Here is a 57,671-nt window from a genome sequence, read left to right as displayed (position 1 = left end):
GCTACCCGGCATACGCTGTTGGTCATTTTTAATGAACGAATCGATCAAGTCGTGATGTCGAAGCCTATTCTCCGCATCCTCTCCAGATGGCTTCTCTTCTTCCTCTTTCGATAATGACCAAAACATATAATCTGACGATACCGATGGCTGGAACAGGAACGGGGCTTCTTTCTTAGGCTCCGGTTCCTCGTTACGGTTAGAGAGGAATGCGTCTATCAAGGAGAAAGTATCCTCTTTTCGCATATCCGGCTCATGCTCCACACGGGAGTTCAAGCCATATTTATCTCCCTCTATCAGTTGGAACAGCTTTTTCCGATCCGGCAAGAATATCGCCATCTTCTCCAGCTCCGAGGTAAAACTCATATCATTTAATACGGCCAGATTCTTTAGATACAACATCCGTGCCACTTGAAAATACGGGTAATCCTCCACGATTCGTCGCAACTCAAGAAGAGTCCCCTCGGTCAATTCCGAAGGCTCCTCCATCAAACGATATAAATCCTCCGCCCTCATTCTACCAATTGGCAACCGTAGCGTTATAGATTTGGTCTACTATTTCCTCTATGATTTCCTCGCATAATGTTCCCTCTACCTGCTGCGGCATCAAGTTACTGTCGAACTCGCGGTAAGCGGAGAACGACTGCTCAAAATCCTCATCCGGGTTAACCCGGTTGGAGTAACGAACCCGCACCGTGATCGTCAACCTCGTCTGCGAGGCGATAGCATCCTCCTTCACGGCCATTGGAGCGAAATCGTAACCAGTGATCTCACCCTCCAACTCAAGGTCGCCATTGCTCGGAACCAGTTGCAGACGAGTCTGACGGATGTAAATATCCTTCAAATCCTCCGTAAACTGCGGCGCAAGGGTCGGATTCACGTAGGGAGCTTGGTTCGTGAAGTCACGAATCGTAATGGTCTTCACCTTCGTATAATCGATAGAGGCTCCATTAAACTTATAGGAAATAGAGCAAGCCGTAGCCAATACCGTCAAAAATGAGAGTATAAGCCAATTGGCTGCCGACAAACGTATGTTGACAATCTTCTTTAGCATATTTTTATTCCAAATTGTATTCCTTGATTTTTCGATATAACGTACGCTCCGATATCTTCAAGTCGGCCGCCGCGTTCTTCCGTCGCCCGTTATGCTTCTCCAGAGCCTTACGGATCATCTCCTTCTCCACCTCTTCCAAGGATAAAGTCTCCTCTTCCACATCCTCGGCATCTTGGATCGTCGGGTGCATGGCATGAACCGCCGCCGGATGGATCGGATGCGCGTAAGGGGTATCGTCCGCCACCGTTGGCATCGGGATATTCCCTCCCATGATATCATGCACTAATTTCTTTAGCTCGTTCACGTCCTTTTTCATATCGAACAAGACTTGATAAAGGATCTCCCGCTCGCTGTTAAATATCTTTTGATCCGGATCTTGCTTCACCAATACCGGATATTTCTCAACATTTACGTTCGGCAGATAAAGGCGCAGGACATCCGCCGTTATATCCCGTGTCTCCTCGATTACGGAGATACGTTCCGTGATATTTTTCAACTCACGCACGTTACCCGGCCAACGGTAAGAAACCAATAATTGACGGGCCTCATCATCCAAGCGGATCGGCGGCATCCGGTATTTCTCGGCGCAATCACTGGCGAACTTACGAAATAATAAGACGATATCTTCCGGACGCTCCCGCAAGGGAGGCACTTGAATAGGCACCGTATTCAAACGATAGTACAAATCCTCCCGGAATTTACCTTCCGAAACCGCCTGCACTAAATTCACGTTCGTAGCGGCAACGATACGAACGTTCGTCTTCTGTACCTTGGAGGAACCGACCTTGATAAACTCACCCGTCTCCAACACACGAAGCAAGCGTGCTTGCGTAGGAGTTGGCAACTCTCCTACCTCATCCAAGAAGATCGTTCCACCGTCCGCTACCTCGAAATACCCTTTACGGTCGGCCAACGCCCCGGTAAAAGAACCTTTCTCGTGCCCGAAAAGCTCCGAATCTATCGTCCCTTCCGGAATAGCGCCACAGTTTACGGCTATATATTGTCCATGCTTACGCTGACTGTTCTGGTGAATAATTTGCGGGAAAGTCTCCTTTCCGACACCACTCTCTCCTGTAATAAGAACAGATAAGTCGGTTGGCGCTACCTGGAGCGCAACATCGATCGCACGATTTAATCCGGGGTTATTACCAATAATCCCAAAACGCTGTTTTATCTGTTGTACATCAACCTTCATCACTCTTTCACTTTTAAAATCTGTAATTATTTCAGTTACTCTGCCAAAATTACAAATCTTAATTCAAACTACCACTATTGATAACAGATTCTATCGGTCGTTTCTTATTTTTTAGCACCATATGTACGTTTATACAAGAACTCGGCAAGATCCTTGTCTTCCGGGATGGCGGCGATCTCTTCCGGCGAGATAGGCTCACCGATATATACATCCGCTTTCTTTCCACGCTTATTGAAAGCCTCTGTAGGAATACGCAAGGTACGTATTTGCCAGCTGATATTCCCTAGCCAATAGAAAAAATGGGTATTTTGGAAATCAAAATAAACAGGGTATACCGGTGCTTTCGCCTTACGAACTAAGCGGATCACGCTATGCGCCCACGATAAATCCCGTACCTGTTTCTCTTTTTTATTATAAAATGAGATCGCTCCAGCAGGGAAGAAACCCATCGGATGACCTTCTTTCAAGCGTTGCAGGGATAGTCGAACGCCATTGACATTCGCCGGATTCGCCCCTCGCTTGTGGGAATCGGGCACCACGGATATGAAATTATCCTCCATCGCCCCGATCTTGGTCAAGATGCCATTCACCATCACCTTAAAGTCCGGACGGCGGGAAGCGAAAATATCAATCAGCATGATTCCATCCAACGACCCGATCGGATGGTTGGAAACGGTAACAAAAGCCCCTTCCGGCAGATGATCTAAAATCTCCTTATTATGAACCTCATAGCTGAGATCGATAATGGGGTCATGCAATAAAGCGGAAGTAAACTCAGCGCCCCGTAAATGACAATTCCGGGCATGTACCTTATTAACCAGATCCACACGTAAGCACTTTATCAGCAACTTACCTAACCATGTCCCCACTCGCCCCTTGAAGAACGGGGCCATCTCTTGCAAATCGTAAATGTCAACAACACTCTTCTTCATACTTTATCCTAAAAACGAGGCACACATCTTCTCATGTTTCCTCATCACTATCGCTAGTACGATGTTCAACACGATGATCTCGTATAGGTAATAAGCCCAGACCTGTCCCGTTAGTACGATCACAAACATAACCATCGTCCGGCCATTAAAGGTCAACAAGTCTATGTAACGCATTAAATGACGACTCTGTTTACGAAAGTCCACACGGATATTCTCCGGAATATTATCCCCATACTTCGCGTGCAAATTTTGTAACATACTCTGTAAGGTAGGCGTAGCCTTCACTTGCAACATCGTATACCAACGATATAAGAAGTAGAAAAACTTGTTAATGCCATACTTCATCTCCTTATGTTTCGCCTCCACCTGTTCCAAAGACTGAAACTCCGAGCCTTTATCCTTACTGATAAAATAAAGGTGAAGCGTCTTATAATAATCCGTGATATTCGCTTGGACTAAATGAGACAGACCGGATAAGACCGCCAAGGCAAAGAACCAATCCGTACCGTAATCATGAGACAAACGAAGAGCGAATCCGATATAGATCGAAGCGAACCAGATATCCCCGGCGAATCCGTCCAAGATACGCCCGATAGCGGACTTGATCCCTGTAAGACGTGCCAGCTGCCCATCCACGCAGTCGAGGATATTGGCAAATACCAACAATAATATACCGCAGATATTATATGTCAAATTATCGTGATAAAACATAAATCCGACCGCCGCACCCACGAAGATCGAGATAACCGTAATCATATTCGGGGTAATCCCTGTGCCTCGCAACATACGAGCAATACGAAATCCTATCGGACGATAAAAAATTCGGTCTATCTTATTTTCTGTTTCTATCGACTTTAACGATGCTTCGTATTCCTTATCCAACTCGCTCATTTGTTTCTTATTTATACGAGTAACCGCCATCCACAACGACTACCTCGCCATTAAAATAACTATTCTCTATCAACATTTTATAAACTTCCGCCAATTCATCCGGGTCGCAGAACCGTCCCAAAGAGACCTTGTTCTCTATATTCCGACGGATCTCGGCAGGCTTTGTTTTCTGCCATTCCGTATCGACAAAACCGGGAGCCACGGCATTCACACGCAGTTCATAGGGAACTAAGAACTTCACCATGTTTTTGACCAGCGCATGAACAGCACTTTTCGTCACCCCATATGCCAAGGATACCGAATGAGGCTGTATTCCCATCAAGGAACCCGTAAACACGATACTTCCCCCCTTATTAATCCGTCCAACAATCTTCTGTAAAAGGAAGATCGGGAAATGGATATTAGCAAAGAAAACCCGGTCCCAATCCTCGAATGAAAGTTCCTCAAAAGGATCCCGACAGGTCATTCCCGCATTGAACACAAGGCCGTCCAAACGTAGCCTATTCTCCTCCAAGAAAGAATCGATAACCCCGATCGTATTCCGATCCGAGATATCGGCCCGCAGAATAGAAACCTGTATATCGAAACGCCCCACCAACTCGCTACGTACCTCCTCGGCGGTCGCTTGGTCGGAAGCATAAGTCAGTATAAGGTTATATCCGGCCTTTCCTAAACAGGACGCTACCGCCTTTCCTATCCCTTTTGTCCCACCGGTAATTAAAATAAATTTATCCATGAAACTGATCGTTATTTAGCGGCAGATCCTTTCACTGTTTCCGGCTTCGCCTGACGTTGGGTTGTCAGATTCGCCTCATAAGAATCATGTATCGTTTTTTTCAGATTCGAGGAGGAAACCCCCGTTCCGTAAGGGAAATAAAATACCTGAACGCCTAAATCTTTCAGATAGTCGTACTTTCCGAACCAGTCATCACCTACCACGAAAGCGTCGATATTCAGCTTCTTCACGATTTCCGTATGATCCAAGGAATGTTGTGGAATAACGATATCGGGAGTCTTCAACGCCTCGATGATCTGCAAACGTTCATGGAACGGAATGATCGGCTTCGCTTTATAAGAAGAGACCAACTCATCTGTACTAACCCCGACGATCAATATATCCGCCAAACTACGGGCGTAATTGATCATCCTAAGATGATTATAATGGAACATATCAAACGTCCCGGATGTATATACTATCGTTTTGTCTTTAAACATAATCGTAATTTTCGTTTTAAACCGCAAACTTACGCAAACTTTTCCTATCTTAAAAGTTTAAAACCAAAAAGCGTCCCACGCCCCATACAAAAATGTCATGTCAATAACATCCATTCGTTATTAACATGACATTTTATGTATTTATTGAAACTTGTCAGGAAAGATCTACTATAATCCGTCCGTATCGTCGTCTTTCGTCAAATCCAATTTCTCATTATCTCCCCCCCTATCGAAATATTGCTTACGCAACGGGTTGGCGGTAGCCTCCTGATAACGCAACCGGTTCCGGTAGATATCCAACGCCGCATATAAGGCTTGGCGGAACGACTCTTCCGAGGCCACGTTCTGCCCGGCTATGTCATAAGCAGTTCCGTGTGCCGGAGAAGTCCGTACGATCGGCAATCCTGCCGTATAGTTCACCCCGTCATCCATCGCCAACGTCTTGAAAGGAGCGAGCCCTTGATCATGATACATCGCTAAGACACCATCAAATTTATCATACATCTGCGAACCAAAGAAACCGTCAGCCGCATAAGGGCCAAATGACATTACGCCTTTTTTCTCCGCCTCTTGCATTGCCGGTATGATAATCGTCTCCTCTTCCGTACCCAGCAATCCGGCATCACCCGCATGAGGGTTTAAGGAAAGAACCGCGATGCGTGGCTTCACAATACCGAAGTCTTGCTTTAACGACTGATTGAAAATACGCAGCTTATTCACGATATCGCCCACGTTGAGGGAAGACGCAACTTGCGACAATGGAATATGCCCCGTCACCAAAGCGACACGAAGATCATCTTTCATCAAGATCATCAAGGCTTTTTTATCCAAGCCACCGAAGCATTTCTCCAAATACTCAGTATGCCCGGGAAAATGAAAATCCTCGTTCTGGATATTATGTTTATTGATCGGGGCGGTAAGCAGTACATCCACTACTCCCCGCTTCATATCCGTAACCGCCGCTTCCAACGCCTTGAAAGCCGACTCACCGGCAACCGGCGTAGATTTCGACAACTCCACCTTGGTCTCGTCCTCCACGCAGTTAATAATGTTCACCCGGTTTACTCCCGCATCCTCCGCATGTGAAATAATATTCATATTGATAGGAGGAAGCTCCAATGCCTTCCGGTGATAAGCGGCTATCTTGGACGAGCCATAGATAATCGGCGTGCAAAGCTCCGCCATGCGGGTATCGGAAAAGGTCTTTAATATCACCTCATAGCCGATACCATTTATATCTCCGTGGGTGATCCCCACTTTAATCAGTCGTTCTTCCATATATTTTGTTTGTTTATTACTTTTTCTCTTTTGGGATATCCAATGTCTCAGTTACCGGTTCATCAAATTCACCCGGCAAACGTAACGTAAATAAGGCAGCTTCTATTCTACGCATGAAATTACGCTTGTCTGTCTCCGGAGCATACACAAATCCCTCGGCTACAACCACACGATGATTCTTTTCATCCAAGCGGGTGTGGCTTACGAACGGGCCTCCCATCATATCGCCTTGCATTCTCCACAAACCGCGCATCACGCCACAATATTTACCATTTAAGGTTATTGGCGTATACTCCACTCCCGCACGCGTTTCTGTTTGCATATAGGAACCCGGGAACGAACCCGGCAGATTCGCCTTCAATACAGAATCTCGTTTAGCGACCAGATATTCCTCCGTAAACGTATTCGGATCAGTATAAGGGAAAGTATATACGATTAAGTCCATACGGCCTGTGTTAGCGTTATTGGAAGACCAGAAGAAATCTGTCGTATCCTTATAGTACGTGAAGTTTGCCGGAGCGTTTAACATCACGTTCAGGTCGCTTTTCAGGTTATCCATAACCACCATACTATATTCCTTTTGTAATTGCTCTATCGCACGATTCATCTCCACCTTTACGAAGAAGTTGACCAACGCCTTCTCATGGGTCTTTGAATACTCGACGATCGACTCCGTATTAGGAGCTTTCAGCGAAACAACCACCTGTCCTCTAGCCCAGACATTATTCTCGTAGCCTACAGAAACTTTCGTATAAGCGGTGGGATCTATCGTAACCACTAATATATTCCTTACATACCGTAACAGACCTGTAAAATCCTTTGGTTGTACGTAGGTAATCTTCAAAGAAGGCTCGGCTTGCGGCAGTCCGGGCACCGAAGAGGCCAACTCAGACTTTATGGCTTCTCCCGCAGGGCCTTTCCAATCCTTTTGATCCATAACCACGACAACCTCATATGCGAAGCCCGTAGCTTGAGTCATCACAGAACCCGAATTACATGCTCCCATCAAAACAAGAAGCAGCAACATACCGATGAATAAAGAACGTGTTTTCATACCCGTGTGTTTTATATTATACAAATGTAACATTTTTTGCGGTAGAAAGCATTCCACAAGCGGCGAAAATATCCTCCCCTCGTGATGCCCTTATCGTACATACAACTCCTTTGGCGTTTAAGAAATCCCGGAACGCCTCCATTTTAGCGATATCGGAAGTCTCTAAAGACACATTCGGTATCGCATGAAAACGGATCAAGTTTACCCGACAAGGTATTCCACCTAATAAACAACTCAAAGCTTCGGCATGTTTCAAGCTATCGTTCAAATTTTTAAAAACAATGTACTCAAAAGAGACACGTCGTTGATGCGAAAAATCATATTGTTTGATTAAATCGATCACCTCCCTCGCTGGGAATGCCTTTTCAACCGGCATCAAGGAAAGACGTTCCATAGGATAGGGCGAGTGCAGACTTACGGCCAGATGACATTCGCTCTCCTCTAAAAAGCGTTTCAAGCCTTTCGTCACACCGATGGTTGAAACCGTGATACGCTTCGGGCTCCACGCATATCCATACGGGGCCGTGAGTATTTCCAAAACCTTGAAAAGCTCGTCTACGTTATCCAGTGGCTCCCCCATTCCCATGAAAACGATATTCGTCAATGAATCGTTTTCCGGCAAAGACTGGATCTGGTTCAATATCTGGTTCGCTGTCAGGTTTGCCGTGAAGCCTTGTTTTCCCGTCATACAAAACAAGCAATTCATTTTGCATCCGACTTGAGAAGAGACGCAAAGAGTCGCCCGATCATCCGTAGGAATATAAACAGACTCAACAAAACGCCCCGGTCCGGCAGCATATAGATATTTGATCGTACCGTCTTTCGACTTTTGATACTCAGATGGCGGATAAGCCCCGATCTCGAATGAATCCTCTAATAAAGCACGTTTGGCTACCGCTATATTCGTCATCTCCGAAATCCGGGTTATTTTCTTCTTATAAATCCAATCGGCCATTTGCTTAGCCGCATATGCGGGAAGACCCACCTCAGACGCTACACCTTTCAGTTCCTCCAAGGTCATCCCTAATAATTGTCTTTTGTCAACCATTCTATCGATATTTTCTTATTCGCGAAAGTACGAGAAATATTCCACAAAATAAAGATCCCCTGTTTTGTCGTCAAGATATATTTATTTTGACGGCAAAACAGGGGATCTTTTTTATCTTAAGTATAAATACTCTTTATTAATAGAAACGGATACGGTTGTCTTCCACCTTAGCGTTGTTGACCATAGATTGGATAGCTTGGAATCCTACACGATACGCATTCGAAGCATCCAACGCACGGATTTCCTCAGCCTCGTTGAACTCCTTACCATCTTTATTTCTTGCGTATACTTTGAACACATATACACCGTTGTTACCTTTAACCGGAGCACTTACTTGGTCAACTTGAGCCATAGAAACCATAGCGTTCAAGTTCGGTTCGATACCGATACCAGCGATACGGCGAGTACCAAAGTTCACGAACTTCACAGAGTCTACAGAAGAACCCATCGTTTCAGCATATGCCTCAACTGAAGTTAAATTCTTAGCAGCCAATTCCTGAGCGATCTTATCGCCTTTCTTCTGGGCAGCCAATTCAGCTCTCAAAGCCGGAGCGACCATATCAACCGGACGATACCCCTCGGAAATACTTCCTTCTACAGCAGCCACGACAAATTTATCACTACACTCGAAGATCTCAGAGATAGAACCTTTATCGTTCTGGAACGCCCAACGAATTACCGGACGTGAATTCTTGATAGAACCTAACAACTGATCATCTGTAGTAACCGTTGCACCTGAAATCAAGTTATAACCGGCTTCCTTCGCATTCTCCTCCAATTTAGCCATAGAGTTGTTCTTAGATACGAACTGATTCAACTCATTGTAGATGTTGCTATAGGTCTTAGAGCTAGGAGATACAGTCATGTCGATATCTGCGATCTTATATTTTTCAACATTTCCTGTTTTCTCTGTTACTTTTACAAGGTGAGTACCATATAAAGATTTCACAACCGCTACCTCATTCAATGGAGTTGAGAAGACAGCCTTCTTAAAATCATCATTCACACCTCTCAAAGCGGTAACCTCTGTAAACCAACCTAGTTCACCACCATTCTCGGCAGCTTGGTCTGCTGAGTATTTCTTAGCTAATTCAGCGAAATTAGCGCCACCTTTCAACGCCCCCATCAAGCTATCAGCCAAAGCTGTTGTCTCAGCCTCAGATTTACCGGCCAACATGATGTGGCTAACTTTTACTGAGTCCGGAGCGACCGTCTTATCGACTAGCTTAAACATTCTGTATTTGTCATTCTCGAATACAGGACCATAAACAGCGCCAACCTCAGAAGTCGTAGCGAATTGTTTCATCTCAGGATCCAAAGCCTTCTCCGTGAAGAAAGCGTCAACATAAGGAACCTCAGAGTTCTCGTTTACTACATCAGCCACTCTTTCAGACGTAGCTAGCTCCTCTTTCAAGCTCTCGATCTCGGCCTGTGCCTTATCATAATCCTCTTTACTCGGACGGATATCTACGGCGATATATTTAATTACCTTAGATTCTTTTTGTTTATAAAGCTCCTTGCGTTGGTTATACAATTTCTCGATCTCGCTCTTGCTTACCTCAATCGTTGAATCCGGAATCGTAGCATATGATTGCATAGCGTAAATGATATCCGAATTCTCGGCATTATCATTATAAGCTTCCTTAGCGTCCAATGAATTCGCGGAAATAGCCTTACTCAATAATGTCGTATATTTTTGCTCCAAACGTTGACGTTTGATGTTCTTCTCCCAGAACAACCAGAAGTTCTTAGCTTGAATCAGCTGTGCCTGTTGATCTGCCGGATAGCTAGCGATATTATCGGAATCGATTTGTTTCAAGAAATTCAACAAAGCGGCCTTATCAAAAGCACCAGTCTGAGGATTCGTAAACATTTGCATTTGTTGGATCAACGGAGAGATATTCTCACCTTGAACCATATCAAACAATTCTTCCGGACTTACTCCCATACCTAATTTAGCAGTAGCCTCGTCCAACACGACCTCTTGTACCATCGCATCGAATACGGACTGGCGAATCTGTGTCATATATTCCTCGGGCAGGCTGGCTGAACCGGATTGCATCTTATACATCTCGGCCATCTCATCAACGCGACCTTGATAATCTTGAATTTTTACAACCTCTCCATCAATCTCGGCGATCCGTTCCTGTGATTGCCTAAAATAAGTAGAACCAGAGTTTAAAAAGTCTCCAATGATAAAAGCGAACAATGCCAAACCCACCACGAGTACCAGCAGTCCTGCTTTGCTTCTAATTTTTTCCAGCGTAGCCATTTATCTTTATTATTTTTTAAAGTTTATTATTTCACATTTTAAGGGCACAAAGATATGAAAAAAAGGAAATTCCACAGCATATAATCCTTTTTTTTATCAAATCCCTACTTTCATACGTACAAGTTCGATCTTCGTAGCCGTTACTTTGATTATCTTAAACGAATATTTATCGATCTGGACAGTCTCGTTCAATTTCGGGAATTTTTGATAGAAGTGCAAGATAAAACCGGCGATGGTGACATAATCATCCGACTCAGGAAGATCCAACCCGAACATTTCGTTCAAGGTATCAATCTCCATCCTACCCGACAGCAAATACTCATTGTCCGATACTTTTTTAGCCACATGCGACTTCATATCGTGCTCGTCCTCAATCTCTCCGAAAATCTCCTCCACCAAATCCTCAAGTGTCACGATACCCGACGTACCGCCAAACTCATCCACGACAACAGCCAAGCTCTTCTTCTCTTGCATCAGCAGTTTCATCAGTTTATTCGCTGCCATCGTCTCCGGAACGATCGATACGCTACGGATATGCTGGGTCCAATCCTCCGGATTCTTGAAAAGCTCGGAAGAATGGATATATCCGATAATGTTGTCAATATTCTCGTTATACACCAATATTTTCGAAAGTCCTGTCTCGATAAACTTAGAACGCAATTCCTCCATCGTAGCCGACGTATCACAGGCTACGATCTCCGTCCGGGGCACGATACAATCCCTCAAACGGACATTCGAGAAGTCTAAGGCATTCTGGAAAATCTTAACCTCCGTATCCATATCCGAATTTTGAGGTGCATCTTCCAGACTTTGCTGTATAAAATAATCCAAGTCTACCTTGCCTAATGCCTGAGGTGAACTTTTCAAGTTCTTCACGCCCCCTAACTTCAAAATCAAAAAAGATAGCAGGGAAGAGAACTTGGAGACCGGATACAGGATGATATATATAATAAATAATGGTATCGCAAATATATTGAGTGATAAATTAGGATTCAACTTAAATATGGTCTTGGGAATAAACTCCCCGGCAAACAAGATCAAGATCGTAGATATCACGGATTGGATAAAAACGATCAATGCCTCATTCGCAACCACCTTGGCTATAAACGGCTCCAATACGATTGCCATCTGAAGACCATAAACGACCAACGCAATATTATTTCCTACCAACATGGTAGAGATAAACAAATTTGGATTACGATAGAAAATACCCAGTATCTTACTGGATAGACTACGTTCCTTCTTATCCAGCTCGAAACGAAGCTTATTGGAGGAGATAAAAGCGATCTCCATCCCGGAAAAGAATGCGGAAAATGCGAGGGAAATTAAAATATAAGTCAGCGTCCCCACCTTAATTACTTTTTATTGAATCTATTTGTGACACATCTCCCCGGGCACTATCCCCCTGAACTGTCCGTGTCGTATCGGCCAGAGCATCGCTCACCGGGAAAATACCTTGTGAGTTAAATATCTTATACTGAGTCATATCTTGGTTCGACTCAAAGCCTATGCCTGTTATGATCTTATCTTCTTGCTCGATACGCATAAACTTATCAGAATAAACCTTCTCCTGCTTCTGGTCCCAGAACAATTGGGAAGTCTCAAAATGCTCCCCTTGCAGACTTTCCACCTCTACATTACCGATCAGCTCCCAAAGCCCTTTTTTATCATAATAATAGGCTGTATCCGCCTTAATACTCGCTTCTGTCTGGAATAAGGTATCGAACTTCTCCACGTAGATCCCCTCGGGGAAATACCAATGGGGTTCCGCCGCCTTCCCGTAAATCTGCCACTCTTTCGCTTTCAAGCGATATCTCGTGATACCAGAATCGGAGATCAAGGATGACACATCCGTAGCCTTCATCGTATAAGTCTTGTCCGGATCAAACTCAACATCAACCACCTCCTTATGTTCCTTACTGCAAGAGGCAGAAAACAAAAGAAGCATAACAACCACCACGAAGGTAGTTGTTATGCCCATATTTTCCGTTTTACAATGAAAACGATTTCCTATCATAATTACCGAATCGTTGTACGCTCTCCGATCCAACCACCGACAGTGAAAGGTTTGCCCTTCTCCAAATCCGGGTGCATGAAGATCTCCTCCGTAGAAGGAAGGTGAGCACGATAAGATGATATCAAAGTATTAGCCTCTTCAGCAACACTCGGATCTACCTGTTTCGCTTTCTCAAATTTATCGATAGCGGCATTATAAGCAGCTCTTGCCAACACTCCATCATTCGGGAAGACAGATTTAGAAGTAGCGGCATACATCTTGCCGATCAATAAATAAGCATTACCATAGTTTGGATTTACCTCCAAAGCTTTCTGGCAATATTGTCTAGCCTTCGAATAAGCATTTTGCTCAAACAGCAACAATGCGATCATATAATAATCATCAGCTTTTGAAGTCGCGTCCGTTTCTAAATTCGCGGCCTCATCAAAGTATTTAATAGCCGTATCATAATCCTTTATCTTAACGGCTTTCTTTCCTAGCCCAACAGCTGCCTCGGCACTAGGTTCTTGACGATAAGCATAGTCTGATGCCAAAAAGTAAGCCTCGATTTCTTGGCAACCTGTTCTTCTCAACAAAGATATAGTCTCTTTCAAATAAGGTAAGTTATCCTTATTCTCCTCGATCTTAGCAGCATACAAATTCTGCAAAGTCTCGCAATCGGCAGCACCACTATTTGCAAAGGCATTATCAACACCACTCTTATATGCGGTCAAGGCATTCACTTCTTTTTGATTGTTTGCAGCCTGCGCAGCTTTTAACTGAGCATCCAAGCCAGCAGAAACCTTCAAATAATCTTGAATATACTGCTCTTTGAAGTTCGGATCGTTAAGCATTTTCTTCATAGAAGAGAAACTAAACAAGGAGAGACCTAGAGCCTCCGTATCAGCACCTTTCTCATCAACGATCTCCTTCAACCAAGTATAGGCCTGATTATAGTCGGCATTATCGCCTGTTTGCGCTAAATAATCTTGCACTTTTCGAGCAACGATCCAGTCTTTTCCATACCGGCGATCATTTCCAAAATATTTCACACGCTTGTCGTAAACCCCCATCAAATCATCAATAAGAGCATTCTTCTTAGCGGGATCTTTCTCTTGGGCGATCTTCCAGCCCATAATTTTCACACCGTACAAATAGATATCTTTTGTAGCGGCAGGACACTCATCGTACACGATCTTCCAGAAATCATAGGCATCTTTGAAGTTTCCGGCTTTCGCGTAAGGAACGAACAAGCTGATATTGGTAATACAACGCACGCTATCCTCACCGGAACCGAACTGTGTACCATTATCTACTCCTTTCTGCGCATAAGCACCCAATGTACCCATAGTACATCCAAGCGCTAGTAATAAAACTTTGATCTTCATATCTCTTTCTATTAAAGTTAGCTATAAATTTATATTCCTTCAAAAAAGTATCATACTCATTAGACCCTTTCGGCCATTCCCGGTTTAATCCACTTTTCGTTTAAAAAACCATAATTCGTTAAATGTATAGTTCACCGTAAACCGGAAATACTGCTCATCAATCATTGTACGTAATTCCGGACGGATCTTCACGTATTCAAATGACAGGTTCACTAATGAACGGTTATCGATCAATGGAAGCCCAAAACCGATACTCGCCCCATATTCATTATAACCATGTCCTTTATAACCATTCTCCTCGGAGCGACTGACTCTTAAGTACGAATTGCTATAATGAAAACCGGCACGGTATCTGATACGTCCCAGATAATTACGATTATCATAACGAGGAATAAATTCGGCACCAGCCGCTACACGTGTACGATTCTTGAATTGACCTTTCTCGTTATCAAAATAAGCGTTCGCCCAGTCCTCATATAAGAAGTCCGCAGCTAACGTCAACCGGTTCTCCTTCACATAAGAGATACCCGCTCCATAAGAGTTTGGCATATCAAACCGATAATTCTTAATTGTATCGTTCCTTGTATATCCGGATGTAGCCGAAGAACCGACAAGTTGAGTATCATACACAGTCGTATTCAGCTTTTTCCCAGGAGAATAAACGAAACCTACCGTGACATGCTCCGTCTTGCTCAAAGGATGCGTATATTGAATACCAAAATCTAACTTTAAATCACGAATCTCATAACGTTGGTTTCTATACACATCGTCCGCCCCTGTCGAACTCGGGAAAATCAAGTTGCGGGAATGTGTTATATTTCCAAATAAAAATCCGGCGTTCAAACCAATGGAAAGACGCTTCTTCCAAATATCATAGGAGAGCCCTAAATAGGCATCGCTTAAGCCACCTTCGCCACTAAAGCTTTCTCCCCAACTTAAACCGCCCTCAGTACGGCTCTCGCCGAAATCATATCCTACATATGAATAAGGTAATAAACCAATACTCATCGCTAAACGCCGGGTGATCGGAAATTGCATAGCGATATACTCCACGTTTCCATTCATCTGTCGTTGCTTATTCGTACCGTCATAGAACCAAGACACCTGACCGGACGCACCAAAATCAAAAAGGAATGTCAACGAATCCATACAACTATAAGATGCTGGATTTAATGGATTTATCTGTTTAGAGGACCTTAATCCATAACCGACTCCACCCATCGCCCTTCCGGCACCAAAAGATCGATCCGCCAACTCTCCATATCCAAATCGCGTATAAGGCGAGTTCGTGTTATTTTGAGCCCACAATGGCAATTGTGTAAAGATAAGAATACTTATTATTACTACCTTATTAATTTTCAACATTATACTCTAAGATTCTGTTTAATCCTGTCAACACTAAATTAATGTCTGCAAAGATGGAGTTTTTTAGCCGTCTTTCAAAATAAAACGAATGACCGCCTGTTAAAAAAACCAAAAGATCCGGATATTTTACTTTCAGCTCGTCAATATATCCGTCCATCTCGTAAACAATCCCATTCACCACACCCGCTTGGATAGCCGTTTCCGTACTTCTCCCGATAAGCGGTATATCATCCTCTTCCGTTACCAAAGGCAGTTTCTTCGTAAAATGGTTCAACGCTCGAAAACGGGTTGTCATCCCCGGAGAGATATTCCCTCCCAGAAAGATACCCGGCGCTTCTATCACCTCATACGTGATAGCGGTACCGGCATCGATAACCAGCAGATTTTTTCCCGGCCGCAAATAATTCGCCCCCACGACAGCGGCCAAACGGTCCTTGCCTAGCGTTTTCGGCGTCCCATATTCCACCTTGATCGGTAAAGCTACGTGTTCATCCAGAAAGACAAAACGCTGAAGCTTATTTTTTAGATAAGCGATCAACTCATCGTCCGTATCTATCACCGTCGATAAAATGCCTTGCGTAAAAGCGTACTTCTCAAAAAGAGCAGCGACCACAGATACACCGAATTGCTTGTATACAAAAGAAGCCTCTATATGCCCATTTTTATACACAGCGACCTTTGATGACGTGTTACCTTGTTCTATAATAAGATTCACTTCTCTGATATTTTCCGCAAAGAAAAACAAAAATGATGAAATAACACGCAAAAACATCGTATAACCTCTAAAATTCTTCTTGAACAAAAAGGATCGCATCTCTGTTTGAAGAAAAATCTAAATAAAAAACAAGTTATGAATTACGGGATTAGTGTCTTATTCAGGGCGATTCCATTGCTAATGGCCCTCTTTTGTTTCGGTTATGGATTTTTTGTCTTTAACTATGGAGTGGACTCCAGCAGATTCGTCGCCGGACCTGTCGTATTCTCTCTTGGCTTTATTTGTATAGCCTTGTTCGCTACGGCAGCGACCATTATTCGTCAAATTATCCATACATATAATAATGTAGCCAGATTCGCCTTGCCTATCCTTGGATATCTCTCGGCAACCATCACTTTTCTGGCGGGCTTTATCTTACTCATGTCCTCACCGGCGCCAGCAGACTTTGTCGCGGGCCATGTCATTTGCGGGGTGGGCCTTATAACCGCATGCGTAGCAACAACGGCTACCGCCTCTACCCGATTCACCTTAATACAAATGAACGCCAAAAGCGACGATCCCAGAATACCAGACAAAGCGTTCAACTTTTGGCAGGGGGTATTCTTGATCCTTGTAGCATCATTTATATCCATAGTCGCATGGATTTGGGCTTACCGGTTGCTAGCGCATAGCGACGAGCATTCCCAATACTTTGTCGCCGGGCATGTGATGGCCGGACTAGCATGTATTTGCAGCAGCTTAATCGCTTTAGTCGCCACGATCGCCCGACAAATAAGAAACACATATTCCCGATTGGAAAAAAGGCTATGGCACCGTTTTGTCATCCTGATGGGATCTATCAGTCTGATATGGGGCCTCTTCGTATTAGGAGATAGCGACCCGGCTAATGCCTCAACCGGATATATCATGATCGGCCTTGGATTAGTTTGCTATAGTATCTCCAGCAAGGTGATCTTGCTGTCTAAAATATGGAGGGAAGAATTCAAGCTTGCCAACCGGATTCCATTAATTCCCATATTCACGGCTTTATTCTGCCTTTTCCTCTCCGCTTTCCTTTTCGAGATGGCGGCCGAGCATAGTTATTATGCCATTCCCGCACGGGTATTGGCCGGACTGGGAGCGATCTGCTTTACGTTGTTCTCCATCGTCAGCATATTGGAAAGCGGAACCTCTTCCAAGTAAACTGTTTTTTCATCGTGATGAAAATACTTTTTCTTCACGGTGAAAATACTTTTTCTTCATGATGAAAATATTTTTTCCTCACAATGAAAAAATCAACATTCTTTGATAAACCATCGGCCACAACACATAAAACATTCTTTAACACTACCAAAAGCATAAGGTTTTCAATTCTTTATAAACAATTATCATCCCAAGAGTAAGAAAACGCTTGCAAAGTAAAAAATAATATCTACTTTTGCACCCGGGTAAGTCCTACACGGCATGCTCCCTCGGAATCCCCCAGGGCTTGACCGCAGCAAGGGTACTTGGTCGTAGCGGCGCGATGTAGTAAGCTTACCCACCTGCCTCTTTAGCTCAGTTGGCCAGAGCACGTGATTTGTAATCTCGGGGTCGTTGGTTCGAATCCGACAAGAGGCTCAGATAAGACACATCTTAAAGAAGGAAGCTTATAAGTAGGCTTCCTTTTTCGCATTTTAGGCATAATATAGTTGCGCATTTGCATTAATATATTAATTTTGCTGATAAGAATTCAAAACTGCAGCATCATGGAAGAGAATAAGAATTTACTTTTAAAAGGCGCTATGACTTATGGTTTGGCCATGGGTATATATTGGGTAGTGAAATACATCTTTTTCATCTTCAGCGTTTCCGTCCCCTCCTTAAGTCTTGTCTATTGGCTATTGACGCTCGCCGTCCCTTTCATCGCCTACTACATGACGAAAAGATATCGGCACGACATCGGTGGAAGGATCAGTTTCTTTCATGCATGGAGATTCGGCACGATGTTGTATTTTTTCGCCGCATTGATCGTCTCGCTTGAATACTTTGTCTTTTATCAGTTCATCGCCCCGCCTGATTTCGTGGCAAATGCGATCGGGCAATTAACGACTGTACTAAAGGATAGCCAAGTCAGCTCGGAGATGATCGACTCGCTCAGCAAGATTCGTATCTCGCCAATCCACATGGCCATACAAGGAATATTTAATAACGTATTTTACGGCATCATACTTTCTATACCGGTAGCGGCTCTCTTGTGCAGGAACAATTCGACAGGTTCCATCACTGAAAACCGCTAAAAAGTTAATTACAGACAAATAATGGACATATCAGTTGTTATCCCGTTGTATAACGAAGCCGAGTCTTTACCCGAGTTATTCTCGTGGATAGAGCGGGTGATGAAAGAACATAATTATACCTATGAAGTCATTTTCGTGAATGACGGCAGTACGGATAATTCTTGGGAAGTGATCGAGGAGTTGAAGCAACGTTCTCCACACGTCCGGGGAATCAAGTTCCGTCGCAACTACGGTAAGTCGCCGGGATTGCATTGCGGATTCCAACGGGCTAAAGGTGACGTGGTCATTACCATGGACGCCGATCTGCAGGACAGCCCGGATGAGATACCCGAACTTTACCGGATGATCACCGAAGACGGGTACGATCTGGTATCCGGCTGGAAAAAGAAAAGATATGACCCGTTGTCTAAGACGATCCCCACGAAATTATTCAACGCAACAGCTCGTAAATTCTCGGGAATAAAGAACTTACACGATTTCAATTGCGGATTGAAAGCGTATAAGAATGTTGTCATTAAAAATATAGAGGTGTATAACGATATGCACCGTTACATACCTTATTTAGCTAAGATTGCCGGATTTCACAAGATTGGCGAGAAAGTAGTGAAACATCAAGCCCGCAAGTACGGAACTACTAAATTCGGGTTGGATCGCTTCGTGAACGGTTATCTTGATTTGATCACGCTTTGGTTTACTTCCAAATTCGGAAAGAAACCGATGCACTTCTTCGGTTTATGGGGAAGCGCTATGTTCTTCATTGGTTTTATCGCTCTAGTAATCGTACTCAGCATGAAATTGATCTCGATGTACTCTGGAGATCTAAGACCTTTGGTTACAAGTTCCCCTTATTTCTATATTTCATTGACAGCGATGATTCTGGGAACCCAGATGTTCCTAGCGGGCTTTATCGGGGAGTTGATTTCCCGCAATTCTCCGAATCGCAATAACTATAAAATAGAGGATGAGATATGAGTTTCCTAGAATTAGCGAGAAAACGTTGTTCTATCCGAAAGTATGCCCCCAAAAACGTAGAGCAAGAAAAGATTGATTATATCCTAGAAGCAGCTCGTTTGGCCCCTTCGGCGGTAAATTATCAACCTTGGTATTTTGTATGGGTTCAAAGTGCGGAAGGAAAAGCTAAATTACAAGAATGCTATCCCCGGGAATGGTTCAAGCAAGCGCCTTATTACTTGATCGTTTGCGGAGATCATCAGCAATCTTGGAAACGGGGCGATCATAAGGATCATATGGATATCGATACGGCTATCGCCACGGAACACATTTGTTTAGCCGCTGCCGAACAAGGATTGGGTACTTGTTGGGTTTGCAATTTCGACACGGAGCTTTGCCGTAAACATTTTAAAATTCCGGAAACGATCGAGCCTGTTGTACTGATACCGTTCGGCTATCCTTCCGACCCGGCATTATTCGATGAGACTCCAAAGAAACGTAAGCCCATAGAAGAAATTATTAAACGGGAATCATTCTAGTATGTTATACATTGAAGTTCTGCTACTAGCGATCGGCTTATCCATGGATAGCCTAGCAGTATCAGTTACCGGCGGCGCAGTTCTTAAGAACAAAGTACGGGGGGGGCGATATACAAAAAAACAGCGCCCCCGCCGGTAATATTATTAAGATAGCGAGCGTGCTCGGTATATTCCAAGCCGGAATGACCGTGATTGGTTATACGATGGGATTAGGATTCGAAAAATACATTTGCGCCTTCGATCATTGGATCGCATTTACCCTCTTGCTTTACTTAGGTGGAAAAATGATATACGATAGCACGAAGGAAGAGGAGGAAGACGGGAAATTCGATCCTCTATGTAACCGGACATTATGCGGATTGGGAATAGCGACAAGTATCGATGCCCTCGCCGTAGGAATCTCTCTGGCGATCTTAAAATCACCGCTCTTGCTGCAAGCCTCGACTATCGGTGTTGTCACCTTCGCTATCTCTGCCTTCGGCGTCTATTTCGGTAACCGATTCGGCAAGAGAATCGACTTGAAGCTGGACCTCATCGGAGGTTTAATCTTAATCGGTATCGGTACAAAGATTTTGATAGAGCATGTATTCTTTAGCTAGGGATACCTTATTGAATAAATAACCTTATACATTAATTAATAGACATGAAAAGCCAGCAATTACGAAAACTAGCGCCGGAGCTGGATTCACTCCGGCTAGGCAGCGGTTGGAAAATCGACGAATTGAGTAAACCGCAAATCATTGTAGAAAGCAGTTACGGACATAGCCATCCGGGAAGCGCCCATCTGGATAAATTGGTGGACGAGGCCGGAATCGGTATAAAGGAAAAGGGGGGACGTGCCGCAAACTACTTCGTCACTGATATTTGTGATGGAGAGGCGCAGGGACACGATGGTATGAACTACTCATTAGTCTCCCGTGATATCATGGCCGCCATGATGGAGATTCATGTAAAAGCGACTCCTTTCGACGCTGGTGTCTTTATAGCCAGTTGCGACAAATCCGTCCCTGCGCATTTGATGGCGATAGCCCGGCTAGATATGCCTGCTATATTCATGCCCGGTGGTATAATGAAAGCCGGTCCCAACCTACTCACGTTAGAACAAATCGGTACCTATAGCGCCCAATACGAGCGAAAAGAAATAACGGAAGAACAATTCATGGTTTATAAGCGTGACGCATGTCCGGATTGTGGAGCTTGCTCTTTCATGGGTACCGCCTCTACGATGCAAGTAATGGCAGAAGCGCTTGGCATCGCTTTACCGGGCTCCGCCTTGATCCCCGCCCATTTACCCGAGTTAAAAGAAACCGCCCGTAAAGCCGGAGAACATGCACTCGGACTAGCGAAAGAAGAGTTAAAACCCTCCGATATCATGACGATACAAGCGTTTGAAAATGCGATCATGGTACATGCCGCCATAGCGGGTTCCAGCAACAGCCTGCTTCATCTTCCAGCTATCGCCCACGAACTGGGAATCCAGTTATCACCGGATTTGTTCGACAAGATACATCGTAAGATCCCCTACCTTTTAAATATACGTCCCAGCGGTTTTTGGCCCGGCGAATATTTCTGGTATGCGGGAGGCGTACCGGCGATCATGGAAGAAATCAAAGAATTCCTCCATCTCGACGTCATGACTGTTACCGGCAAAACATTGGAAGAAAACTTAAAAGATTTACAACTCAACGGCTTCTATGAGAATTGCCATAAATATCTTCCTGCCCTAGGAGTAAAGGTTGGCGATATTATCAAACCTCTTCATACACCGATCAAGGCACAAGGAGCCATCGCTATATTGAAAGGAAATTTAGCGCCCGAAGGGGCAGTCGTAAAACATTCGGCGATTTCACCCCGCTTGATGCAAGTCACCCTGAAAGCGAGGGTATTCGATTGTGAGGAGAACGCTATTGAGGCGGTATTACAAAAGAAAATCCATCCGGGAGAAGCGGTATTTATCCGTTATGAAGGACCGAAAGGAAGTGGAATGCCAGAAATGTTTTATACGACAGAAGCGATCGCCTCCGATCCTGAGTTGGTAGAGACCATCGCATTGATCACCGACGGTCGTTTCTCCGGAGCGACCCGAGGCCCGGCGATCGGACATGTATCCCCGGAGGCTTCCGAGGGGGGACCAATCGCCTTGGTCGAAAACGATGACTTGATCCGTATCGATATTCCAGCGAGAACATTGGATATAATCGGTACCGACAGTATTGAGAGAAGCGTGGAAGAGATAGAAAAGATCCTATCCGAAAGGCGTGCACATTGGATAAAACCAGAGTCACAATATAAAAAAGGAATCCTTGATATTTATACACACAATAGCGTCTCCCCCATGAAAGGGGCATATATGGAATTTTTTATGTAAGTTCGCGACATAAAATTTCATAATGATGCGCAAGAATATTACCATATTAGTCAGCCTGTTGATCTTATCGCATACGGCTTGCTCGGACAAGGGCCAATATTTCGAAGAGAGTGGTTCTGTTTTTCATACAAGTTACCACATCAAATACAAGGCCAAGCAAATCCTAACCGATAAGATCGACAGCGAGCTGCAACGTTTTAACCTCTCCTTAAATCCTTTCAACCCCAACTCCACGATCGCGAAAGTCAATAATAACGAGGATGTGGAGGTAGACGAATGGTTTACCGAAGTATTCAATAAGGCGGAAGAAATCTCCCAAAAATCAGGAGGAGCTTTTGATATTACTTGTGCTCCATTAATTAATCTATGGGGATTCGGATTCAGTAAGATGGATAGCGTAACCCCGCAGATGATCGATAGCATAAAGGCTTTCGTCGGTTATCAAAAAGTGAGATTGGAAGGAAAGAAAATCATCAAAGAAGATCCCCGGATTCTATTGAATTGTTCGTCCATCGCAAAAGGTTATGCTTGCGATGTTATCGCCCGCCTGCTGGAAAAGGAAGGCGTAAAGAACTACATGGTAGAAATAGGTGGTGAGGTCACCATGAAAGGCGTAAATCAACAAGGTGACTGTTGGCGAGTCGGCATCAACAAGCCGGAAATAGGGACAAGTGGCGTAACAAATGATGTTGAAGAGATCGTACAATTATGCCAAAAAGGAGGTGTGGCTACTTCTGGTGACTACCGAAACTTCTACATCAAGGATGGTAAGAAATATGCCCATACGATCAATCCGGCGACCGGTTATCCCGCTGGACAAAATATTCTTAGCGCGACAATCGTGGCGGAAGATTGTATGACAGCAGACGCTTACGCTACGACTTTCATGGTTTTGGGAGTCGAGAAAGCGAAGCTACTGGCACAATCTATCCCCCAAATAGAGTATTTCATTATTTATGCGGACAACAACGGACAACAGAAAGTCACCTACTCAAAAGGTATGTTGGAATACCTTCCTAACAGAAAAACATTGGCTATCCTCGAAAATCCTTAAGTTCCTACATGAAGCGTTATCTAAATCAACTTGAATGCAAAATACTGAGAGCCGGAGATTCCCTGTTTAATACCACAACCACGGATAACCTATTAATCTTCGTATTTTCGGGAAAACTTATTATTTACAGCCAAGAAGGGACACATATAGCGGAAGTGGCAAAAGATCATTTCATGCTACTTGCGCAAAACACCAATCATAAGGTTATAGCCTCAGCCCCTACCCGCCTTATCTTAATACATGCGGGCAGTCTATCCGACATGATCATAAATGACCCGGAATGGAATGTGGAGAAACCGGTCGTCTTACCGATTCCCCCAGCCTTAGCGCACACATTAAATCAGATAGAATATTATATGAAGGATAAATACTTTACCTTGAATTGAGATTAAAAATGTTTCAATTCCTGATAAAGCTTTTGCACAGGTAATCCCATCACGTTATAAAAGCTACCATTGATAGCCTCTACCCCGATATAACCGATCCACTCCTGAATGCCATACCCTCCCGCTTTATCATAAGGTTTATATTTATCCAAATAATAATTAATCTCTTCATCACCCAATTTTGCGAAACAAACCGCAGATTCGACGGAAAAGCCTACATTTTTGTCCTTCGTCATGATACAAACGCCGGTTATTACCTGATGTACATGATCCGACAAAGCATGAAGCATAGCATAAGCTTCCTCCCGGTTCGCAGGCTTCCCCATAACCCCGTCAAACGTCCAAACGATCGTATCTGCCGTGATTAGCAATTCATCATCCGCCATAGTCGATTTATAGGCCTCCGCTTTCGAACGGGCAATATATAAAGGGATCTCCATGGAGTCAATAGAATCCGGGTAAGACTCGTCAATATCCGGAATTATCCTCACCTCGAAGTCGATATCCAGACCAGATAACAAATTCCGTCGTCTCGGAGAATTAGAGGCTAAGACGATCTTGTACTTTTTTAAATTCTCTAACATAACCTATTCGATTAAGCGTTACACATTCACCAAAATTTTACCACCCAAAAGCCTCCTCGCCGAACCAGTGTCCTTGCGCCCGCATCGTTTGCTCGATCACGTCCCTAGCTACGCCTTCGCCACCTCGCCGGGAGGATATATATTTCGCTATCTCCTTGATCTCCGGAGCCGCATCCGCAGGTGCCACCGGCAATCCGACTCGCGTCATTACCTCATAATCAGGAATATCATCACCCGCATACATGATTTGCTCAGGAGACAAGCCCGTTTTTTCCATGAAATCCTTAAAGTCATGCACCTTTACAGCGCTACGCATATAAATATGTTGTATTCCCAAACGAGAAAAGCGAATCTGTACGGCTTCCGTATATCCACCCGTAATTATAGCGACCTCATAACCTTTCTTCACGGCTAATTGCAAGGCATAGCCATCCTTGATATTGACAGTACGCATCGGATCGCCATTCGGGTGAAGCGGAATCACATCGCAGGATAGCACCCCGTCTACATCAAAGACAAAAGCCTTTATTTTTCTCAAATCATAGTTTATACTACTCATGTCGAGCCTCCTTATGTATACTTCGGCTAATCAGCTCATATAAATTTCGCATATCCGGATCTTTAAGCATAGCCATATGTTTGTTTATCACATTCTCGTCATATCGTATAGCTGGTCCCGTTTGGGCTCGCGCCGGCGACATTACATGTACCTTAGCGGCTGTCTCGTCTATCAAAGGTAGCAAGACCTCTCCCGGTATTTGCTGTTCTTCCAAGATCTTTTCAGCTAGCGCATACATATGATTCGTAAAATTACAAGCGAAAACCGCCGCTAAATGTAAGTTCTTTCGCTTCTCGGAGGAGAGGAAACGGACATCACTGGAGAGCGCCCTAGCCACCTCTCCCAGCACCTTCTCATCTTCAGACGAGTTCGCCTCTAAAAAGAACGGTATTTTCTTGAAATCCACCTCCCTACTCTTACTAAACGTTTGTAACGGATAAACCACCCCATATCTAGCCGTAAGACCTTCAAATACAGAGATTGGCATACTCCCTGCCGTATGCACCCACAAACCGTTATTCGGTTTTACACGGGCGATAACATCTTGGAGCACGGCATCTTTCAAAGAGAAAACATACAAGTCGGCATCTTCCACAATATCTTCCGGGACAACAGTCCACCCACATCCCAATTCATCGGCTAAAATCTTAGCATGCTCACTTGTGTGACTATACACTTGCCCGATACTCATTCCGGACTTACGCATTTCCAACGAAAGCCGGGTAGCTAAGTTTCCAGCACCAACAAATACGACTCTCATTCTTCCGCCTCTTTATTTTCTTCCGGAAGAGAGAACTTTCCTATATGTATCTTCTCCCATTGTAAATGGGATTCATCAAAAGGCTTACGAACCTGATCCTTATAACCGATACCAATGATAGACAAGACATCCAATTGATAAGGGATATCCAGCAACGAACGAACATAATTATTCGAATCCGCCTCGTCCTCTGTTACCCGGTTCCGGATCTGACACCAGCAACTGCCCAATCCCAAATCCTCCGCTTGCAATTGCATATAAATAGAAGCGACCGAAGCGTCCTCGATCCAAACATCGCTTTCCATCACATTCGCCAAGACAACCACGGCCAAGGCACAACCCTCCAGAAAAGCAGAACCATTTTTCTTACACCCGGCAAGTTTCTTCAACATTTCCTTATCTTCCACGACCACGAACTGCCAAGGATTACTACGTTTTGAGGCCGGAGCCATCAACGCCGCTTTCAAGATCAGTTCTACCTGCTCGGGTGAAAGTAGTTGTTCGGTAAACTTACGTGTACTTCTTCTATTTTGTATAAGTGTTGCAAAACTCTCCATTTTTTTCGTTCTTTGTACTCTTTTAATATTAAGATTCGCAAATATAAATATAATTTTTTGCACCCATATATACGTATCGTTCTTTTTTCTCGTTAGTATTTTTATAATTGAACAATAGATTATGAAGATTCGTGCGATAGCCGCGCTGCTATTTATACTTATTTCCGTGAGAGCCTTTGGCGAAGGCCGCATAAAAATCACTGGTTATGTCCGTGACGCCGACGGTAACCCTCTGGAATTAGTGAATGTCCGGGTTAAGAACACGTTGATCGGCTCCATGACCAACGAGAAGGGATATTATTCCTTTTCCATATCGCCGGGAGACTCTATCTCCATTATTTACTCCTGTCTGGGATATAATAAAGCCGAGCGTATCATTCCCTCGGCACAAGCCGACATGCGCCTGAACGTACAGATGAACAATACCTCATTTGATTTAGGGGAAGTATCCGTTACTGCCATCCGCAAGCAGACCACGACCATGGAGTCCTTAAATGCGGACAGAATTAAATTATTGCCCGATCCCTCCGGAGGTAGTATAGAGAGCTTGGTCGTTACGTTTGCCGGCGTATCGTCCAATAACGAGCTAAGTTCCCAGTATTCCGTACGTGGAGGTAGTTATGATGAAAATATCGTTTATGTGAATGGGATCGAGGTATTCCGTCCGCTTCTGATTCGCTCGGGACAACAAGAGGGCCTTAGTTTTATCAATCCGGACCTGACGGAGGCGGTCAATTTCGCCGCCGGTGGCTTCGAGGCTCGTTACGGAGACAAGATGAGTTCCGTGCTGGATATTACCTATAAAAAGCCTAAGATATTCGAAGGCTCGGCTTCCGCGAGCTTGTTGGGAGCGAATGCTTATGTAGGCAGTTCTATCGGTAAATTTACCCAAGTAACGGGTTTCCGCTTTAAAAGCGGTCGGTCTATTTTGGGTACCATGGATACAGACGCTGAATACGACCCTAAATTTATCGATCTGCAAACTTACATCACGTACCAATTGGCCCCTAAATGGGAAATCAATTTCTTAGGAAACCTCGCTAACAATAATTATAAATTCACCCCTTATAGCCGGGAAACCTCTTTCGGTACAGCCGAGCATCCCAAGAACTTCAAAGTCTATTTCGACGGAAGGGAAAGAGACCGTTTCCAAACCTTATTCGGTGCGCTTACATTGAAACACAACCCCAATGAGAACACAGAGTTGGGACTTCAAGCCTCCGCTTTCAAAAGCAAGGAAGAAGAGGGATACGATATCGCCGGAGAATATTGGCTGAGCGAGAACGGAGCGGAAAATCCGAATGACGACGCGTCAGCCGCCATGTCCGTAGGCCGTTATCACGAGCACGCACGAAACCGTTTGAACTCCACCGTCATGAATGTCGGGCACTATGGGATGGCCCGCCTTTTAAACAATACGTTGAAATGGGGAGCCACGGTACAAATGGAGAAAATCAATGATAAGATCAGTGAATGGGAAAAAAGGGATTCCTCAGGTTATTCTTTGCCCCAAACCGGTAATAACGTAAGTGTATATTCGAACCTCTTTTCTGATAATCAGATAGAAAGCACACGCTTTTCCGCTTATGCGCAAGACGCATTCAAATTCAGGACCAAGCAAGGTCTGTTCACGTTAGTCGCAGGGGTTAGAGGTAGTTATTGGACTTATAATAAGGAGTTCCTTTTCAGTCCCCGTGCCTCATTGGGCTTTATCCCGAACTTCGACCAAGACTTGACGCTCCGTTTCGCCACCGGACTGTATTATCAATCGCCCTTCTACAAGGAATTACGTAGAGTAGACAAAGATAAGAACGGCAATAATATCACGGTATTGAACAAAGATCTAAAGTCACAACGCTCCATCCATTTCATATTGGGAGGAGATTATACGTTCCGTGCCGTAGACCGGAATTTCAAGGTGACCGCCGAGATGTACTATAAAAAGCTGGACAATCTGAATCCCTACACCGTAGATAACGTCAAGATCCGCTATTACGGTGAGAACTGCGCCAAAGGTTACGCCATGGGACTCGATGTCAAATTCTTCGGAGAATTCGTACCGGGTACCGACTCATGGATCAGCTTCTCCTTGATGAAAGCCCAGCAAACCATCCGGGAAACAACGACCGTTCCTATGGCCAATAGCCAAGGCTACAACATCTCACTCTTCTTCCAAGATTATTTCCCGGGCTATAAACGAGTCAAGCTAAATCTGAAAGGAGTTCTATCCGGAGGACTTCCCCAGACAATCCCGGGCAAAGGATACGAAGCCGGCTATTTCCGTACGCCCGCCTACAAACGTGTAGATATCGGCCTCTCCTATCAATTGGCAGGAGGCACGGACGCTATCATGGACAGGGGCTTCTTCCGCCATTTGAAAAACATTTGGCTAGGTCTGGATGTATTTAACATATTAGACATCAAAAACGTTAGTTCCTACTATTGGATAACAGATGTATATAATGTCCAATACGCAGTTCCAAACTATCTGACCGGACGTCAATTGAACGTTCGTCTGATTGTCGATTTTTAATAAAATGTATCTTTAAACACATTTACTGGGAGATAAAAACAAAAAATTATTTCCTCATTCATAAAAAGTAGTGTACATTTGCACACAATAGAAACAAACATTTACTAAATCTTTAAATTATTATTGACATGGAACTTACACATATCGAACATTTAGGTATCGCAGTGAAGAGTATCGAGGCTTGTTTACCCTATTATGAAGGCGTTCTTGGATTAAAATGCTACAATATCGAAGTAGTAGCAGACCAAAAAGTAAAAACCGCATTTTTCAAGGTAGGACAGACTAAGATTGAATTACTAGAGCCGACCAGCGAAGATAGCACGATCGCGAAATTTATCGAGAAAAAAGGTGAAGGTATCCACCATATCGCATTCGCTGTACCTGATGTACAGGCTGCTTTGAACGAGGCTGAGGAAAAAGGCGTTAAATTAATCGATAAAGCTCCCCGTGGTGGCGCGGAAGGCTTGAACATCGCTTTCCTTCACCCGAAATCAACTTGCAGCGTATTGACAGAGCTTTGCATGCCGGGCAACAAATAATTAATCCGTTCATTTCTAACAACAAATCAAAATACAATGAGTAACCAGCTTGAAAAAGTAAAAGAGCTCATCGCACTTCGTGAGCAAGCTCGCTTGGGTGGAGGAGAGAAAAGAATCGAATCACAGCACAAAAAAGGCAAATATACCGCTCGTGAGCGTATCGCCATGTTGCTTGACGAAGGTAGTTTCGAGGAATTCGACATGTTTGTTCAACACCGTTGTACAAACTTCGGTATCGAGAAAACTAAATATTTAGGCGATGGTATCGTAACAGGTTATGGTACGATCGACGGACGTTTGGTATATATCTTCGCTCAAGATTTCACCGTATTCGGTGGAGCCTTGTCTGAGGCTTTGGCTATGAAGATCTGTAAAGTAATGGATCAAGCCATGAAGATGGGCGCTCCCGTTATCGGTTTGAACGACTCCGGTGGAGCTCGTATCCAAGAAGGTGTAAACGCCTTGGCAGGATACGCAGAGATTTTCCAACGTAACATCTTGGCTTCCGGTGTTGTTCCCCAGATTTCCGGTATCTTCGGCCCTTGCGCCGGTGGAGCCGTTTATTCTCCGGCTTTGACAGACTTCAACATCATGACACGTGGTACCAGCTATATGTTCTTGACTGGTCCGAAAGTCGTAAAAACCGTAACAGGTGAGGATGTAACCCAAGAGCAGTTGGGTGGAGCCAGCGTACACACTACCAAATCGGGTGTAGCCCATTTCGCTGTCGATACAGAAGAAGATGGTTTGCAATTGATTCGTAAATTGCTCAGTTTCTTACCTCAGAACAACTTAGAGGAAACGCCGTTAGTTGAGTGCAAAGACCCGATCGATCGTCTGGATGATGTATTGAACGATATCATTCCCGATAACGCCAACCAATCTTACGATATGTATGAGGTTATCGGTACAATCGTCGATAACAACGAGTTCCTAGAGGTCCATGCGGACTACGCTAAGAATATCATCGTAGGTTTCGCTCGTTTCAACGGACAATCCGTCGGTATCGTAGCTAACCAGCCGAAGGTTATGGCAGGATGCTTGGATAGCAACGCATCTCGTAAAGCAGGTCGCTTCGTTCGTTTCTGCGACGCTTTCAATATTCCTTTGGTAACATTGGTTGACGTTCCGGGATTCCTTCCGGGTACAGGTCAGGAATACAACGGTGTAATCCTTCACGGCGCTAAATTGCTTTACGCTTATGGTGAGGCTACCGTTCCTAAGATTACCGTTACATTGCGTAAGTCTTACGGTGGAGCTTATTGCGTGATGAGTTCTAAACATTTACGTGGTGATATGAATTACGCATGGCCGACAGCCGAGATCGCCGTTATGGGCCCGAGCGGTGCCGTAGAGGTTATCTTCGCCAAGGAAGTAGCAGCCGCTGAAGATCCGAAAGCATGCGCAGCAGAGAAAGAAGCTGAATATAAGAAAGCATTCGCTAATCCTTATAACGCAGCTCAATACGGTTATATCGACGATGTTATCGAACCGCGTAACACTCGTTTCCGTATTATTCGTGCTTTGCAGCAATTGCAGACTAAGAAGTTAAGCAATCCTGCTAAGAAACATGATAACCTGCCTCTATAATCCGTAAAACAGGAGATGAATATGATAAATAAGAAAATAGGGGTATTGCTACTGTTCGCTTTGCTCATTTCATTCGGGGCAAAGGCACAGCGCGCAACCTCCATGCGTATTAATGAAGTATTGGTTATCAACGAGGATAACTTCGTTGATGACTATGGCAAACGTCATGGCTGGATTGAGTTGTTCAACACTTCGGCCGGAACGGTAAATATCGCGGGATGTTATTTGACAGACGACAAAAACAATCCCATGAAATATCCGATCCCAAAGGGAGACGTATTGACTCAGATCCAACCCCGCCAGCACACACTATTTTGGGCTGACGGACAGCCGGGCAGAGGTACATTCCACGTTAACTTCGTATTAGATCCCTCTAAGGAGAATTATATAGCTCTGTATGATGCAGATGGTAAAACATTGATCGACGAAGTTACGATCCCTGCCGGACAAATGGCTGATATCAGTTACGGTAGAGTGATCGATGGTAAAGATGAATGGGCACAGCTGAAGAAAGTTACTCCCAGTACGAATAACCTAACATTGGATTCTAATGAGAAAATCGATAATTTCAAACAGAATGACTCTTTAGGTATCGGTATGACCATTACCGCTATGGCTGTAGTGTTCTTGGGATTATTTTTGTTATACATCATCTTTAAGCAGATCGGTAGATTGTCTATATCCGCGAGCAAACGTAACGCTCAAAAAGCTGCGGGAACAACAAGTGTATCGGTTGACGCCGGACAAGAGTCTGGTGAGATCTTTGCCGCTATCGCTACTGCTTTGTACGAGATGAGTGATGACAATCATGACATCGAGCACACGGTTCTTACGATCCACAAGGTACAAAGGACTTATTCTCCTTGGAGTTCAAAACTCTACGGTTTGCGTCAAACCCCACATAAGTAATTATCTAAAAACGAACAAAGAATGAAAAGTTTTAAATATACCATTAACGGTAACGTATATAAAGTACACATCAATTCTGTAGTGGATGACATCGCAGATGTTGAAGTAAATGGTACACCTTATCAAGTAAAATTAGAGAAACCGGCGAAGAAACAAATGGTTACATTGAAACGTCCGGCTCAAGCACCGACAACAGCAAGTGGCGACCCTGTAGTTACTCGTCCGGCAGCCTCTACTACACAAGGTGCTGTTAAGACTCCGCTGCCAGGTGTTATCTTGCAGGTTAAGTGCAACGTAGGTGATACCGTGAAGAGAGGTCAAACATTGATTATCCTTGAGGCTATGAAGATGGAGAACAACATCAACGCAGACCGTGACGGTAAGATTATAGAAATTAAAGTACACAAGGGAGACTCTGTGCTAGAAGGTGCTGATCTCGTAGTAATCGGATAAGACTATGCAAGAGAGCTTTTTAACATTCTTAGGTGAGAACTTACAACTGTTCCTTACCTATACAGGTGTATACAACGCTACTCCGGGACATCTCATCATGATTCTGGTAGGTCTGTTGTTTATATTCCTGGCGATTAAATATGAGTTTGAACCGATGCTTTTGATCCCTATCGGATTTGGTATCTTGATCGGTAATATCCCTTTCAAGGACGCAGGTCTTCAGGTAGGTATTTATGAGCAAGGGTCTGTACTGAACATCCTCTATCAGGGTGTGACCTCTGGATGGTATCCGCCATTGATCTTCCTCGGTATCGGGGCCATGACCGACTTCTCCGCATTGATCTCCAATCCTAAGTTGATGTTGATCGGTGCAGCGGCTCAGTTCGGTATCTTTGGTGCTTATACGATTGCTCTTCAAATGGGATTTGAGCCGAACCAAGCAGGTGCTATCGGTATTATCGGTGGTGCTGACGGTCCGACGGCTATCTTCCTGTCTTCTAAGTTAGCGCCAAACTTAATGGGTGCGATCGCGGTATCCGCTTACTCATACATGGCGTTGGTTCCTATTATCCAACCGCCGTTCATGAGATTGCTTACGACTAAGAAAGAGCGTTTGATCCGTATGAAACCGCCGAGAGCCGTTTCTTCCACGGAAAAAATTATCTTCCCGATCGTTGGTTTGTTGCTTACTTGCTTCTTGGTTCCGTCCGGTTTACCATTGTTAGGTATGCTATTCTTCGGAAACTTATTGAAAGAAAGTGGCGTGACTCGTCGTTTGGCAGAGACTGCTCGTGGTCCGCTGATCGATACAATCACGATCTTATTGGGTATCACGGTAGGTGCTTCTACCCAAGCTACACAGTTCTTGACATTGAACTCTATCAAGATCTTCGGTCTAGGTGCGTTATCATTCGTGATCGCTACTTGCGCCGGTGTATTGTTCGTTAAGTTATTCAATTTAATATTGAAAGACGGCAATAAGATCAATCCGCTTATCGGTAACGCCGGTGTATCCGCCGTTCCTGACTCAGCTCGTATCTCACAAGTTGTAGGTTTGGAATATGACCCGACCAACTACTTGTTGATGCACGCTATGGGTCCGAACGTAGCAGGTGTAATCGGTTCCGCTGTAGCTGCCGGTATCTTGCTAGGATTCCTTGGTTAATAAAAACAACTATCTATATTAAAAAAGGCGAGGTCCGAAAGGATCCCGCCTTTTTATGTTATTGTTCTCAGTTAGCTTGCTCTATAGGAACCGGACTAATCTCCGTACTCGTATCCTCCACCAACGTTGTCCCGAGGAACAACCAGATCATCAAAAGGATTATAGCGACAACCACACCAAATACCAATAGCGTATTCACACTTTTCTTTCTCATGTCTTTAACTGATTTATTCATTTTAGAATAAACAGCCGGAACATGAATTTGGTTGTGTACCCTTACTCTTATTTGTTTTTCCCTAACGCCTCGTTCAGCACTTTGTTCTTAGCGATCGTTGCTTGGAATTCTTTCAAATAGAAAGGCTCAAAATAAGCCACATTCTCAAAACGGCCATCATCATATGCTTTCTGCGACAAGGATACCATATTTACAGCTAATGGATAGATACCATCTATAAAACAGGCGTTCGGAGAAGTGATTACCGTCTCACATTTAGCGGCACCGTCTCCAAAGAAACAAACCTTACCGTTCTCTAAAAAAGAAGCATACGAATCAGCATCTACGATATCAGCAGTCGTGGCACGTATCGTGTTGAGATGGGAATCATAAATCGAAGAGTAGACTTCCATACGACGGGCATCCAACATAGCGCAATACAAGCAATCGGCCTCCTCCTTATTTTTCTGAATAGCGGCAGACGCTAAAATATCCAGCGTATGAATACCGATCAAAGGAATACCATACCCAAAGCATAATCCTTTAGCCACAGACACCCCGATGCGTAACCCCGTATAAGATCCGGGTCCGCTACTTACCGCCACAGCATCCAGTTTTATCCCTTTCGACTTCGCGGCTTCTAATGCCTCTTCCATATAAACGCCCAATAACGCCGCATGAGACGGCCCCTCGAAGGAAGCCTTCTCAAAGACCACCTCCTCCCCTTCCGACAGGGCTACTGAACATACGGAAGTGGATGTCTCGATATTTAAGATCAATGACATAATAATTAACTATTAACAATTGATAATTGAACGAACAAACAATCTCAATCCTTCAATCTGATTAGGCTGCGAAGGTATACAAAAATTCATTATACTATCAAGGCAGCCCTATGAGAAACATCTATTTATGAGAAAATAAACATCAAATCTAAAAGGAAACCACTATCTTTGCGCAAACTTTTGAGAAAAATGATACAATCAATGACTGGGTTCGGTAAGGTTACTGCCGAGCTCCCTTCAAAAAAAGTAACCGTAGAGATAAAGGCTTTAAACAGTAAGCAATTGGATTTGTCCACCCGTATCCCTTCCATATACAAGGATAAGGAAATGGAGCTTCGGAGCCTGTTACTTCAATCTTTGGAGCGGGGAAAAGTTGAGTTCAATATCTTTATAGAATATATAGGCAAAGATACTCCTACACAGATCAATCTTGCCGCCGTAGAGAATTATTACAACCAAATCAAGGAGATCGCAGAGAAACTGAATATCAGCGTTCCGAACGATTGGTTCCAGACCTTGCTCCGGATGCCGGACGCAATCAAGTCTGAGACCGTAGAACCGGACGAATTCGAATGGGAGGTGGTTTTAGAAACGGTAAAGGACGCTATCAAGTACCTGTGTGATTTCCGTATCCAAGAAGGAGCCATGCTTCAAAAGCTTTTTGAGCAAAAGATAGCCAATATCGCCACTCTGTTGAAAGAAGTGGAGAAATACGAGGGGGAACGTATCGAGAAGATCAAGGCTCGTATCATGGATAACCTGCAAAAGATAGCCGAGAAGGACTACGACAAGAATCGTTTCGAGCAGGAGATGATCTATTACATAGAGAAGCTGGATGTCAACGAGGAAAAGAACCGTCTGGACAACCACTTGAAATATTTTATCTCAACCATGGAATCCGGTCACGGCCAAGGCAAGAAGCTCGGTTTTATCGCTCAGGAAATGGGGCGTGAGATCAATACGCTCGGATCAAAGAGCAACCACGCCGAGATGCAGAAGATCGTGGTCCAGATGAAAGACGAGTTGGAACAAATCAAGGAACAGGTACTAAACGTATTATAATAAGATTAACGAGAATGGCTGGCAAATTAATTATCTTCTCCGCACCCTCGGGTTCCGGAAAATCAACCATTATTAATTATCTTTTGAAACAAGATTTACACCTTCGTTTCTCCATCTCGGCTACCAGCCGGGCTCCGCGGGGAACCGAGAAGAATGGTGTGGAATATTATTTCCTTACGCCGGAAGAGTTCCGCAGTCGTATCGCTAATGGAGACTTCTTGGAATATGAGGAGGTGTATACCGATAAATATTACGGTACGTTAAAAAGCGAGGTAGAGCGTATCTTGAATGAAGGGGACAACGTGATTTTCGATGTGGATGTGGTAGGCGGATGCAATATCAAGAAATTCTATGGAGACCGTGCCCTGTCTGTCTTTATCCAACCTCCTTGCATCGACGACCTACGGAAGCGATTGGAAGGACGGGGAACAGACAGCCCGGAAGTTATCGAAAGCCGTATCGCCAAGGCTGAGTATGAATTAGGGTTCACGGGACAGTTTGATAAGGTTGTCGTAAACGATGATCTGGAGACTGCCCAAAAAGACGCGTTGAAGATCATTCGTGAGTTCTTAAACAAATAGTCTATGCCTAATATATTCAAGAATACCCGTTTTATGATGGGGCTTTCTATCGTTTGTGGGATAGCGAGCCTCGTATTAGGTGGTATCAGCCTGTATTATAAGGAGTATATCATCGGGGGTGCCCTGATATTTAATATATTCATTTGTTTTATCAACTATAAGGGTTGGCAAAAGAAGGGGTAAGTATAAATCGGATGAGACTCAAGACCGGCATCTACAGTGGATCGTTCAATCCCATTCACATAGGCCATCTCGCCTTGGCGAACTGGCTATGTGAGTTCGAGGGACTGAATGAGGTGTGGTTCGTGGTCACGCCTCATAATCCGCTGAAGAAAAAGGATGACTTGCTAGATGACTCACTACGGTTGGAAATGGTCCAAGCCGCCATTGACGGATATCCGAAATTCAAGGTCTGCGATATTGAGTTCCACCTGCCGAAACCTTCTTATTCCATTGATACCTTGCGAGCCTTATCCAGCAACTATCCGGATAGGGACTTTTATTTTATCATGGGAGCCGATAACTGGCAGCTTTTTCCCCGATGGAAAGAATATGAAAAAATACTCCAAAACTACAAACTGCTGATTTATCCCCGCCTAGGATTCGATATCTCGATCCCAACCATTTATCCGAACGTGAAAAAGGTAGACGCTCCCTTGATGGAAATCTCCTCCACATTTATCCGTAACGCTTACCAAACCGGCAAGGATATCCGTTTCTTCCTGCCGGAAGGAGTGCGGCCTTATTTCGGGTCAGTAGCAAATCAGTGACATACCTGCGATAGAAGATATACTTACTTGGGCTATGAAGTATATATCCTATGCCACTTGAAGTATATATTCTTCAAGAAGGGAAGTTATACCGTGATTATTTACAGCTTTGCCATCTTAGGGCAATCTGCCAAAATTCCCATTAAAACATGTTTTACAGCACAGCCGTTAAAGATGATCCCCGTAACATCAAAACAGGCTCACCCGATAATCTTTTTGGAGTATCCAAATATATAATTTGAGCCTTGTCAAGTGAATAACTAATGGCTTGTCAAGTGAATAACTAACGGTTAGGGGTAGCCGTTAGTTATTCACTTGGGAAGTGATTAGTTATTCATTTGGGAGGCTTTGTGCCTATGGCTTACGCTATTACATAAAATACTATTACATAACAAATTACATCAATACAACAAGTCATTTCTCGAACAAATTAAACATGGGACAGAACAATCGAGTTCGCATAGCTAACTTATATACATATCTCCACTAATTTTCTACTGTACCAATAGAAAGACAATATACATTAAACAACAATAAAAAAGACATAATATACCCCATGTTTGATATTTTTTAATTTTCTTTGTAAATATCAAAGCATTACACATCTATTAACTTTTTAAATCTTTCAAATTATGGACAAACTCAAAAAACTGACAAAAGTCGTACTAAACCAACAAGGTAAAGTTCTTCCAAAAGAGCAAATGATGAAAATCTTAGGGGGAGGAAGTGCGTATTGCCACTGCTGGAACAGTTCTAATGCCATTGATGCCTCTAACTGTTCTCAATGTCAAGATAAATGCAATGGTCTTGGAGGAGTACAAAACTGCAATACCGTAGGAGGTTAACAACAAAAGAAAGGGTTGGCTTTAGCAGAGGTCACCTCCTACCGCCAACCCCTTGTTTCTTAAAACAATATACAACCATGATCTATCTTTTCTTTTTAATCCCCCTTTTACTTATCAGTTGTAACCAGGATCGAGTGAAAGATAATAGTAAGAACGAAATAATCGAGTACTTCATTCCACTCTCACATCGGGTAGAAAAAGATGTGAATGAAGTATTTGAGGAATATTGGTATGTCCCCTTGGAAACAAGGGATGACGCATTGATAGAAGAACTTTACAATATCAAGAACATTGTTATCTATCAAGAAGATATCTACATAGGCTCGGGAAATCAATTAATCATATGGGATAAATATGGAAAAATCAAACGCTATTTATATAAAAAGGGAGAAGATCCTCAATCGTACTTCTTCTTAGGAAATTTTACAATATGGCCTAATGGAGATATTTTGATTTCTTCTGCGAACGATATTACGACTTATTCTAATTCGTTCAAATTTATTCGCAAATGGGCAGATCATGAAAATATAGGATATATAGAGGCTATCACCCAATTTAATGACAGCTCATACATTATAAAAAACATGCCTATACAGGGGCAGTCGCGTTACAGGATAATCAACCCAAAGAGCGGAAATCTTATCAACTCGTATGATTCCATAGAAAAAGCGAACAAATATATCAGCTCATACACAAATTCGTTCGAACGTTTTGAGGGGCATATCCTCTCTCATGGCTATCAAGGCAATGAGATACTTGAGTGTACAATGGATAGCACTAAAATTCGATATCGAATAAATATCGACAATAAAATTCCTCCAGCGGGATTTTGGGCACAAGACGGAAAGGATTATGTGCAAATAGTAATGGAGGAGACAGAGAAAGGATACATCGGGCATATCCCGGATTACGTGGAATCAAAGGAAACAATATTACTCTCCTTCAAGGGAAAAAGGGATGACCTGAACGGAATAGCCTTAATCGACAAAAAAGACGGGAACGCAAGAGTTTTAGAGAACATCAAGTTCGATGACAACTTCCGGTGGTTGCCCAAACAGTTCTTCTCGTTAGATGAGGGCTGGTGCGCCATGCTGATGTATCCGGAAGACGTTTTGAAGAAGGAAGAGTTCGCAAGGCGTTTCCCCGGACTGGACGAGGAGAGTAACCCGGTGTTGTTCATTGGTAAACTAAGGTAATCATTAAAGACCTAAAGCAATGGAACATGACAATCTATTCATCCAAATTTTAGAAATCTTATCGATAAAGCACACGGAAGATTTTACCATAAGATTCTACGAGAGCCATCCACACAAAAACAATCTGTTTGGACTGTCCGAGATGCTACGTTATTATAATATAGAGAATGTAGCGGCCGAAATTCAAAAAACACAAGAAAACTTATCCTCATTGGATGTACCCTTTGTGGCTTACGTAGATCATGAGTTTGTATTGGTGCGACATGTTTCTACCGAGGCAATCATCTATTCATGGCGAGGTAAAAACATCACATTATCTATCCCGGTATTCTTGGAACGATGGTCAGGAATCGTCCTTCTTTTCGAATCCACCGATGAATCTATTGAACCGGATTATAAAGAGCATAGAAAGGAATACTTACGACAGCGGATAGTAATCGCATGTTTCGTTTCATTACTTCTATCATTAATAGGGTGTGCCCTTATCACCAACAGAGGAATGGAGATAGGAATCTGGGGGTTATGGGGTGTTAATGTGATCGGAGCATCTTTCTGCGGTATCCTGCTTTCTCGAGAGATCTTAGGCTCGGATAAATATGTCAACAAAATTTGTTCCCTGTTTTTGAAATCCAGTGATTGCAACGGGACATTGGATTCCCAAGCATCTCATTTCTTGGGGATCAGTTGGAGTGTCTTCGGCTTAGGATATTTTCTTTCCGCAATATTGTTTATCGCCTTGTTGCCCCAATATGTTATATATGCAGAGACTCTGAATATAATCGCATTACCTTATACAGCGTGGAGCGTATGGTACCAAAAATTTAGGGTAAAACAATGGTGCGCTTTATGTTTATCTGTACAAGCTACCGTATGGATCACCTTTCTTATCTCTCTATTTGCGATAGGCATGGATTTCAATCAATGGGATTTATTTGATTTCACTACCATTGGATGCGTGTATGGGCTCGTCATTCTATCGCTCCATTTTACTGTTACATTATACGTAAAAGAAAAGCAAATCCAACGAAGCAACAATAAACTTAGCAGCATAAAACTGAATGCCTCTGTATTTAAGAGCTTATTAAACGAACAGCCTCAATATGACATTGATAAAAATATAGGAATATTATTGGGAAATACGGATGCCAAGGAATGGATTACCATTATCTCGAATCCACATTGTGCCCCTTGCGCAAGGTTACATCCCCAAATAGAAGAGTTACTTAAAGAATATAAAGAGGAGATTTGCATACAAATCGTCTTGACCTCTTTTAGCAAGGAATTAGAACCTAGCGCTATGCTACTAACCTCCATGTATCTACTAAATAAGGAATCAGATTATTTACGATTCCTGTCCGACTGGTATACAAAAGAGCGTCATAAAAGAGAAGGTTGCTATAAGAGATACAAGTTAAATCTAAATGACAAAGAAATGTTAGCCAACATACAAGCACAAAACGAATGGGTTAAACGCAATACGATAAGTTCCACTCCTACAATTCTGATAAATGGTTATTTATTGCCGGAAGAATATGAGTTAAAGGATATGTCGTATTTAATAAATTAAGTACTATGAATAAATTAGCATCACAAATAGATTCGCTAAATAAGCATTTGATAGGCTCATTACATACAAGCTACCCTTTCGGATTGGCTCATGGCAAAATGGGATTACTCATCTATTTATACCATTTGTATGATTATACGCAAGAAGCTATTTATAAAGAGAAGGCTGAGAGATTGCTGGACGATCTCTTGGAAAACGCTCTCTCTAAAAACGCAGAACTTACCGTGGAGGAAGGTTTATGCGGAGTTGCGTTAGGATTGGATTATATTGTAAAAAAGCAATTTGTAGACGGTGATATTAATGATTTACTAAGTGGTATCGATGATTTGCTATTCAAGAAGCTGGTTTTCGGAAATATGGAATCTAGGTATTCCCTGTCTCAACTCATCCATTTCTTATATTACATTTATAAAAGGCTGGAAATCCAGACAAACGATAATGAGCGTTTCCCTTTCGAGGGCTTAGCAATCAAGTTAGTTAATCAATTGGCCGATTTGATAGACGCCTCCTTTTTCGAGGAATCCTATACGTTTTCCATTTACCAATATCACGTACCGATATTGATGAAAACCCTGTCCTGTCTTATACAATATGATTTTTACAAGGATCGGATACAAAAGGTTCTGGAACAACTATCTCTGTATATGTTCTCCCATTTGCCTCATCTGCATTTAAACCGACTATATCTGTTATGGGGCATGCTACCTTTACGGGATTGTTCGCCGGATTGGCAAAGATATGTGGACGAACTAAGAAAATCAATCAACCTAGACATAATATATAATAGAGAGATCAAAGGCAGGGATATCTATATCAGCAATGGATACGCTTCTCTATATTTCTTGTTGGAGGGATTAAACAAGGACTTTCCTAAATACACTATTCCTTTCAATCCGCACTTAATTTACGATCGGATCATCTCGTCTGACGCTTGGGATGCCCTAATGGAGAACGAATACTACTATAATATACACCGAGGATTGCTGAATGGTTTCCCCGGTACGGTGTTGGCATTGTTAAACATTAAGCAAAGATATTTATGCGAATAGACTTGACAGATACAACATTTATTATTCCCGTACGGATCGATTCCATGATCCGTTTGGAGAACCTGTTGATGTCCGTGGACTCAATAGTACGTTATTTCCGGACACGCATCTTAATTCTGGAGGCCTCATCATACCAAAATGAGATTATCCCCTCGTTAATAAAAGATGATACGGTGAAGTACACTTTCCTCGTGGATAAAGATCCTGTATTCTACAAGACCAAATACTTGAATATCCTCGCAAAGCAGGTTGATACTCCACTTGTTTGTATTTGGGACGCAGATGTGATACTGGACCACCTTCAAATATTGGATGCGGTGAAACAGCTTAGAACTAGGACTTCTGATGTCGCTTATCCATATGATGGTAATTTTTTAGATACGTCAGATATATTGAGGGAACATTATTGGCTCCATCGTGACTTAGATTTCCTAAAAAAAAATCAAGCAAAGATGAACTCTTTGTACACAGTAGAGGGAGTGATAGGCGCAGTCGGGGGAGCGGTCTTCGCCCAAACGGAAAAATACCTGCAAGCGGGTATGGAGAATGAGGATTTCTATGGCTGGGGCTTGGAGGACGGAGAAAGACATTACCGTTGGTTGAGTTTTGGCTACCGGATTTATCGGAGTGAGGGCTGTTTATTCCATTTGTCTCATCCCCGGGATCAAAATGGGATGTTCCGTTCAAGGATACATAGCGAAAAAGCGATGCATGATATGAATGAAGTAGTAAACTATTCCAAAGAGGAACTTCGAGAAAAGTTCAACCTTGGATTCAAAATAGAGAATTGTATTTAGTGATGAAAGATAAAATTATTGGGTCTTAAGTTCATTGGCCTACAAACCTAAGATACTTCACCAAGGATCCTAAGATACTTTACCGATGAACCTAAGATACTTTATCCATGAACAAACAAGATCGGTGACCTCAACCTTTTACCACATAAGTCAGCATAAATCAGAAATATTTTGTACTTTTGCGCCGTATTATACAAAATAATAGCATAATGAATCTATTAGAACTGAGTGAACAGGAAATAATAAGACGTAATAGCATGGAGCAGTTGCGTCAGATGGGGATAGAGCCTTATCCCGCAGCTGAGTATGTAACGAACGCATTTTCCAAAGAAATAAAAGAGACATTCAAAGACGACGCTGAGCCACGCCCGGTAAGTATCGCCGGCCGTATCATGAGCCGTCGTATCATGGGTAAGGCTTCCTTCATGGAATTGCAGGATTCCGAGGGCAGAATACAGGTCTATATCTCCCGTGACGATATTTGTCCGGATGAGAATAAGGACACCTACAATGTCGTTTTCAAGAAATTACTGGATATCGGTGATTTCGTCGGGATCAAGGGATTCGTTTTCCGTACTCAGATGGGAGAAATTTCCGTTCATGCTCAAGAATTGACAGTTTTGTCTAAATCACTTCGTCCGCTACCGGTCGTTAAATATAAGGACGGTGTCGCTTACGACGGTTTTAATGACCCGGAGCTTCGCTACCGTCAACGTTACGTGGATTTGGTAGTAAACGATGGCGTAAAAGATATTTTCATGAAACGTGCGGCTATCATCAAGACCATGCGTACCGCTTTGGATGAGGCCGGATATACGGAGGTAGAGACTCCGATCCTGCAATCTATCGCCGGAGGAGCTAGCGCACGTCCGTTCACGACACATCATAACTCCTTGGACATCGATTTATATTTACGTATCGCTACCGAGTTGTATTTGAAACGATTGATCGTCGGTGGATTCGAGGGTGTATACGAGATCGGTAAGAATTTCCGTAACGAGGGTATGGACCGTACGCACAACCCGGAGTTCACTTGTATGGAACTTTATGTCCAATACAAAGACTATAACTGGATGATGAGCTTCACTGAGAAGCTGTTGGAGCGTATCTGTATCGCCGTGAACGGTACGAGCGAGAGCACGATCGACGGTAAGACAATCAGCTTCAAGGCTCCTTTCCGCCGTTTGCCGATCTTGGAGGCGATCAAGGAAAAGACGGGTTACGACTTGGAAGGTAAGAGCGAGGACGAGATCCGTACGATCTGCAAGGAATTGAAGATGGAGATCGACGATACGATGGGTAAAGGTAAATTGATCGACGAGATCTTCGGGGAGTTCTGCGAGGGTACGTTTATCCAGCCGACCTTCATCATCGACTATCCGGTTGAGATGAGCCCGCTGACTAAGATGCACCGTAGCAAACCGGGATTGACCGAACGCTTCGAGTTGATGGTAAACGGGAAGGAATTGGCGAACGCTTATAGCGAGCTAAACGATCCGATCGACCAAGAAGAACGTTTCAAGGAGCAATTACGCTTGAGCGAGAAAGGGGACGACGAGGCGATGTTCATCGATCAAGATTTCTTACGCGCCCTTCAATTCGGTATGCCTCCTACGTCGGGTATCGGTATCGGTATCGACCGTCTGGTTATGTTGATGACCGGACAGACAACGATCCAAGAGGTATTGCTTTTCCCGCAAATGCGTCCGGAGAAAACCGCAAAGAAAGATAACGCCGACAAATACGTAGCCTTGGGTATTTCCGAGGAGTGGGTTCCCGCTTTGCAGAAAGCCGGCTACCTGACGGTTGACACGCTGAAAGAAGCGAACGCCAACAAATTAAGACAAGAGCTTTGTGAGCTTAATAAAAAATATAAGTTAGAACTGCAAAATCCTACGATCCAAGAAATAGAAGCTTGGATAGCCAATGTAGGAGAATAAAAGCGTGATACGATGGATTTGCCCGGAAAAATCGCGATAATGGGAGGTGGTAGCTGGGCTACCGCCTTAGCCAAGATCGTACTTTCAACTCAAGATAGTATCAACTGGTACATGCGTAGGCCCGATCGTATCGAGGAGTTCAAGCAGTTGGGACACAACCCGTGTTACCTCACCGCCGTGAAATTCGACACGAACAAGATAAACTTCTATTCCAATATCAACCAAGCGATCAAGGACTCGGATACCTTGATCTTCGCTACGCCTTCCCCTTTCTTGAAACAACATTTGAAGAAGGTGAAGACCTCTTTGAAAGATAAGTTTATCATCTCGGCGATCAAGGGTATCGTACCGGATGAGAATATGTTGATTACGGATTACTTCGCGGAGTATTACAAGGTTCCGACAGAAAATATAGCAGTTATCGGTGGTCCCTGTCATGCGGAAGAGATCGCTCTGGAGCGGCTCTCGTACATTACGTTGGCTTGTTCCGACATCGAGAAGGTCCGTACGATATCCCCCGTTTTCAAGAATCAATACTTAAAGAATTCCTTCTGTAAGGATGTGACCGGTATCGAATACGCCGCCGTACTGAAGAACGTGTACGCTATCGCCGCCGGTATTTGCCATGGGATGAAATATGGCGATAACTTCCAAGCCGTATTTATCTCGAACGCTATTGAGGAGATGCGTAATTTCGTGGACGCCGTACACGGGCTGGAGCGGGATATCACCGACTCCGTCTACCTTGGCGATTTGCTGGTTACCGCTTATTCCCGGTTCAGCCGTAACCGTACTTTCGGAACCATGATCGGTAAAGGATATTCCGTGAAGACAGCGCAGCTGGAGATGGAAATGATCGCCGAGGGATATTATGGAACCAAGTGTATGCGTGAGATCAATGAGAAATATAAAGTGAACATGCCGATACTGGACGCAGTTTATGATATATTGTACGAGAAGAAATCGCCAACAACGGTCATTCGTCAATTAACGGAAACGTTTAAATAAAATAGCATATGAAAAACATCAGTTTAAACATCGACAAGGCTCTGGGCACTGTCTCCAAGGAACAGGTTTACGCTCAAGAGGCCAAGGCAATGGAATGTATTGCCACATTACATAACGGTAACGGAGCAGGTAACGACTTTTTGGGTTGGTTGCATCTCCCCTCTTCTATCACGGACACAGAGTTGGCCGACATCGAGAATACGGCGAACGTGCTTCGTTCTAAATGTGAAGTGGTCGTAGCCATTGGTATCGGTGGTAGCTATTTGGGTACCAAAGCGGTAGTAGAAGCGTTAAACAACAGCTTCGACTGGTTGCAAAACGACCGCAAAAACCCGGTTATGTTATACGCCGGACACAATATCGGAGAGGATTATCTTTATGAATTAAGCGAAGTTTTGAAAGGTAAGCAATTCGGTATTATCAATATCTCCAAGTCTGGTACGACTACAGAGCCGGCTTTGGCTTTCCGTATCTTGAAGAAACAATTGGAAGATGCTGTTGGCAAGGAAGAGGCTAAACATCGTATCGTAGCTATCACGGACGCTAAGAGAGGAGCTTTGCGTACCTTGGCGGATCAAGAAGGTTACAAGACTTTCATCATCCCTGATAACGTAGGTGGACGTTTCTCTGTTTTAACTCCGGTAGGTTTGCTTCCGATCGCCGTGGCAGGTATCAGCATCCGCGACTTGGTTGCTGGAGCTGTTTCCATGGAAAAAGCTACAGACGCGAGCGTTCCTTTCGCTGATAATATGGCCGCTATCTATGCCGCTACTCGTAACGAGTTGTATAAGAGCGGTAAAAAGATTGAGATCTTGGCTAACTTCCATCCGAAATTGCATTATATCGCAGAATGGTGGAAACAACTTTATGGAGAGAGCGAAGGTAAAGACGGTAAAGGTATTTTCCCCGCATCTGTAGATTTGACAACCGATTTGCATTCCATGGGTCAATGGATTCAAGACGGTGAGCGTACGATTTTCGAAACGGTTATCTCCGTGGAAGCTACAGATCATAGCGTATTGGTTCCTACAGACGAGGCTGATTTGGATGGATTGAACTTCTTGGCAGGCAAGCATGTAGACGAGGTAAACAAGATGGCTGAGTTAGGTACTCAGTTAGCTCACGTAGATGGTGGCGTTCCTAATATCAAGGTAACTATGCCGGAAGTAAGTGCGTTCTATATTGGTCAGTTGTTCTATTTCTTCGAGAAAGCTTGTGGCATCAGTGGTTATATGTTGGGCGTTAACCCATTCAATCAACCGGGTGTCGAGGCTTATAAGAAGAATATGTTCGCCCTGTTGAATAAGCCGGGATACGAGAAAGAAAGCGAAGCTATCAAAGCACGTTTATAATACGATTTATCCCATAAAAAAACGGTTTTCTCATCACGAGGAAACCGTTTTTTCGTTTGAATAGTTTTTTATTACTCATTTAATTCTTTAAGTAAATCGCTCCCGGCCTTGAATTTGACCGAGACACGTGGAGTAATCATTACTTCCTCCCCTGTTTTCGGATTACGTGCCAATCGCTCGGATTGTTGCCAAGGTACAAAAGATCCAAATCCTTTCATGGAAATAGATTCTCCTTCCCGTATTCCTTTCGCCACAACAGTCGGTAACGCATTCACTACGGTTCTAACAACATTTTTCGGCAATCCTGTTTCTTCCACAAGAGATTGTACTAATTCTCCTCTATTCATACTAGATAATAAATATACCATTCTTCACCAGAAAAGAGTCCGGTGAGAACTTAGTTGTTTAATCATTGCAAATATATGAATATTTGGGGAATATCAAAATATCATATATTAAAAATCAATGTATACAGAAATATTATATACCTAAATGTAGGTATAATTGAACCCCTTTCAGATAGACAAGTGAGACTTTGGTAGAAATATAATTAATAAGAAATAGTATACAGTATTATGATATCACTTATTCATAGCAAGTTATAGCCTTTGAAAATTCGTTATTAATGCGCTTACTAGAGTTCTCACCGAACTACGTCATAATTTATTGATTAATTATCTCAACGAAATAAATTTATATCCCTTATTTTTCAATACATCTATCAACTCATCCAGATAATTATAGAATTTATCAATCCGGTTAGGGTGTACATGTAGGTGGATCAAAAGTAAGCACCCATTTAAACCATTTTTGTTTCATAAAATGAAATTCCATTATATATCATATTTATTTAATCTCAAGAAGCTTTCCTCCCATTTCTGTTAATTCCGATTTATTACGTACCTTTGTATTGGTTTTTAAGAAGGTAATAACATGATTCAAGAAGCGATTATCCGATATCTGCGTAAACACAGGCAGGAATCCCTTTCTCCCAAAGCTGTTCTTTTCGATATGGATGGTGTATTATATGACTCTATGCGTTTTCATGCACGGGCATGGCATGAGGTAGCGACCCTCCATCAGCTAACTTCTCGGCCGGAAGACTTTTATATGTTCGAAGGACGTACTGGGGAAAGCACGATCAACGAGCTATACCAACGCACTTTCCAACGAGACGCTACCGCCGAGGAGAAGCAAACGATCTATAAAGAGAAAGCGGATCTATTCAATACCTATAATGACGGTGCCCCCATGATCGGCGCCGCAGAGGTTCTAAAAGAAGTGGAAGCATCCGGACTGCAACGATTGGTTGTCACCGGTTCCGGCCAACATAGCTTGATCGATAAGCTAAACCATACCTATCCGGGACATTTCAACCGAGAGAAAATGGTTACGGCTTTCGACGTGAAATATGGCAAGCCACACCCCGAACCTTATTTAATGGGACTTCAAAAAGCGCATGCGAAGCCTAATGAAACTTTTGTGGTAGAGAACGCTCCCATGGGAGTAGAAGCTGCCGTGGCAGCCAATATCTTTACGATAGCCGTAAACACCGGACCTCTCCCCGATCAAGTTTTATTAGATGCCGGAGCGGATTTACTATATCCGGATATGGAAAACTTAGCTAAAGATTGGAAACAAATCATCGAGCTTGCGAAATCCACCCGATTGAACGAGTATTCCAAATAAGCGAACATAAAAAAAGAGGCTACCCGATAATGAAGTAGCCTCTTCTTTTTTATCATCGAACGGATTATTTCACATAATCAGCCTTATTCAAGAAATCATAGCTTTGCTGAACGCTGGCAACCGGATCATTGTTAGTATATTGTTCCACTTCAACATACCAATCCTTTACGTTATTAGCGTACATTTGATCGAAGATAGGCTTGAAATCCATCTTACCGCTTGCGCCGATCTCTTTCTCATCCTTGATATGGATAGCCTTGAACTGGCTCGGACGGTTCTTCAAGTAAGCGACAGGATCACCGCCACCCATCATTACCCAGTATACATCCATCTCGAAGAATACGTGGTTCGGGCTTACGTTATCCAACAGATAATCATAAATCAACTGATCGTCAATCTTACGGAACTCGAAGTCATGGTTATGATAACCGAATGCGATACTAGCGGCAGCGGTCTTATAACCAACCGTGTTGAAATAATCACAGTACATCTTCAAGTCATCCAATGTAGTCTTATCGTTAACCGGCATCCACGGTTGAACCATATATTTAACGCCTAACTCATTATGAGCATCGATCGCTTGATCCCACCAACTCATAACCTCGGCTTCTTTTTCTTTCGTAAAGGCCTGTCCAAGGTGAGCGCTCGTGCACTTCATACCTAGGTCATTCACCATTTTCTTAAATTCAGCGGGAGCTAAACCGTAAATCTTACCGTTATCATAGCTTGCTGTCTCCAGATTCTTATAACCCATCTTAGCGGCGGTTTCCAAGACTTTCTGGATACCTTCTTCTTTTACAAGGTCTCTTAAAGAATACAATTGAAGCCCTATATATTTAGAAGACTCCGATGCTGTAGCGGCAGCTTGTCCTGATTTACCGCCACAAGAAGATAATAACTGCGGGGCTACCAACCCACCCGCAAGCATCAAAGAGGCTTGCTTCAAAAAATTACGTCTGTTCTGCATAGTACTATTAATTAAGTTTGATTGAGAATTTTTACAAAAGTAAGACTATATTCTTAGGTTTATATCTTTATGGAAGTTAAAATCTTCAAAAAGGACATTGTATTTTAATTTTCGTTATCTTTGGAGGATATATTATTACTTAAATCATTTATATCATGAAAAAATTATCAATTCTAGCGATGGGCCTTCTCTTTGTCCTGACCACAGCCTGTAGTGTTTCTGGCAGTGGCACCTTATTCGATGGCAAAGATAGTAACAAATGGAAAATGACAGGCGATGTCTCCGTTCAAGACGACATAATGACCTTGAAAGGTACGGATGCGCTGGTCGTACTGAAAAACGGCAAATACAAAAACTTCGATCTGACCCTTGATTTACGTACTACCCCGGGAGGCAAAGGCGCCGTCTGGTTCCATACGGACCCGAACTTGAAGAAAGGATATCGTATCGCTATCAATAATGACCGGGCTGATAAGGTTTGGTGGAAAATGACAGGAAGTCTTGTTTCCGTGAGGAATTTGACCAAAAGCTTCGTAAAAGAAGATCAATGGTTCAAGATGGATATCCGGGTTGCCGGACAAGAGATCGATGTAAATATAAACGGCGAACCGGTTGTAGAGTATATCCAACCGACCGCACCGTATCGTACGGACGCTAACACCTATGCCTTATTATCGGAAGGGACATTTGGCATAGAGAGTGATGGTAGCGGTGAGATCCAGATCAAGAACATCACCGTGAACGTAATTGATGAATCCACGATCGATATCAACGCACAATTGGCGGAAGCTAACGATGAGCAAAATGACGAGATCATAAAATTACATCAATCGGATTTCCCTGTATTGGATTACCACGTGCATTTAAAAGGTGGATTAACCAAGGAAGTTGCCGCTAAGCAATCCCGCAAGACCGGTATCAATTATACGATCGCACCGAACTGCGGCATCGGTTTCCCGATCACGAACGACCAACAAGTCATGGATTACCTAAATGAGATGCGCTCACAGCCTTTCATCCTTGGTATGCAAGCGGAAGGACGCGAATGGATAACCACATTCTCTCCCGAGACTCTTAAAGAATTCGACTATGTGTTTACGGACGCTTTGACGTTCAAGGACAATAAAGGTCGCCGTACCCGCCTATGGATTCCGGAAGAGACTTGGATCGAGAATGAGGAGCAATATATGGACATGATCGTAGATCGTATCTGCTCCGTATTGGAAGAGCCGGTAGATATCTATGTAAATCCTTGTTTCTTGCCATCTCCGATGGATAAGCGTTTTGACGAGTTCTGGACGGAGGCCCGCATGAAGCGTTTCGTCGAGGCATTGGCTAAAAGCGGAAAAGCTTTAGAGATCAACGAACTATACAACATTCCAAATAAAGCGATCATTATGAAGGCGAAAGCCGCCGGCGTTAAATTCACGTTTGGAAGTAACAACGTGACACCAAACGTCAGCGATCTGTCTTACAGTATCCGCATGATGAAAGAATGTGGCCTGACGGCTGAGGATATGTATAAACCGAAAGTTAAAATCTAATCACACATTTACCCTCACCCTAATCCCCCGTTTAGGGACACCCTAAATGAGCGATTAGGGTAGACCTAAACGAGGGATTATTCTCTCTCTCGCAACATCCGTCGCATCTTCATATACCGATATTGCTTAATAATCATCTTGCGGCTACGTATGATCTGATAACGGTAAATGATACAAGACAAGATGAAATATACGCCCGCTTGAATCCATAATACCCGATATTCATGCGCCACCTCATGCAAGGAAGCGCCTGCCGTATTGATACGAATAAATCCCTGGATACCCGGAGTAGAAGGAAACAAATAACCCACCACTTTCCAAAACGGAGGAATAGCCGCCTCCGGCCAAGAGACACCCGAGATAAATAACAAGATGACAGACGTGAAAACGAATACCAACATGGGCGACTCACGACTCGTCATAAATCCAGATAGCGTCATAGACATAAAAATACAGGCAAACAGGTAAGGCAGTAAAAACAACAAAATAGTCAGTGGCTCACCAACCTGAGGTAAGGAGAATAACTTAGGGACAATAGCCAATACCCAGATGCAAACCACCACATACAGCAAAAGATAAGTCAGCGACTTGCCGAACACGATACGCAAAGTTCCATTAAAATGCCGGCAAATAGGCACCAGACTATGAAAGCGGTTCTTTTCCCGGGCCGTTCCTCCCAACATTCCGATACCCAATATCAAGGTCTGTTGCAATACCAAGATCAAGATAGCCGGTACCAAGAAACTGGCAAAGCCATTCTGGGAATTAAACAACGCTACCGATTCATACGGGATCGGGTCTACCGTGATCTGGTCCATCTTATCCGTAGACGACGGATTATTATGCATCCGAAGTTCCTTACCCATATCCAATGACACCTCTGTCGTCGCCAAAAGGAAAGCCTTATAAAACAATAAGGCGCTCATATCGCAATACAACGAGACGGTTGTCTGTCGCCCTTCATGCAGGTCCTTACTATAATCCGGGGGAAAGAGCAAAATTCCATAGGCCTTCTTCTCATCCAACATCTTCTTTGCTTCCGCCATATCCGGACAAACACCCACTACTTCCACATCTGGCGTGGCGTTAACCCGTCTGGTAAACTCACGACTCAAATAGGAATCACTTTGGTCTACCACCACCATCTTCGCCTCGTGTACTACCTCGTTATTATATATAAATGAATAAAGCAGCGGATATACGAAAGGCACCAAGAAAAAGAAAATCATGACCCCCGCATCTTTAAACACGTTTCTCAATTCATCCTTCCAAATATAAAACGTATCCAGAAGACCTTCCTTTATGATATATCGTAAACGATGTTCTCTTTTCATCACATACAGTTTTTACGGTAGATATTTGAAATCCAACAACGCCCTCTTCAAGTTCCGCCCGATAAGGAACGGCAAGATCAGAAATCCCAACAACCAAGCGTACTCGCCCAACGTATAGAATAGCGCCCGCCCGTTCAAGGCTTGATCGACATAAATCAAGAAATAATGCCGCAAAGGGAACAAACGAGCCAACGCTTGCAACGTAGGGTCCATACCTTGTACCGGAAACGAGAATCCGACAATGGAGAACGAGATCATTCCGAACAGGCTGGCGAAGCTAAGCCCTAAACGGGGAGTCGGTAATACGCCGATCATAAATACGCCTACCGCCTGAGAGGATATAATCAGCAAAAACATCGCCAAAAGCATCGGAAACCAACCGCTATTTAACGGGAAAGAATTAAATCCATATAACACCGCACAATACATAAAGCCTACGACCGTAAAAATAGCCGTCTGCGGCAATAACTTTCCCAACAAACTAACTGCGATAGAACTCCCTCCCATATCCAACCATTTACGGGATGTGGAATATTTAATTTCCGTACCGATACTGAATACTGTCACTAGAAATACCATCAACTGAATGATACCCGGCAAAACCGTATTATTCAAATATACCGAATAATTCAACCACGGATTGCCGATCGGATGCGTATCGATCACGATCGGTTGTAGCTGTCCCATGATCTGCGCTTCGGTATACCCTTTAGCTTGTCCGGTCTGTAAACCCACAGCGGCCCCCGCCAATACCGACATCGTTTTCATATCCCGAAACAGCAAGGAAGCGGCGATCAAATAGGTAGCATTCGTATAGAAAGACAACCGGGGCTGCTTTCCAGATGTGGCGTCCACGGCGAAACCGGATGGAATGTAAAAAATTCCATATACATTCCCTTTCTGCATTTCCTGACGAGCCTCGGTAAACGACATGGTTTTCATATACACCTCTGTCTGCTCAAAGGCATCCAACTGGCGAATCAAATTGCGTGAGGTAGCGGAGTTATCCATATCCACCACTGCTATCGGCAGATCGGTCGGCAATCCCTCATGCATCAACGATACAAAGAAAATGACACAGATAGCCGGAGCGATCAGCATACAAAAGAAGTAAATCGGTTGAGCCACCAGCCGATGCACCTCACGCTTCGCGATAAGCCAGATTCTATGCAAACTTTCTTTATAGGTCATACGATCTCTTTCCCTTTTTTCTTTAAGATCACGGACATTCCCGGACGAAGATCAGCGACTTTCTCCAACGGACGAGCACGCACCTCGAAAGTCTTCGAGTCATATTGTCCATTCGTCTTTGTCGCTTTCCATGCGGCATACGAGCCCATATCCTTCATATAATAGACTTTCAACTTCACCGGTAGGTCCCCCAACGCCGGTATAAAAGCATTTACTTCCGAGCCAATCTTGATATCTTTCAACAGATCCTCACGAATACTGAAAGTTACCCATACATCATTTAAATCAGAGATATTCATGATCGGAGCGCCTGTACCAACCAACTCACCGACTTCCGGGAACCGTTCTGAAACCTCCCCGTCAATCGGAGCCACCAAAGCGCTCTCGCCCACATACGACTCCACTTCGGCGATAGCACCTTCCGCACGTTGGACCATAGCGGCAGCGGCAGCCTTATCTTCCTTACGGGCACCTTCTTTTGCCATCTCATATTGAGAACGGGCAGCCTTCTCTGTCGCTACCATAGCGTTATAATTAGCCTCCACCTCGTCTCTTTTTTGAGCGGACATCACCCCTTTCTCGTATAAATTCTGAATACGATCGAAAGATTTCTTAGCGATAGTTAATCCAGCTTGCGCCTTTTGCCACATCTCATAAGCGGCCGTGATTTCCTGTTCACGGGCTCCTTTAATCGCTTTAGCGTTCTGCGCCTCCGCTGCCGCACGAGCCGCCTCCGCTTGTTTCAGCTTCGCCATAACCTCGGGCGTATCTAAAAAGACCAAAGTATCTCCGGCTTTTACCTGATCGCCTTCGCCAAAACGATAAGAAGCGATACGTCCGGGAACCTTACCGGAGATACGAACTTGGGTGGCCTCGGCCTGCCCCATTATAATATCGTCAGGCGGTGTAAGCAGGAAGAAACCCGCCAAGGCTACCAATCCGATCACGACCAATACCGTGATAAAAGCTAACATCATGTTACTGATAGAAAACTTCTTGTTCTCGTTCATCTCTGTGTATATTTTTATTTGTTATTACTCTTATTCATTTGCGGACAGTTTACCCAAAGCCTTGCTTAGATAAACTTCTGTTAATTTCACCTCGATTTGAGCATCAATCAAACTAGAGCGAGCAGAAACCCATGCTGTCTGCGCCTCCATTAAGTTCAAAGCCGGGATAACCCCTTCCTCAAAACCGAAATTCGCACGCCGCAAATTCTCTTCCGCATTTTCCATATTACGGGAAGAAGCGATCAACTTTTTGCCCGCTTCATTCACTTTATAAACGGATTGATTTACCTGCAACTCGATCTTTTCACGAGCATCCTGCCATTCCAGTGTTTTTATGCGCGTTTCCGCTTTCGCCGAGTTACGCCTATAAGTGCCTTCCCACCAACCGGACAAGGGTACCTTTACCATAACTCCGACATTAAACATACCGGCGAAATCATTTTTAAAACCATTAAAAACATTCGGATTCGTGACGAAGTAATTCGCCGCTAAAGCGACATTAGGCAACATCTCTGCCAAAGCAATACGTTCTTTTCGCTTATAGATTTTCGTTGCCAGATCCAAACTTCTCAGTTCATTACGATTCATGAAAGCCTCATTCAGATCGGCCGAGGCTTGTGTTGTCTCTACCGGAAAATTATCCAGCTTCTCGTCTGCAAGCGATAAATCCTCCTCTAAAGACAGACCACAAATTTGCGCTAAAAGCATTCGGGTTAAAGCCAGACCATTCTCAACCTTAGTCTGAGCCATCTCCGCCTCATTCAGTTTCACCTTGACAGAAAGACCATCGGCCTCGGTAGCGACTCCCTCATAGATCATAGCGGTCACATCACTATCCATCTTACGGAGCAAATCCACATAAGCGTCCGCCAATTTCTTCTTATTCACCAAAGATATGACCTGCCAATAGGTTTCGTCAGTCTTATAAATCAAGTCCTGCAACTGTAAATTATTCATTGACTCCGCTAATTGCTTGGCAAACTTAGTGATTTGGTTATAATTAACGATCTTCCCACCCATGAATACAGGCTGTACCAACGATACATTACCCACCCAGATATTCTGCACATCCAAATGTTGCATATCGTTCACCCCACTCATCAAATGTTGGATCATCGGTAATTGGGCCAAGCCACCTAAAGAAGAGCTCAAGGATGAGGACAAAGCGCCCATGTCCAGTAAGTTTATATCCTTCTGGTTCCACATATAGGCACCGTTTGCCGATAATTGAGGAAAATACTTGGTAAAAGCGGCTTTCTTCTCGTTATCCGCCATCTTGATCTTTTCGCCAGAGATTTGTAGCTCCTTATTGTTCTGGATCGCCAGATTCCGGCACTCTTCCAATGTCAACATTCGCTGAGCGTGCATACAGCTCACCGTGACTACAAATGTTAATAGTAAGATAGTTCGTTTCATCTTTATATCGTTTTAACCTACCTATATAATGCCATCATATTCCCTATGTGACAAAAATATAAAAACCCGCACAAAAGTATAGGTTTAAAGCGAATATAAAATTGAACTAATTCAATAAAGGATACGTTTCTTCAACTTACAATACCAAGAATCACTAACCCCCATATATTGAGCTATATATTTATCAGGGACCCGGCTTACGATCCATTGGTGGTTCGTATAAAGATATTTCAGGAATTCTTCCGCCTTACAGGTTTGACGGACAGCGAACATTGAATAGAGCTTGGAAATAATCATCAGCATCACATTCTGATAACAGGTAGCGAAAGCTGGATATCCCAACGACAAACGTTCGATATCCGTCCGGGAAAAACAGAGCAATTCACCATCCTCGATAGCTTTCACCTCAAACTCGGAAGGGACTTGTGTAAAATAACCTATTGTAGAAACAAAAGGGTACATACTATCCGAGGAGAAACCGGTTACGCATTCATTCCCATTCTCATTAATATATTGATTGATAAAAAGCCCTTTATTAATAAAATAGGCATCTTGGCACAACTCGCCCGTACGAATCAAATAATCCCCTTTCCGGATTGTCACACCTCGAGTACAACTTTCCAAATCCTTTAGGAAAGATTCATCTCGAGACAGAATCTCCGGAATAAAACTTAGGAACTTCTCAAAGTCGGGAGATAATTTCATAGTTAATCATCCAAGGTAAATCTCTTCTGTCCGATCAAATTACCGTCAGAGAAAATATCCACACGGTAAGTACCCGGAGATAAGAATTCCTCGATATTCCAATACATGGTCACTGCCACCTCCTCACCTTCATATTCTATCATTTTCTTCATAGAATAATTGATTTCCTTTCCTTCAAAAGCGAATACATCCGCACGGCTTTTCACCAATATATCGTCATCCGGTTTCATGATCCGTACATATACCATCTTTTCGCCGACAGGAGCGGTAATGTTCTTCGCTATCTTGAAAGTCACGACGAATTGCTGCATCTTCTTAATACGCTTAGCGAGTTTACCTCGAGAGTTCACAGGAGTCACGTTAATATCCGTCGCATCCAAACGACTAGCTAACGTTACTCTTTCCGTCAATTTCTCTTTTTCCTTTTTCAAGGTAGCAGCTTGTGAAGTAGCCCTCTGATATTTCTGAACAGCCTCTTTCTTTTCAACCTTCAATTGCTCATTCTCACGATTCAAGGAATCGATTTGGACAACATAGTTACGCATGATTTTACGTAAGGTATCCAATTCCTTTTTCAAGCGAGCTATTTCCTTCGCATTCGTAGCCTTCACCGTACGCAATTCTTCCAATAAACGTTGTACCTTTGCTTGCTCCGTAGATAATAGGGCAACAAGGGAATCATTGCCTACGCTAAACTTATAACCTTCATATTGAAGAGACAATTCATTATATTCATCCTCCAAAGATTCTTTCTCAAGATCAAAGGTTTCCACCAAATCAGTCATTTGCTGCTTTTGATGATAAATATAATAACCGGCACCAGCAATAATCAGTACCAATACTATAACTGCTACGATAAGTAGCGAAAGTTTATTTACTTCTTTATTCTCTTTCTTTTCAGTATCCATATGAGGTTCTTAGCTATTACAAAAGCACAAAATTACAATTTCTTATCCATCCGAACAACAAAGTACACCTAAAAATAGAAAAAGGCAGAGAGGATATATACCAAAAAAAGGAGTCACCCCTTACGGACTGACTCCT

General features: G+C 43.4%; 58 protein-coding genes and 1 tRNA gene (1 of these 59 running past the window's edge). 29 read left to right on the top strand and 30 right to left on the bottom strand.

The genetic code is table 11. The annotated features are described in order from the left end of the window. The 16 genes from QVP94_RS14465 to QVP94_RS14390 form a co-directional block, all read right to left on the bottom strand. A protein-coding gene (locus tag QVP94_RS14465) for a DUF8458 domain-containing protein (protein WP_022192884.1) crosses the window boundary here: on the bottom strand, positions 1 to 513 show its 5' portion. 255 nt of this gene lie to the left of the window's left edge; the window shows 513 of its 768 coding nt (coding positions 1-513); its start codon is at positions 511 to 513; its stop codon lies off the left edge, out of view. 1 nt (position 514) lies between these two features. Then, positions 515 to 1,051 carry an LptE family protein gene (locus tag QVP94_RS14460; protein ID WP_005861582.1) on the bottom strand — a complete coding sequence of 179 codons (537 nt, stop codon included), beginning with the start codon at positions 1,049 to 1,051 and terminating at the stop codon, positions 515 to 517. 4 nt (positions 1,052 to 1,055) lie between these two features. Then, positions 1,056 to 2,246: a sigma-54 interaction domain-containing protein gene (locus tag QVP94_RS14455; protein ID WP_005865833.1), complete on the bottom strand. Its 1,191-nt coding sequence runs from the start codon at positions 2,244 to 2,246 to the stop codon at positions 1,056 to 1,058. A gap of 104 nt (positions 2,247 to 2,350) precedes the next feature. Continuing rightward, positions 2,351 to 3,178, bottom strand: coding sequence for a lysophospholipid acyltransferase family protein (locus tag QVP94_RS14450; protein WP_005861578.1), 828 nt, complete (start codon positions 3,176 to 3,178; stop codon positions 2,351 to 2,353). Between the two features lie 3 nt (positions 3,179 to 3,181). Next, positions 3,182 to 4,069, bottom strand: coding sequence for a CDP-alcohol phosphatidyltransferase family protein (locus QVP94_RS14445; protein ID WP_005861576.1), 888 nt, complete (start codon positions 4,067 to 4,069; stop codon positions 3,182 to 3,184). Positions 4,070 to 4,076: 7 nt separating this feature from the next. Beyond that, positions 4,077 to 4,805, bottom strand: coding sequence for an SDR family NAD(P)-dependent oxidoreductase (locus QVP94_RS14440; protein ID WP_005861574.1), 729 nt, complete (start codon positions 4,803 to 4,805; stop codon positions 4,077 to 4,079). A gap of 11 nt (positions 4,806 to 4,816) precedes the next feature. After that, entirely contained in the window at positions 4,817 to 5,284 is a 468-nt protein-coding gene (locus QVP94_RS14435) for an FAD synthase family protein (protein WP_005861572.1), read from the bottom strand. Between the two features lie 168 nt (positions 5,285 to 5,452). Then, entirely contained in the window at positions 5,453 to 6,562 is a 1,110-nt protein-coding gene (gene pdxA / locus QVP94_RS14430; protein ID WP_022192883.1) for a 4-hydroxythreonine-4-phosphate dehydrogenase PdxA, read from the bottom strand. Positions 6,563 to 6,578: 16 nt separating this feature from the next. After that, positions 6,579 to 7,616, bottom strand: coding sequence for a DUF4837 family protein (locus tag QVP94_RS14425; RefSeq protein WP_005861568.1), 1,038 nt, complete (start codon positions 7,614 to 7,616; stop codon positions 6,579 to 6,581). Positions 7,617 to 7,632: 16 nt separating this feature from the next. After that, positions 7,633 to 8,664 (bottom strand): dual-specificity RNA methyltransferase RlmN, encoded by a 1,032-nt coding sequence (gene rlmN, locus QVP94_RS14420; RefSeq protein WP_005861566.1) that lies wholly within the window; start codon positions 8,662 to 8,664, stop codon positions 7,633 to 7,635. A gap of 136 nt (positions 8,665 to 8,800) precedes the next feature. Continuing rightward, positions 8,801 to 10,936: a peptidylprolyl isomerase gene (locus QVP94_RS14415; protein ID WP_005861564.1), complete on the bottom strand. Its 2,136-nt coding sequence runs from the start codon at positions 10,934 to 10,936 to the stop codon at positions 8,801 to 8,803. 96 nt (positions 10,937 to 11,032) lie between these two features. After that, on the bottom strand, positions 11,033 to 12,286 hold the full coding sequence (locus tag QVP94_RS14410) for a hemolysin family protein (protein WP_005861562.1): 1,254 nt from the start codon (positions 12,284 to 12,286) through the stop codon (positions 11,033 to 11,035). A 1-nt stretch (position 12,287) separates the two neighbouring features. Continuing rightward, positions 12,288 to 12,953: an LPS export ABC transporter periplasmic protein LptC gene (gene lptC / locus QVP94_RS14405; RefSeq protein ID WP_011965921.1), complete on the bottom strand. Its 666-nt coding sequence runs from the start codon at positions 12,951 to 12,953 to the stop codon at positions 12,288 to 12,290. 2 nt (positions 12,954 to 12,955) lie between these two features. Continuing rightward, on the bottom strand, positions 12,956 to 14,320 hold the full coding sequence (locus tag QVP94_RS14400) for a tetratricopeptide repeat protein (protein ID WP_005861558.1): 1,365 nt from the start codon (positions 14,318 to 14,320) through the stop codon (positions 12,956 to 12,958). Positions 14,321 to 14,404: 84 nt separating this feature from the next. After that, positions 14,405 to 15,685 (bottom strand): BamG family beta-barrel-assembly machinery protein, encoded by a 1,281-nt coding sequence (gene bamG, locus QVP94_RS14395; RefSeq protein ID WP_022192882.1) that lies wholly within the window; start codon positions 15,683 to 15,685, stop codon positions 14,405 to 14,407. Further along, positions 15,672 to 16,499, bottom strand: a complete 828-nt coding sequence (locus QVP94_RS14390; RefSeq protein WP_005861554.1) for a type III pantothenate kinase — start codon at positions 16,497 to 16,499, stop codon at positions 15,672 to 15,674. The genes bamG and QVP94_RS14390 overlap by 14 nt, the downstream gene beginning before the upstream one ends. A 36-nt stretch (positions 16,500 to 16,535) precedes the next feature. Between QVP94_RS14390 and QVP94_RS14385 the strand changes: the two genes are divergently transcribed. The 9 genes from QVP94_RS14385 to QVP94_RS14345 all read left to right on the top strand — a co-directional run bounded on the left by QVP94_RS14385 (position 16,536) and on the right by QVP94_RS14345 (position 23,956). Continuing rightward, positions 16,536 to 17,582, top strand: a complete 1,047-nt coding sequence (locus QVP94_RS14385) for a DUF2776 domain-containing protein (RefSeq protein WP_005861552.1) — start codon at positions 16,536 to 16,538, stop codon at positions 17,580 to 17,582. Positions 17,583 to 17,925: 343 nt separating this feature from the next. Continuing rightward, a tRNA-Thr gene (locus QVP94_RS14380) sits at positions 17,926 to 17,999 on the top strand. Positions 18,000 to 18,127: 128 nt separating this feature from the next. Then, positions 18,128 to 18,658 carry a DUF4199 domain-containing protein gene (locus QVP94_RS14375; protein WP_005861548.1) on the top strand — a complete coding sequence of 177 codons (531 nt, stop codon included), beginning with the start codon at positions 18,128 to 18,130 and terminating at the stop codon, positions 18,656 to 18,658. A 21-nt stretch (positions 18,659 to 18,679) separates the two neighbouring features. Then, positions 18,680 to 19,630 carry a glycosyltransferase family 2 protein gene (locus tag QVP94_RS14370; RefSeq protein ID WP_005861546.1) on the top strand — a complete coding sequence of 317 codons (951 nt, stop codon included), beginning with the start codon at positions 18,680 to 18,682 and terminating at the stop codon, positions 19,628 to 19,630. Beyond that, the gene (locus QVP94_RS14365) at positions 19,627 to 20,148 is read left to right on the top strand and encodes a nitroreductase family protein (protein WP_005865806.1); all 522 of its coding nucleotides are present in this window, start codon (positions 19,627 to 19,629) and stop codon (positions 20,146 to 20,148) included. The genes QVP94_RS14370 and QVP94_RS14365 overlap by 4 nt, the downstream gene beginning before the upstream one ends. Before the next feature lie 158 nt (positions 20,149 to 20,306). Further along, positions 20,307 to 20,747, top strand: a complete 441-nt coding sequence (locus QVP94_RS14360) for a manganese efflux pump MntP (protein WP_288213287.1) — start codon at positions 20,307 to 20,309, stop codon at positions 20,745 to 20,747. 44 nt (positions 20,748 to 20,791) lie between these two features. Beyond that, positions 20,792 to 22,516: a dihydroxy-acid dehydratase gene (gene ilvD / locus QVP94_RS14355; RefSeq protein WP_022192880.1), complete on the top strand. Its 1,725-nt coding sequence runs from the start codon at positions 20,792 to 20,794 to the stop codon at positions 22,514 to 22,516. A 22-nt stretch (positions 22,517 to 22,538) separates the two neighbouring features. Next, positions 22,539 to 23,570 carry an FAD:protein FMN transferase gene (locus QVP94_RS14350; protein ID WP_008778034.1) on the top strand — a complete coding sequence of 344 codons (1,032 nt, stop codon included), beginning with the start codon at positions 22,539 to 22,541 and terminating at the stop codon, positions 23,568 to 23,570. Positions 23,571 to 23,578: 8 nt separating this feature from the next. After that, a complete protein-coding gene (locus tag QVP94_RS14345; protein WP_005865798.1) occupies positions 23,579 to 23,956 on the top strand; it encodes a hypothetical protein in 378 nt (125 codons plus the stop codon). Positions 23,957 to 23,958: 2 nt separating this feature from the next. Here the strand turns inward: QVP94_RS14345 and QVP94_RS14340 are convergent, their stop codons facing one another. The 4 genes from QVP94_RS14340 to QVP94_RS14325 are packed head-to-tail and all read right to left on the bottom strand — an operon-like array spanning position 23,959 to position 26,416. Further along, a complete protein-coding gene (locus QVP94_RS14340; RefSeq protein ID WP_005865796.1) occupies positions 23,959 to 24,540 on the bottom strand; it encodes a Maf-like protein in 582 nt (193 codons plus the stop codon). Positions 24,541 to 24,577: 37 nt separating this feature from the next. After that, complete coding sequence (locus tag QVP94_RS14335; protein ID WP_005865795.1) at positions 24,578 to 25,099, bottom strand: KdsC family phosphatase; 522 nt, start codon at positions 25,097 to 25,099, stop codon at positions 24,578 to 24,580. Then, positions 25,092 to 25,859 (bottom strand): Rossmann-like and DUF2520 domain-containing protein, encoded by a 768-nt coding sequence (locus QVP94_RS14330; RefSeq protein WP_022192879.1) that lies wholly within the window; start codon positions 25,857 to 25,859, stop codon positions 25,092 to 25,094. The genes QVP94_RS14335 and QVP94_RS14330 overlap by 8 nt, the downstream gene beginning before the upstream one ends. Beyond that, entirely contained in the window at positions 25,856 to 26,416 is a 561-nt protein-coding gene (locus QVP94_RS14325; protein WP_005861528.1) for a nitroreductase family protein, read from the bottom strand. Before QVP94_RS14325 ends, QVP94_RS14330 begins: the two co-directional genes overlap by 4 nt. Before the next feature lie 121 nt (positions 26,417 to 26,537). On the opposite strand from QVP94_RS14325, the gene QVP94_RS14320 reads away from it, so the two are divergent. The 6 genes from QVP94_RS14320 to QVP94_RS14295 all read left to right on the top strand — a co-directional run bounded on the left by QVP94_RS14320 (position 26,538) and on the right by QVP94_RS14295 (position 33,605). Further along, the gene (locus QVP94_RS14320) at positions 26,538 to 28,949 is read left to right on the top strand and encodes a TonB-dependent receptor (protein WP_022192878.1); all 2,412 of its coding nucleotides are present in this window, start codon (positions 26,538 to 26,540) and stop codon (positions 28,947 to 28,949) included. A gap of 128 nt (positions 28,950 to 29,077) precedes the next feature. Then, a complete protein-coding gene (gene mce, locus QVP94_RS14315) occupies positions 29,078 to 29,488 on the top strand; it encodes a methylmalonyl-CoA epimerase (RefSeq protein ID WP_005861524.1) in 411 nt (136 codons plus the stop codon). 36 nt (positions 29,489 to 29,524) lie between these two features. Then, the gene (locus QVP94_RS14310; RefSeq protein WP_005861522.1) at positions 29,525 to 31,078 is read left to right on the top strand and encodes an acyl-CoA carboxylase subunit beta; all 1,554 of its coding nucleotides are present in this window, start codon (positions 29,525 to 29,527) and stop codon (positions 31,076 to 31,078) included. 21 nt (positions 31,079 to 31,099) lie between these two features. Continuing rightward, positions 31,100 to 31,987, top strand: a complete 888-nt coding sequence (locus tag QVP94_RS14305; RefSeq protein ID WP_005865789.1) for an OadG family transporter subunit — start codon at positions 31,100 to 31,102, stop codon at positions 31,985 to 31,987. A gap of 21 nt (positions 31,988 to 32,008) precedes the next feature. Continuing rightward, positions 32,009 to 32,440, top strand: coding sequence for a biotin/lipoyl-containing protein (locus tag QVP94_RS14300; RefSeq protein WP_005865787.1), 432 nt, complete (start codon positions 32,009 to 32,011; stop codon positions 32,438 to 32,440). A gap of 4 nt (positions 32,441 to 32,444) precedes the next feature. Further along, positions 32,445 to 33,605, top strand: a complete 1,161-nt coding sequence (locus QVP94_RS14295; protein ID WP_005861516.1) for a sodium ion-translocating decarboxylase subunit beta — start codon at positions 32,445 to 32,447, stop codon at positions 33,603 to 33,605. Positions 33,606 to 33,672: 67 nt separating this feature from the next. Here QVP94_RS14295 and QVP94_RS14290 read toward each other — a convergent pair whose 3' ends face one another. Together QVP94_RS14290 and tsaB are read right to left on the bottom strand one after the other, a co-directional pair. Then, positions 33,673 to 33,819: a hypothetical protein gene (locus QVP94_RS14290; protein WP_005861514.1), complete on the bottom strand. Its 147-nt coding sequence runs from the start codon at positions 33,817 to 33,819 to the stop codon at positions 33,673 to 33,675. Positions 33,820 to 33,887: 68 nt separating this feature from the next. Further along, entirely contained in the window at positions 33,888 to 34,604 is a 717-nt protein-coding gene (gene tsaB, locus QVP94_RS14285) for a tRNA (adenosine(37)-N6)-threonylcarbamoyltransferase complex dimerization subunit type 1 TsaB (protein ID WP_022192877.1), read from the bottom strand. Between the two features lie 189 nt (positions 34,605 to 34,793). Between tsaB and QVP94_RS14280 the strand changes: the two genes are divergently transcribed. From QVP94_RS14280 to QVP94_RS14225, 12 genes are all read left to right on the top strand, one after another. Next, positions 34,794 to 35,666 carry a YicC/YloC family endoribonuclease gene (locus QVP94_RS14280; RefSeq protein ID WP_130882011.1) on the top strand — a complete coding sequence of 291 codons (873 nt, stop codon included), beginning with the start codon at positions 34,794 to 34,796 and terminating at the stop codon, positions 35,664 to 35,666. Positions 35,667 to 35,680: 14 nt separating this feature from the next. Continuing rightward, a complete protein-coding gene (gene gmk, locus QVP94_RS14275) occupies positions 35,681 to 36,247 on the top strand; it encodes a guanylate kinase (RefSeq protein WP_005861508.1) in 567 nt (188 codons plus the stop codon). A gap of 3 nt (positions 36,248 to 36,250) precedes the next feature. Further along, positions 36,251 to 36,430 (top strand): hypothetical protein, encoded by a 180-nt coding sequence (locus tag QVP94_RS14270; protein ID WP_022192875.1) that lies wholly within the window; start codon positions 36,251 to 36,253, stop codon positions 36,428 to 36,430. An 11-nt stretch (positions 36,431 to 36,441) separates the two neighbouring features. After that, entirely contained in the window at positions 36,442 to 37,017 is a 576-nt protein-coding gene (gene nadD / locus QVP94_RS14265) for a nicotinate (nicotinamide) nucleotide adenylyltransferase (protein WP_022192874.1), read from the top strand. Between the two features lie 632 nt (positions 37,018 to 37,649). Then, positions 37,650 to 37,862 carry a hypothetical protein gene (locus QVP94_RS14260; protein ID WP_005865774.1) on the top strand — a complete coding sequence of 71 codons (213 nt, stop codon included), beginning with the start codon at positions 37,650 to 37,652 and terminating at the stop codon, positions 37,860 to 37,862. A 203-nt stretch (positions 37,863 to 38,065) separates the two neighbouring features. Then, complete coding sequence (locus QVP94_RS14255; RefSeq protein ID WP_232044490.1) at positions 38,066 to 39,058, top strand: DUF4934 domain-containing protein; 993 nt, start codon at positions 38,066 to 38,068, stop codon at positions 39,056 to 39,058. A 19-nt stretch (positions 39,059 to 39,077) separates the two neighbouring features. Next, on the top strand, positions 39,078 to 40,625 hold the full coding sequence (locus QVP94_RS14250) for a thioredoxin domain-containing protein (RefSeq protein WP_022192872.1): 1,548 nt from the start codon (positions 39,078 to 39,080) through the stop codon (positions 40,623 to 40,625). A 5-nt stretch (positions 40,626 to 40,630) separates the two neighbouring features. Then, positions 40,631 to 41,674, top strand: coding sequence for a glycoside hydrolase family protein (locus QVP94_RS14245; RefSeq protein WP_022192871.1), 1,044 nt, complete (start codon positions 40,631 to 40,633; stop codon positions 41,672 to 41,674). After that, the gene (locus QVP94_RS14240; protein WP_022192870.1) at positions 41,665 to 42,471 is read left to right on the top strand and encodes a galactosyltransferase-related protein; all 807 of its coding nucleotides are present in this window, start codon (positions 41,665 to 41,667) and stop codon (positions 42,469 to 42,471) included. Before QVP94_RS14245 ends, QVP94_RS14240 begins: the two co-directional genes overlap by 10 nt. A gap of 209 nt (positions 42,472 to 42,680) precedes the next feature. Beyond that, positions 42,681 to 44,411, top strand: coding sequence for a lysine--tRNA ligase (gene lysS / locus QVP94_RS14235; RefSeq protein WP_022192869.1), 1,731 nt, complete (start codon positions 42,681 to 42,683; stop codon positions 44,409 to 44,411). 12 nt (positions 44,412 to 44,423) lie between these two features. Continuing rightward, positions 44,424 to 45,419 carry an NAD(P)H-dependent glycerol-3-phosphate dehydrogenase gene (locus QVP94_RS14230; protein WP_005861487.1) on the top strand — a complete coding sequence of 332 codons (996 nt, stop codon included), beginning with the start codon at positions 44,424 to 44,426 and terminating at the stop codon, positions 45,417 to 45,419. A gap of 8 nt (positions 45,420 to 45,427) precedes the next feature. Continuing rightward, the gene (locus QVP94_RS14225; protein ID WP_022192868.1) at positions 45,428 to 46,771 is read left to right on the top strand and encodes a glucose-6-phosphate isomerase; all 1,344 of its coding nucleotides are present in this window, start codon (positions 45,428 to 45,430) and stop codon (positions 46,769 to 46,771) included. Positions 46,772 to 46,842: 71 nt separating this feature from the next. Here the strand turns inward: QVP94_RS14225 and QVP94_RS14220 are convergent, their stop codons facing one another. After that, a complete protein-coding gene (locus QVP94_RS14220; protein ID WP_008774141.1) occupies positions 46,843 to 47,118 on the bottom strand; it encodes an HU family DNA-binding protein in 276 nt (91 codons plus the stop codon). Between the two features lie 586 nt (positions 47,119 to 47,704). Here QVP94_RS14220 and QVP94_RS14215 point away from each other — a divergent pair. Beyond that, a complete protein-coding gene (locus tag QVP94_RS14215; RefSeq protein WP_022192867.1) occupies positions 47,705 to 48,460 on the top strand; it encodes an inorganic diphosphatase in 756 nt (251 codons plus the stop codon). Positions 48,461 to 48,524: 64 nt separating this feature from the next. Here QVP94_RS14215 and QVP94_RS14210 read toward each other — a convergent pair whose 3' ends face one another. Further along, entirely contained in the window at positions 48,525 to 49,427 is a 903-nt protein-coding gene (locus QVP94_RS14210) for a sugar phosphate isomerase/epimerase family protein (protein ID WP_005865752.1), read from the bottom strand. Positions 49,428 to 49,582: 155 nt separating this feature from the next. On the opposite strand from QVP94_RS14210, the gene QVP94_RS14205 reads away from it, so the two are divergent. Then, a complete protein-coding gene (locus tag QVP94_RS14205; protein ID WP_022192866.1) occupies positions 49,583 to 50,971 on the top strand; it encodes a DUF1080 domain-containing protein in 1,389 nt (462 codons plus the stop codon). Between the two features lie 77 nt (positions 50,972 to 51,048). Here the strand turns inward: QVP94_RS14205 and QVP94_RS14200 are convergent, their stop codons facing one another. From QVP94_RS14200 to QVP94_RS14175, 6 genes are all read right to left on the bottom strand, one after another. Next, on the bottom strand, positions 51,049 to 52,305 hold the full coding sequence (locus QVP94_RS14200; protein ID WP_022192865.1) for an ABC transporter permease: 1,257 nt from the start codon (positions 52,303 to 52,305) through the stop codon (positions 51,049 to 51,051). A gap of 12 nt (positions 52,306 to 52,317) precedes the next feature. After that, entirely contained in the window at positions 52,318 to 53,496 is a 1,179-nt protein-coding gene (locus tag QVP94_RS14195) for an ABC transporter permease (protein ID WP_022192864.1), read from the bottom strand. After that, complete coding sequence (locus tag QVP94_RS14190; RefSeq protein ID WP_005865742.1) at positions 53,493 to 54,506, bottom strand: HlyD family secretion protein; 1,014 nt, start codon at positions 54,504 to 54,506, stop codon at positions 53,493 to 53,495. The genes QVP94_RS14195 and QVP94_RS14190 overlap by 4 nt, the downstream gene beginning before the upstream one ends. A 30-nt stretch (positions 54,507 to 54,536) precedes the next feature. Further along, positions 54,537 to 55,922: a TolC family protein gene (locus QVP94_RS14185; protein ID WP_005861471.1), complete on the bottom strand. Its 1,386-nt coding sequence runs from the start codon at positions 55,920 to 55,922 to the stop codon at positions 54,537 to 54,539. Positions 55,923 to 56,033: 111 nt separating this feature from the next. Next, positions 56,034 to 56,627, bottom strand: a complete 594-nt coding sequence (locus QVP94_RS14180) for a Crp/Fnr family transcriptional regulator (protein ID WP_005861469.1) — start codon at positions 56,625 to 56,627, stop codon at positions 56,034 to 56,036. 2 nt (positions 56,628 to 56,629) lie between these two features. Further along, positions 56,630 to 57,535: a DUF8429 coiled-coil domain-containing protein gene (locus QVP94_RS14175; protein ID WP_005861467.1), complete on the bottom strand. Its 906-nt coding sequence runs from the start codon at positions 57,533 to 57,535 to the stop codon at positions 56,630 to 56,632. Positions 57,536 to 57,671 lie beyond the last annotated feature (136 nt).

This window comes from Parabacteroides sp. CAG:2 (assembly GCF_000436315.1).
Classification (GTDB): Bacteria; Bacteroidota; Bacteroidia; order Bacteroidales; family Tannerellaceae; genus Parabacteroides; species Parabacteroides distasonis.
Note: the sequence above shows the minus strand (reverse complement) of the source record. Positions and strands in the feature narration are given on the sequence as shown.

What these genes read in the sequence shown, in the direction of transcription:
- QVP94_RS14460 (WP_005861582.1), bottom strand. Translation starts at nt 1,051, where the DNA reads ATGCTAAAGAAGATTGTCAACATACGTTTGTCGGCAGCCAATTGGCTT.
- QVP94_RS14455 (WP_005865833.1), bottom strand. Translation starts at nt 2,246, where the DNA reads ATGAAGGTTGATGTACAACAGATAAAACAGCGTTTTGGGATTATTGGT.
- QVP94_RS14450 (WP_005861578.1), bottom strand. Translation starts at nt 3,178, where the DNA reads ATGAAGAAGAGTGTTGTTGACATTTACGATTTGCAAGAGATGGCCCCG.
- QVP94_RS14445 (WP_005861576.1), bottom strand. Translation starts at nt 4,069, where the DNA reads ATGAGCGAGTTGGATAAGGAATACGAAGCATCGTTAAAGTCGATAGAA.
- QVP94_RS14440 (WP_005861574.1), bottom strand. Translation starts at nt 4,805, where the DNA reads ATGGATAAATTTATTTTAATTACCGGTGGGACAAAAGGGATAGGAAAG.
- QVP94_RS14435 (WP_005861572.1), bottom strand. Translation starts at nt 5,284, where the DNA reads ATGTTTAAAGACAAAACGATAGTATATACATCCGGGACGTTTGATATG.
- pdxA (WP_022192883.1), bottom strand. Translation starts at nt 6,562, where the DNA reads ATGGAAGAACGACTGATTAAAGTGGGGATCACCCACGGAGATATAAAT.
- QVP94_RS14425 (WP_005861568.1), bottom strand. Translation starts at nt 7,616, where the DNA reads ATGAAAACACGTTCTTTATTCATCGGTATGTTGCTGCTTCTTGTTTTG.
- rlmN (WP_005861566.1), bottom strand. Translation starts at nt 8,664, where the DNA reads ATGGTTGACAAAAGACAATTATTAGGGATGACCTTGGAGGAACTGAAA.
- QVP94_RS14415 (WP_005861564.1), bottom strand. Translation starts at nt 10,936, where the DNA reads ATGGCTACGCTGGAAAAAATTAGAAGCAAAGCAGGACTGCTGGTACTC.
- lptC (WP_011965921.1), bottom strand. Translation starts at nt 12,953, where the DNA reads ATGATAGGAAATCGTTTTCATTGTAAAACGGAAAATATGGGCATAACA.
- QVP94_RS14400 (WP_005861558.1), bottom strand. Translation starts at nt 14,320, where the DNA reads ATGAAGATCAAAGTTTTATTACTAGCGCTTGGATGTACTATGGGTACA.
- bamG (WP_022192882.1), bottom strand. Translation starts at nt 15,685, where the DNA reads ATGTTGAAAATTAATAAGGTAGTAATAATAAGTATTCTTATCTTTACA.
- QVP94_RS14390 (WP_005861554.1), bottom strand. Translation starts at nt 16,499, where the DNA reads ATGCGATCCTTTTTGTTCAAGAAGAATTTTAGAGGTTATACGATGTTT.
- QVP94_RS14385 (WP_005861552.1), top strand. Translation starts at nt 16,536, where the DNA reads ATGAATTACGGGATTAGTGTCTTATTCAGGGCGATTCCATTGCTAATG.
- QVP94_RS14375 (WP_005861548.1), top strand. Translation starts at nt 18,128, where the DNA reads ATGGAAGAGAATAAGAATTTACTTTTAAAAGGCGCTATGACTTATGGT.
- QVP94_RS14370 (WP_005861546.1), top strand. Translation starts at nt 18,680, where the DNA reads ATGGACATATCAGTTGTTATCCCGTTGTATAACGAAGCCGAGTCTTTA.
- QVP94_RS14365 (WP_005865806.1), top strand. Translation starts at nt 19,627, where the DNA reads ATGAGTTTCCTAGAATTAGCGAGAAAACGTTGTTCTATCCGAAAGTAT.
- ilvD (WP_022192880.1), top strand. Translation starts at nt 20,792, where the DNA reads ATGAAAAGCCAGCAATTACGAAAACTAGCGCCGGAGCTGGATTCACTC.
- QVP94_RS14350 (WP_008778034.1), top strand. Translation starts at nt 22,539, where the DNA reads ATGATGCGCAAGAATATTACCATATTAGTCAGCCTGTTGATCTTATCG.
- QVP94_RS14345 (WP_005865798.1), top strand. Translation starts at nt 23,579, where the DNA reads ATGAAGCGTTATCTAAATCAACTTGAATGCAAAATACTGAGAGCCGGA.
- QVP94_RS14340 (WP_005865796.1), bottom strand. Translation starts at nt 24,540, where the DNA reads ATGTTAGAGAATTTAAAAAAGTACAAGATCGTCTTAGCCTCTAATTCT.
- QVP94_RS14335 (WP_005865795.1), bottom strand. Translation starts at nt 25,099, where the DNA reads ATGAGTAGTATAAACTATGATTTGAGAAAAATAAAGGCTTTTGTCTTT.
- QVP94_RS14330 (WP_022192879.1), bottom strand. Translation starts at nt 25,859, where the DNA reads ATGAGAGTCGTATTTGTTGGTGCTGGAAACTTAGCTACCCGGCTTTCG.
- QVP94_RS14325 (WP_005861528.1), bottom strand. Translation starts at nt 26,416, where the DNA reads ATGGAGAGTTTTGCAACACTTATACAAAATAGAAGAAGTACACGTAAG.
- QVP94_RS14320 (WP_022192878.1), top strand. Translation starts at nt 26,538, where the DNA reads ATGAAGATTCGTGCGATAGCCGCGCTGCTATTTATACTTATTTCCGTG.
- mce (WP_005861524.1), top strand. Translation starts at nt 29,078, where the DNA reads ATGGAACTTACACATATCGAACATTTAGGTATCGCAGTGAAGAGTATC.
- QVP94_RS14310 (WP_005861522.1), top strand. Translation starts at nt 29,525, where the DNA reads ATGAGTAACCAGCTTGAAAAAGTAAAAGAGCTCATCGCACTTCGTGAG.
- QVP94_RS14305 (WP_005865789.1), top strand. Translation starts at nt 31,100, where the DNA reads ATGATAAATAAGAAAATAGGGGTATTGCTACTGTTCGCTTTGCTCATT.
- QVP94_RS14300 (WP_005865787.1), top strand. Translation starts at nt 32,009, where the DNA reads ATGAAAAGTTTTAAATATACCATTAACGGTAACGTATATAAAGTACAC.
- QVP94_RS14295 (WP_005861516.1), top strand. Translation starts at nt 32,445, where the DNA reads ATGCAAGAGAGCTTTTTAACATTCTTAGGTGAGAACTTACAACTGTTC.
- QVP94_RS14290 (WP_005861514.1), bottom strand. Translation starts at nt 33,819, where the DNA reads ATGAGAAAGAAAAGTGTGAATACGCTATTGGTATTTGGTGTGGTTGTC.
- tsaB (WP_022192877.1), bottom strand. Translation starts at nt 34,604, where the DNA reads ATGTCATTGATCTTAAATATCGAGACATCCACTTCCGTATGTTCAGTA.
- QVP94_RS14280 (WP_130882011.1), top strand. Translation starts at nt 34,794, where the DNA reads ATGATACAATCAATGACTGGGTTCGGTAAGGTTACTGCCGAGCTCCCT.
- gmk (WP_005861508.1), top strand. Translation starts at nt 35,681, where the DNA reads ATGGCTGGCAAATTAATTATCTTCTCCGCACCCTCGGGTTCCGGAAAA.
- QVP94_RS14270 (WP_022192875.1), top strand. Translation starts at nt 36,251, where the DNA reads ATGCCTAATATATTCAAGAATACCCGTTTTATGATGGGGCTTTCTATC.
- nadD (WP_022192874.1), top strand. Translation starts at nt 36,442, where the DNA reads ATGAGACTCAAGACCGGCATCTACAGTGGATCGTTCAATCCCATTCAC.
- QVP94_RS14260 (WP_005865774.1), top strand. Translation starts at nt 37,650, where the DNA reads ATGGACAAACTCAAAAAACTGACAAAAGTCGTACTAAACCAACAAGGT.
- QVP94_RS14250 (WP_022192872.1), top strand. Translation starts at nt 39,078, where the DNA reads ATGGAACATGACAATCTATTCATCCAAATTTTAGAAATCTTATCGATA.
- QVP94_RS14245 (WP_022192871.1), top strand. Translation starts at nt 40,631, where the DNA reads ATGAATAAATTAGCATCACAAATAGATTCGCTAAATAAGCATTTGATA.
- QVP94_RS14240 (WP_022192870.1), top strand. Translation starts at nt 41,665, where the DNA reads ATGCGAATAGACTTGACAGATACAACATTTATTATTCCCGTACGGATC.
- lysS (WP_022192869.1), top strand. Translation starts at nt 42,681, where the DNA reads ATGAATCTATTAGAACTGAGTGAACAGGAAATAATAAGACGTAATAGC.
- QVP94_RS14230 (WP_005861487.1), top strand. Translation starts at nt 44,424, where the DNA reads ATGGATTTGCCCGGAAAAATCGCGATAATGGGAGGTGGTAGCTGGGCT.
- QVP94_RS14225 (WP_022192868.1), top strand. Translation starts at nt 45,428, where the DNA reads ATGAAAAACATCAGTTTAAACATCGACAAGGCTCTGGGCACTGTCTCC.
- QVP94_RS14220 (WP_008774141.1), bottom strand. Translation starts at nt 47,118, where the DNA reads ATGAATAGAGGAGAATTAGTACAATCTCTTGTGGAAGAAACAGGATTG.
- QVP94_RS14215 (WP_022192867.1), top strand. Translation starts at nt 47,705, where the DNA reads ATGATTCAAGAAGCGATTATCCGATATCTGCGTAAACACAGGCAGGAA.
- QVP94_RS14210 (WP_005865752.1), bottom strand. Translation starts at nt 49,427, where the DNA reads ATGCAGAACAGACGTAATTTTTTGAAGCAAGCCTCTTTGATGCTTGCG.
- QVP94_RS14205 (WP_022192866.1), top strand. Translation starts at nt 49,583, where the DNA reads ATGAAAAAATTATCAATTCTAGCGATGGGCCTTCTCTTTGTCCTGACC.
- QVP94_RS14200 (WP_022192865.1), bottom strand. Translation starts at nt 52,305, where the DNA reads ATGAAAAGAGAACATCGTTTACGATATATCATAAAGGAAGGTCTTCTG.
- QVP94_RS14195 (WP_022192864.1), bottom strand. Translation starts at nt 53,496, where the DNA reads ATGACCTATAAAGAAAGTTTGCATAGAATCTGGCTTATCGCGAAGCGT.
- QVP94_RS14190 (WP_005865742.1), bottom strand. Translation starts at nt 54,506, where the DNA reads ATGAACGAGAACAAGAAGTTTTCTATCAGTAACATGATGTTAGCTTTT.
- QVP94_RS14185 (WP_005861471.1), bottom strand. Translation starts at nt 55,922, where the DNA reads ATGAAACGAACTATCTTACTATTAACATTTGTAGTCACGGTGAGCTGT.
- QVP94_RS14180 (WP_005861469.1), bottom strand. Translation starts at nt 56,627, where the DNA reads ATGAAATTATCTCCCGACTTTGAGAAGTTCCTAAGTTTTATTCCGGAG.
- QVP94_RS14175 (WP_005861467.1), bottom strand. Translation starts at nt 57,535, where the DNA reads ATGGATACTGAAAAGAAAGAGAATAAAGAAGTAAATAAACTTTCGCTA.